Annotated in this window: 55 protein-coding genes and 3 pseudogenes (1 of these 58 only partly in view); 35 read left to right on the top strand and 23 right to left on the bottom strand. The window is 71.7% G+C overall.

From position 1 onward, the window contains the following. The 7 genes and pseudogenes from hisH to NLX86_RS03920 form a co-directional block, all read left to right on the top strand. A protein-coding gene (hisH, locus tag NLX86_RS03950) for an imidazole glycerol phosphate synthase subunit HisH (RefSeq protein ID WP_254370156.1) crosses the window boundary here: on the top strand, window positions 1-449 show its 3' portion. The gene continues 193 nt to the left of window position 1, outside the view; 449 of the gene's 642 nt are visible here — the last part of the coding sequence; its start codon lies beyond the left edge, outside the window; the stop codon is at window positions 447-449. Further along, on the top strand, window positions 450-1,175 hold the full coding sequence (priA, locus tag NLX86_RS03945) for a bifunctional 1-(5-phosphoribosyl)-5-((5-phosphoribosylamino)methylideneamino)imidazole-4-carboxamide isomerase/phosphoribosylanthranilate isomerase PriA (RefSeq protein WP_254370155.1): 726 nt from the start codon (window positions 450-452) through the stop codon (window positions 1,173-1,175). After that, window positions 1,172-1,570: a RidA family protein gene (locus NLX86_RS03940; RefSeq protein WP_254370154.1), complete on the top strand. Its 399-nt coding sequence runs from the start codon at window positions 1,172-1,174 to the stop codon at window positions 1,568-1,570. The genes priA and NLX86_RS03940 overlap by 4 nt, the downstream gene beginning before the upstream one ends. Continuing rightward, complete coding sequence (gene hisF, locus NLX86_RS03935) at window positions 1,567-2,322, top strand: imidazole glycerol phosphate synthase subunit HisF (RefSeq protein ID WP_254370153.1); 756 nt, start codon at window positions 1,567-1,569, stop codon at window positions 2,320-2,322. Before NLX86_RS03940 ends, hisF begins: the two co-directional genes overlap by 4 nt. Before the next feature lie 67 nt (window positions 2,323-2,389). After that, window positions 2,390-2,608: a hypothetical protein gene (locus NLX86_RS03930; RefSeq protein ID WP_254370152.1), complete on the top strand. Its 219-nt coding sequence runs from the start codon at window positions 2,390-2,392 to the stop codon at window positions 2,606-2,608. A 92-nt stretch (window positions 2,609-2,700) separates the two neighbouring features. Continuing rightward, window positions 2,701-2,979 (top strand): hypothetical protein, encoded by a 279-nt coding sequence (locus NLX86_RS03925; protein WP_254370151.1) that lies wholly within the window; start codon window positions 2,701-2,703, stop codon window positions 2,977-2,979. Beyond that, window positions 2,976-4,234, top strand: a pseudogene (locus NLX86_RS03920) (MFS transporter). Before NLX86_RS03925 ends, NLX86_RS03920 begins: the two are co-directional and overlap by 4 nt. 10 nt (window positions 4,235-4,244) lie before the next feature. Here the strand turns inward: NLX86_RS03920 and NLX86_RS03915 are convergent. Next, on the bottom strand, window positions 4,245-4,883 hold the full coding sequence (locus tag NLX86_RS03915) for a TIGR03085 family metal-binding protein (protein ID WP_254370150.1): 639 nt from the start codon (window positions 4,881-4,883) through the stop codon (window positions 4,245-4,247). 125 nt (window positions 4,884-5,008) lie between these two features. Here NLX86_RS03915 and hisI point away from each other — a divergent pair, with 125 nt between their 5' ends. The 11 genes from hisI (at window position 5,009) to lgt (ending at window position 13,908) form a co-directional block, all read left to right on the top strand. Next, window positions 5,009-5,389, top strand: coding sequence for a phosphoribosyl-AMP cyclohydrolase (gene hisI / locus NLX86_RS03910; protein WP_254370149.1), 381 nt, complete (start codon window positions 5,009-5,011; stop codon window positions 5,387-5,389). A gap of 15 nt (window positions 5,390-5,404) precedes the next feature. Beyond that, window positions 5,405-6,892, top strand: a complete 1,488-nt coding sequence (locus NLX86_RS03905; protein ID WP_254370148.1) for an anthranilate synthase component I — start codon at window positions 5,405-5,407, stop codon at window positions 6,890-6,892. 14 nt (window positions 6,893-6,906) lie between these two features. Continuing rightward, on the top strand, window positions 6,907-7,590 hold the full coding sequence (locus tag NLX86_RS03900) for a TIGR02234 family membrane protein (RefSeq protein WP_254370147.1): 684 nt from the start codon (window positions 6,907-6,909) through the stop codon (window positions 7,588-7,590). Between the two features lie 80 nt (window positions 7,591-7,670). Then, a complete protein-coding gene (locus tag NLX86_RS03895) occupies window positions 7,671-7,916 on the top strand; it encodes an HGxxPAAW family protein (protein ID WP_254370146.1) in 246 nt (81 codons plus the stop codon). 69 nt (window positions 7,917-7,985) lie between these two features. Continuing rightward, on the top strand, window positions 7,986-8,489 hold the full coding sequence (locus NLX86_RS03890) for a DUF2752 domain-containing protein (RefSeq protein ID WP_254370145.1): 504 nt from the start codon (window positions 7,986-7,988) through the stop codon (window positions 8,487-8,489). A gap of 160 nt (window positions 8,490-8,649) precedes the next feature. Next, on the top strand, window positions 8,650-9,459 hold the full coding sequence (gene trpC, locus NLX86_RS03885) for an indole-3-glycerol phosphate synthase TrpC (RefSeq protein WP_254370144.1): 810 nt from the start codon (window positions 8,650-8,652) through the stop codon (window positions 9,457-9,459). Between the two features lie 8 nt (window positions 9,460-9,467). Beyond that, window positions 9,468-9,674: a tryptophan biosynthesis modulator TrpM gene (trpM, locus tag NLX86_RS03880; RefSeq protein WP_254370143.1), complete on the top strand. Its 207-nt coding sequence runs from the start codon at window positions 9,468-9,470 to the stop codon at window positions 9,672-9,674. Between the two features lie 257 nt (window positions 9,675-9,931). Further along, window positions 9,932-11,167 (top strand): tryptophan synthase subunit beta, encoded by a 1,236-nt coding sequence (gene trpB, locus NLX86_RS03875; RefSeq protein WP_254370142.1) that lies wholly within the window; start codon window positions 9,932-9,934, stop codon window positions 11,165-11,167. Then, window positions 11,164-11,976 carry a tryptophan synthase subunit alpha gene (trpA, locus tag NLX86_RS03870; protein WP_254370141.1) on the top strand — a complete coding sequence of 271 codons (813 nt, stop codon included), beginning with the start codon at window positions 11,164-11,166 and terminating at the stop codon, window positions 11,974-11,976. Before trpB ends, trpA begins: the two co-directional genes overlap by 4 nt. A 75-nt stretch (window positions 11,977-12,051) precedes the next feature. Continuing rightward, complete coding sequence (locus NLX86_RS03865) at window positions 12,052-12,831, top strand: thioredoxin domain-containing protein (protein WP_254370140.1); 780 nt, start codon at window positions 12,052-12,054, stop codon at window positions 12,829-12,831. Between the two features lie 81 nt (window positions 12,832-12,912). After that, a complete protein-coding gene (gene lgt, locus NLX86_RS03860) occupies window positions 12,913-13,908 on the top strand; it encodes a prolipoprotein diacylglyceryl transferase (protein WP_254370139.1) in 996 nt (331 codons plus the stop codon). Between the two features lie 52 nt (window positions 13,909-13,960). Here the strand turns inward: lgt and NLX86_RS03855 are convergent, their stop codons facing one another. The 7 genes from NLX86_RS03855 to NLX86_RS03825 all read right to left on the bottom strand — a co-directional run bounded on the left by NLX86_RS03855 (window position 13,961) and on the right by NLX86_RS03825 (window position 22,809). Further along, window positions 13,961-14,794, bottom strand: coding sequence for a CoA ester lyase (locus tag NLX86_RS03855; protein WP_254370138.1), 834 nt, complete (start codon window positions 14,792-14,794; stop codon window positions 13,961-13,963). Beyond that, window positions 14,791-16,008, bottom strand: coding sequence for a CaiB/BaiF CoA-transferase family protein (locus NLX86_RS03850; RefSeq protein WP_254370137.1), 1,218 nt, complete (start codon window positions 16,006-16,008; stop codon window positions 14,791-14,793). Before NLX86_RS03850 ends, NLX86_RS03855 begins: the two co-directional genes overlap by 4 nt. Continuing rightward, window positions 16,005-16,925 carry a ribokinase gene (gene rbsK, locus NLX86_RS03845; RefSeq protein ID WP_254370136.1) on the bottom strand — a complete coding sequence of 307 codons (921 nt, stop codon included), beginning with the start codon at window positions 16,923-16,925 and terminating at the stop codon, window positions 16,005-16,007. Before rbsK ends, NLX86_RS03850 begins: the two co-directional genes overlap by 4 nt. Next, window positions 16,922-18,343 (bottom strand): ADP-ribosylglycohydrolase family protein, encoded by a 1,422-nt coding sequence (locus tag NLX86_RS03840; RefSeq protein ID WP_374213834.1) that lies wholly within the window; start codon window positions 18,341-18,343, stop codon window positions 16,922-16,924. The genes rbsK and NLX86_RS03840 overlap by 4 nt, the downstream gene beginning before the upstream one ends. Before the next feature lie 488 nt (window positions 18,344-18,831). Then, entirely contained in the window at window positions 18,832-19,974 is a 1,143-nt protein-coding gene (locus NLX86_RS03835; RefSeq protein ID WP_254370135.1) for an ADP-ribosylglycohydrolase family protein, read from the bottom strand. Between the two features lie 7 nt (window positions 19,975-19,981). After that, window positions 19,982-21,247 (bottom strand): ADP-ribosylglycohydrolase family protein, encoded by a 1,266-nt coding sequence (locus NLX86_RS03830; protein WP_302060935.1) that lies wholly within the window; start codon window positions 21,245-21,247, stop codon window positions 19,982-19,984. A 536-nt stretch (window positions 21,248-21,783) separates the two neighbouring features. Further along, window positions 21,784-22,809, bottom strand: coding sequence for an ADP-ribosylglycohydrolase family protein (locus tag NLX86_RS03825; protein WP_254370133.1), 1,026 nt, complete (start codon window positions 22,807-22,809; stop codon window positions 21,784-21,786). Window positions 22,810-23,057: 248 nt separating this feature from the next. On the opposite strand from NLX86_RS03825, the gene NLX86_RS03820 reads away from it, so the two are divergent. From NLX86_RS03820 to NLX86_RS03805, 4 genes are all read left to right on the top strand, one after another. After that, the gene (locus tag NLX86_RS03820; protein ID WP_254370132.1) at window positions 23,058-23,789 is read left to right on the top strand and encodes a VIT1/CCC1 transporter family protein; all 732 of its coding nucleotides are present in this window, start codon (window positions 23,058-23,060) and stop codon (window positions 23,787-23,789) included. A gap of 308 nt (window positions 23,790-24,097) precedes the next feature. Continuing rightward, window positions 24,098-28,690, top strand: a complete 4,593-nt coding sequence (gene gltB, locus NLX86_RS03815; RefSeq protein ID WP_254370131.1) for a glutamate synthase large subunit — start codon at window positions 24,098-24,100, stop codon at window positions 28,688-28,690. Further along, a complete protein-coding gene (locus NLX86_RS03810) occupies window positions 28,683-30,143 on the top strand; it encodes a glutamate synthase subunit beta (protein ID WP_254370130.1) in 1,461 nt (486 codons plus the stop codon). The genes gltB and NLX86_RS03810 overlap by 8 nt, the downstream gene beginning before the upstream one ends. Before the next feature lie 152 nt (window positions 30,144-30,295). Further along, window positions 30,296-30,637, top strand: a complete 342-nt coding sequence (locus tag NLX86_RS03805) for a hypothetical protein (protein ID WP_254370129.1) — start codon at window positions 30,296-30,298, stop codon at window positions 30,635-30,637. A gap of 161 nt (window positions 30,638-30,798) precedes the next feature. On the opposite strand, the gene NLX86_RS03800 is transcribed toward NLX86_RS03805, so the two are convergent. Then, entirely contained in the window at window positions 30,799-31,623 is an 825-nt protein-coding gene (locus NLX86_RS03800) for an alpha/beta hydrolase (protein ID WP_254370128.1), read from the bottom strand. A gap of 94 nt (window positions 31,624-31,717) precedes the next feature. Here NLX86_RS03800 and NLX86_RS03795 point away from each other — a divergent pair. Continuing rightward, window positions 31,718-31,936, top strand: a pseudogene (locus tag NLX86_RS03795) (PadR family transcriptional regulator); the annotation flags it as partial. On the opposite strand, the gene NLX86_RS03790 reads toward NLX86_RS03795, so the two are convergent. Next, window positions 31,921-32,160 carry a flavin reductase family protein gene (locus NLX86_RS03790; protein WP_254370399.1) on the bottom strand — a complete coding sequence of 80 codons (240 nt, stop codon included), beginning with the start codon at window positions 32,158-32,160 and terminating at the stop codon, window positions 31,921-31,923. The pseudogene NLX86_RS03795 and the gene NLX86_RS03790 overlap by 16 nt on opposite strands. Before the next feature lie 95 nt (window positions 32,161-32,255). On the opposite strand from NLX86_RS03790, the gene NLX86_RS03785 reads away from it, so the two are divergent. Both NLX86_RS03785 and NLX86_RS03780 read left to right on the top strand, forming a co-directional pair. Next, a complete protein-coding gene (locus NLX86_RS03785) occupies window positions 32,256-32,453 on the top strand; it encodes a hypothetical protein (RefSeq protein ID WP_254370127.1) in 198 nt (65 codons plus the stop codon). Window positions 32,454-32,946: 493 nt separating this feature from the next. Continuing rightward, entirely contained in the window at window positions 32,947-33,582 is a 636-nt protein-coding gene (locus NLX86_RS03780) for a HutD family protein (protein ID WP_254370126.1), read from the top strand. Window positions 33,583-33,815: 233 nt separating this feature from the next. Here NLX86_RS03780 and NLX86_RS03775 read toward each other — a convergent pair whose 3' ends face one another. From NLX86_RS03775 to NLX86_RS03760, 4 genes are read right to left on the bottom strand one after another with little or no spacing between them, the layout of a single operon-like run. Then, complete coding sequence (locus tag NLX86_RS03775) at window positions 33,816-34,064, bottom strand: hypothetical protein (RefSeq protein WP_254370125.1); 249 nt, start codon at window positions 34,062-34,064, stop codon at window positions 33,816-33,818. A gap of 53 nt (window positions 34,065-34,117) precedes the next feature. Continuing rightward, window positions 34,118-35,089, bottom strand: coding sequence for an acyl-CoA dehydrogenase family protein (locus tag NLX86_RS03770; RefSeq protein WP_254370124.1), 972 nt, complete (start codon window positions 35,087-35,089; stop codon window positions 34,118-34,120). Then, entirely contained in the window at window positions 35,089-36,234 is a 1,146-nt protein-coding gene (locus tag NLX86_RS03765; protein ID WP_254370123.1) for an acyl-CoA dehydrogenase family protein, read from the bottom strand. The genes NLX86_RS03770 and NLX86_RS03765 overlap by 1 nt, the downstream gene beginning before the upstream one ends. Then, the gene (locus NLX86_RS03760; RefSeq protein ID WP_254370122.1) at window positions 36,234-37,103 is read right to left on the bottom strand and encodes an enoyl-CoA hydratase; all 870 of its coding nucleotides are present in this window, start codon (window positions 37,101-37,103) and stop codon (window positions 36,234-36,236) included. The genes NLX86_RS03765 and NLX86_RS03760 overlap by 1 nt, the downstream gene beginning before the upstream one ends. 46 nt (window positions 37,104-37,149) lie before the next feature. On the opposite strand from NLX86_RS03760, the pseudogene NLX86_RS03755 reads away from it, so the two are divergent. From NLX86_RS03755 to NLX86_RS03730, 6 genes and pseudogenes are all read left to right on the top strand, one after another. After that, window positions 37,150-38,173, top strand: a pseudogene (locus NLX86_RS03755) (acyl-CoA dehydrogenase family protein). Continuing rightward, entirely contained in the window at window positions 38,170-38,955 is a 786-nt protein-coding gene (locus tag NLX86_RS03750) for an SDR family oxidoreductase (protein WP_254370121.1), read from the top strand. Before NLX86_RS03755 ends, NLX86_RS03750 begins: the two are co-directional and overlap by 4 nt. 33 nt (window positions 38,956-38,988) lie before the next feature. Beyond that, entirely contained in the window at window positions 38,989-39,603 is a 615-nt protein-coding gene (locus NLX86_RS03745; RefSeq protein WP_254370120.1) for a TetR/AcrR family transcriptional regulator, read from the top strand. 32 nt (window positions 39,604-39,635) lie between these two features. Beyond that, the gene (locus tag NLX86_RS03740) at window positions 39,636-40,793 is read left to right on the top strand and encodes an acetyl-CoA C-acetyltransferase (protein WP_254370119.1); all 1,158 of its coding nucleotides are present in this window, start codon (window positions 39,636-39,638) and stop codon (window positions 40,791-40,793) included. Window positions 40,794-40,960: 167 nt separating this feature from the next. Beyond that, window positions 40,961-41,164, top strand: a complete 204-nt coding sequence (locus tag NLX86_RS03735; protein ID WP_037915390.1) for a cold-shock protein — start codon at window positions 40,961-40,963, stop codon at window positions 41,162-41,164. An 87-nt stretch (window positions 41,165-41,251) separates the two neighbouring features. After that, the gene (locus NLX86_RS03730) at window positions 41,252-42,784 is read left to right on the top strand and encodes a DEAD/DEAH box helicase (protein ID WP_254370118.1); all 1,533 of its coding nucleotides are present in this window, start codon (window positions 41,252-41,254) and stop codon (window positions 42,782-42,784) included. A 20-nt stretch (window positions 42,785-42,804) separates the two neighbouring features. Here NLX86_RS03730 and NLX86_RS03725 read toward each other — a convergent pair whose 3' ends face one another. From NLX86_RS03725 to NLX86_RS03705, 5 genes are read right to left on the bottom strand one after another with little or no spacing between them, the layout of a single operon-like run. Continuing rightward, window positions 42,805-43,713 (bottom strand): tyrosine-protein phosphatase, encoded by a 909-nt coding sequence (locus tag NLX86_RS03725; RefSeq protein ID WP_254370117.1) that lies wholly within the window; start codon window positions 43,711-43,713, stop codon window positions 42,805-42,807. Window positions 43,714-43,741: 28 nt separating this feature from the next. Then, window positions 43,742-44,809 (bottom strand): nitronate monooxygenase family protein, encoded by a 1,068-nt coding sequence (locus tag NLX86_RS03720; protein ID WP_254370116.1) that lies wholly within the window; start codon window positions 44,807-44,809, stop codon window positions 43,742-43,744. Between the two features lie 17 nt (window positions 44,810-44,826). Continuing rightward, window positions 44,827-45,567 carry a CoA-transferase gene (locus NLX86_RS03715; protein ID WP_254370115.1) on the bottom strand — a complete coding sequence of 247 codons (741 nt, stop codon included), beginning with the start codon at window positions 45,565-45,567 and terminating at the stop codon, window positions 44,827-44,829. Next, entirely contained in the window at window positions 45,564-46,412 is an 849-nt protein-coding gene (locus NLX86_RS03710) for a CoA-transferase (protein ID WP_254370114.1), read from the bottom strand. Before NLX86_RS03710 ends, NLX86_RS03715 begins: the two co-directional genes overlap by 4 nt. Then, entirely contained in the window at window positions 46,409-47,167 is a 759-nt protein-coding gene (locus NLX86_RS03705; protein ID WP_254370113.1) for an enoyl-CoA hydratase family protein, read from the bottom strand. The genes NLX86_RS03710 and NLX86_RS03705 overlap by 4 nt, the downstream gene beginning before the upstream one ends. A gap of 89 nt (window positions 47,168-47,256) precedes the next feature. Here NLX86_RS03705 and NLX86_RS03700 point away from each other — a divergent pair, with 89 nt between their 5' ends. The 3 genes from NLX86_RS03700 to NLX86_RS03690 are packed head-to-tail and all read left to right on the top strand — an operon-like array spanning window position 47,257 to window position 49,163. Continuing rightward, entirely contained in the window at window positions 47,257-48,033 is a 777-nt protein-coding gene (locus NLX86_RS03700; protein WP_254370112.1) for an SDR family oxidoreductase, read from the top strand. Window position 48,034: 1 nt separating this feature from the next. Beyond that, on the top strand, window positions 48,035-48,946 hold the full coding sequence (locus NLX86_RS03695) for an SDR family oxidoreductase (RefSeq protein WP_254370111.1): 912 nt from the start codon (window positions 48,035-48,037) through the stop codon (window positions 48,944-48,946). A 7-nt stretch (window positions 48,947-48,953) separates the two neighbouring features. Continuing rightward, complete coding sequence (locus tag NLX86_RS03690; RefSeq protein WP_374213827.1) at window positions 48,954-49,163, top strand: FAD-binding protein; 210 nt, start codon at window positions 48,954-48,956, stop codon at window positions 49,161-49,163. On the opposite strand, the gene NLX86_RS03685 is transcribed toward NLX86_RS03690, so the two are convergent. After that, window positions 49,123-50,622 (bottom strand): ankyrin repeat domain-containing protein, encoded by a 1,500-nt coding sequence (locus NLX86_RS03685; protein ID WP_254370110.1) that lies wholly within the window; start codon window positions 50,620-50,622, stop codon window positions 49,123-49,125. The two genes, NLX86_RS03690 and NLX86_RS03685, sit on opposite strands and share 41 nt — an antisense overlap. Window positions 50,623-50,663: 41 nt before the next feature. Then, complete coding sequence (locus tag NLX86_RS03680; protein WP_254370109.1) at window positions 50,664-51,554, bottom strand: hypothetical protein; 891 nt, start codon at window positions 51,552-51,554, stop codon at window positions 50,664-50,666. Window positions 51,555-51,750: 196 nt separating this feature from the next. On the opposite strand from NLX86_RS03680, the gene NLX86_RS03675 reads away from it, so the two are divergent. Continuing rightward, complete coding sequence (locus tag NLX86_RS03675) at window positions 51,751-52,527, top strand: trypsin-like serine protease (RefSeq protein WP_254370108.1); 777 nt, start codon at window positions 51,751-51,753, stop codon at window positions 52,525-52,527. Between the two features lie 107 nt (window positions 52,528-52,634). Here NLX86_RS03675 and NLX86_RS03670 read toward each other — a convergent pair whose 3' ends face one another. Then, window positions 52,635-53,408 (bottom strand): hypothetical protein, encoded by a 774-nt coding sequence (locus tag NLX86_RS03670; protein WP_254370107.1) that lies wholly within the window; start codon window positions 53,406-53,408, stop codon window positions 52,635-52,637. A 20-nt stretch (window positions 53,409-53,428) separates the two neighbouring features. Next, a complete protein-coding gene (locus tag NLX86_RS03665; RefSeq protein WP_254370106.1) occupies window positions 53,429-55,198 on the bottom strand; it encodes a beta-galactosidase in 1,770 nt (589 codons plus the stop codon). Between the last annotated feature and the right edge of the window lie 111 nt (window positions 55,199-55,309).

The raw sequence follows: 55,309 nt of genomic DNA, 5'->3' as shown, positions 1-55,309 counted from the left end.
GCGGCCACTGGATCATCGACCGCCGGCTCTCCGGCGGCCGTCCCGTCATGGGCATCTGCGTGGGCATGCAGATCCTCTTCGAGCGCGGGATCGAGCACGGCGTGGAGACGGACGGCCTCGACGAGTGGCCCGGTACGGTCGCCCCGCTCAAGGCCCCGATCGTGCCCCACATGGGGTGGAACACGGTCAAGGCCCCCGAGGACTCCGAGCTGTTCGCGGGTCTCGACGCCGATGCCCGCTTCTACTTCGTGCACTCGTACGCCGTGCACGACTGGACCCTCGAAATCACCAACCCGAGGATCCGCGCCCCCCGGGTCACCTGGGCCACGCACGGCGAGCCCTTTGTGGCGGCCGTCGAGAACCGGGCCCTGTGGGCCACCCAGTTCCACCCCGAGAAGTCCGGCGACGCCGGCGCCCAGCTGCTGACCAACTGGATTGGGACTCTCTAAATGGCGAAACTCGAACTCCTCCCCGCCGTCGACGTCCGCGACGGCCAGGCCGTACGCCTGGTTCATGGCGAGTCCGGCTCCGAGACCTCCTACGGCGACCCGCTGCAGGCGGCCCTCACCTGGCAGCGCGCGGGAGCCGAGTGGCTGCACCTGGTCGACCTCGACGCCGCCTTCGGTACGGGTGACAACCGCGCGCAGATCGCCGAGGTCGCCCGCTCCATGGACATCAAGGTCGAGCTGTCGGGCGGCATCCGTGACGACGCCTCCCTCGCCGCCGCGCTGGCCACCGGCTGCACCCGGGTCAACCTCGGGACGGCCGCGCTGGAGACCCCCGAGTGGGTCGCCAAGGTGATCGCCGAGCACGGCGACAAGATCGCGGTGGGTCTGGATGTACGCGGTACGACGCTGCGCGGACGCGGCTGGACCCGCGACGGCGGCGACCTCTACGAGACGCTGGCGCGCCTGGACTCCGAGGGCTGCGCCCGCTATGTCGTCACCGACATCGCCAAGGACGGCACGCTCCAGGGCCCGAACCTGGAGCTGCTGAAGAACGTCTGCGCGGCCACCGACAAGCCCGTCGTCGCCTCCGGCGGCGTCTCCTCGCTCGACGACCTGCGCGCGATCGCGACGCTCGTACCGCAGGGCGTGGAGGGCGCCATCGTCGGCAAGGCGCTGTACGCGAAGGCGTTCACGCTGGAAGAGGCGCTGGCGGCGGTAGCCGAATGACCGGAGAGGTGCGACGCGTGCAGAGCGGAAGTCCCTGGGAGGAGACGATCGGCTTCGCGCGTGCCGTAGCCGCGGGGGACCGGGTCTCGGTATCGGGGACCACGTCCTTCAAGGGCCGGGTGCTGTACGGCGAGGGCGACCCGTACGAACAGACCAAGGTCGCCTTCGGCCACGTGATGGAGGCGCTGGCGGAGTTCGGCCTCGGTGCCGAGGCCGTCATCCGCACCCGTATGTACCTGACCCATGCGCGGGACGTCGACGAGGTGTCGCGGGCGCACAAGGAGTTGTTCGACTCCGTACGCCCGGCCGCGACCCTGCTCGTGGTCGAGGGCTTCGTCGACCCGCGCATCCTGGTCGAAGTAGAAGTAGAAGCATTCCGAGGAGCCCCCGAATGACGCTGGCCGTAAGGGTCATCCCCTGCCTGGACGTGGACAACGGCCGGGTTGTCAAGGGTGTCAACTTCCAGAACCTGCGGGACGCCGGCGACCCCGTCGAGATGGCCAAGCTGTACGACGCCGAGGGCGCCGACGAGCTGACCTTCCTGGACATCACGGCGTCCTCCGGCGACCGCGAGACCACGTACGACGTGCTGCGGCGCACTGCCGAGCAGGTCTTCATCCCGCTGACCGTGGGCGGCGGCGTGCGCACCACGGACGACGTGGACAAGCTGCTGCGCGCGGGCGCCGACAAGGTGGGCGTCAACACCGCGGCCATCGCCCGCCCCGAGCTGATCCGCGAGATCGCCGAGCGGTTCGGCCGCCAGGTGCTGGTCCTCTCCGTGGACGCGCGCCGCACCGAGGCGGGCACGTTCGAGGTCACCACGCACGGCGGCCGTCGCGGCACCGGCATCGACGCGGTCGAGTGGGCGCACCGGGCCGCCGAGCTGGGCGCGGGGGAGATCCTGCTCAACTCGATGGACGCGGACGGCACGAAGGACGGCTACGACACCGAGATGATCGCGGCGGTGCGTAAGTACGTCACCGTCCCGGTCATCGCCTCCGGCGGCGCGGGCAAACTGGCCGACTTCCCGCCGGCGATCGCGGCGGGAGCGGACGCGGTGCTGGCGGCCACGGTCTTCCACTTCGGCGAGCTGCGGATCTCCGAGGTCAAGGACACGCTGCGGGCGGCGGGCCACCCCGTTCGCTAGTTCGAGTTGGCGCTCGCGGTAGTGAATCGGGTAGCGGTCATGGTTGCGGTCACTCTAGTCTGATCTCATGCCTGGAATCACGATCGAGTTCACCGAAGAGGAACTGGCCGAGCTCCGCGCGGAAGCCAAAGAACAGGGCGTCGCGATCAAGCGGCTGGCCCACGACATACTGACCGAGGATGTCGTGCGCAGACGGCAGAAGCAGCGGTTCATCGAGGGAGCGGTGAAGAAGGCGATTGAGCTGAAGGCCGAGTTCGAGCAGAGGTTCCCGGCGGGTCTGCGGTGACCCTCTACGTAGATGCCGGATGGGTCCTCAACATCCAGCTCGATGTTTCCCCGCCCAATACGCCAATCCGGGACTGGGGCGCGCTCCAGTGCATGGCTGATCGGCACAGGTTCGAGCGCATCGCGGGCGAGCCGTACTACGAGGAGGCCGCCTCGCGGGCGGCGACCTTCCTGCACACGGCGCTGCGGCTGCGGCCGTTCACCGACTACAACGCGGTGATTGGTGCGGCTTGTGCGTGGGAGTACATGGAGCAGTCAGGGACGCCCTTCACACTCCCGCCCGGCGGCATGGCCAAGCTCGTAGCGGACATCCGCAGTGACGAGGCCGACCTTCAGGAAATTGCCCGTCAGCTGCGCGACTGGGCAGCGTGAACGCCCCGCCCGCAACCGACACCGTCATAACCGATGCCGTCCCGGAGCGCCCCGCGCACCGGGACGGCAATGTGTTGCGGTGGCTCGGCGCGTACACCGCCTCGCTCGTCGGCGACAGCGTGTACTTCGTCGCCCTGTCCTGGGCCGCCGTCCAGGCCGGCAGCCCGTCCCAGGCCGGTCTCGTGCTGGCCCTCGGCGCCCTGCCCCGCGCGGTGCTGATGCTCGGCGGGGGAGTGATCGCCGACCGGCTCGGGCCGCGCCGCGTCGTGATCGGCAGCGATCTCGTGCGCTGTTTGGTGATCCTCTCCGTCGCCGCCGTGCTGTTCGCCGCCCGGCCCGGACTCTGGCTGCTCGCCGTCGCCGCGCTGGTCTTCGGCGCGGTCGACGCCCTCTTCATGCCCGCGGTCGGCGCGCTGCCGCCGCGGATCACCACCGCCGGGCAGCTCACCCGAGTCCAGGGCCTGCGCGGCCTCGCCATGCGCGTCGGCAATGTCGCGGGCGCTCCGCTGGGCGGGCTGGCGGTCGCCACAGGCGGCCCGGCCGCCGCCTTCCTGATAGCCGGTGCGCTGTTCGCCGTATCGCTCGTCCTGCTGATGGCGGTACGGGTTGCCGCCCTGCCCGTGGCGGAGACGGAAACCGCCCCCGGCACGCTGCGCCGCGACCTCGTCGACGGGCTGCGCTACATCCGCCGCCACCGCACCCTCGCCGCGCTGGTCGTGGTCATCGGCATCGGCGACCTGGGCTTCGTCGGGCCGCTCAATGTCGGACTGACCCTCCTCGCCGAGGACCGCGGCTGGGGCGCGGGCGGCATGGGCTGGACCATCGGCGGCTTCGGCGCGGGAGCGGGCGCGGCCTCGCTGCTGCTGCCGTACGCGGGCGGCTGCCGCGCGCCGGCCTGGTGCAGGGGTGGTCGCTGACCCTGGGCGCGCTCGCGATCGGCGTGCTCGCCTTCGTCCCCACCGTGCCCGCCGCGGCCGCCGTCGGCGTGTGCATCGGCCTGCTCGCGGGGCTCAGCGGCGCCCTGTGCCACGCACTCGTACAGGCCACCGCCGACCCGGCCTACCTCGGGCGGGTCACCTCCGTCTGCAGCCTCTTCAGTCTCGGTGTCGCGCCGCTCAGCTTCCCGCTCACCGGCGCGGCCATCGGCCTCTGGGGGCCGCAGCCGGTCTTCGTCGCCAGCGCCGCGATCTGTGCGGCCGGCGGTGTCATCGGCCTGTGCGCACCCGCCCTGCGGCGCGCCGAACTGCCGCGCTGAGCGCGTGGGCTCAGGACGTCAGGCCGAGCCTCGCCTCGTACAGCATGGCGATCGCGTCCTTGTCGCCGTCCAGCTCCACCCGCGCCGCGCCCTGCCTGCCGTACGCGAACAGCAGCAGCTCACCCGGCTCCCCGGTGACCGTCACCACCGGGGTGCCGCGGTGCGCCACCACCGTCTGGCCGTCCGGGCGGCGCAGCACCACCCCGACCGGGGACTTGCGGCCCAGCACGCGGGCCGCCTTCTCGAGGCGGCTCCACAGGACATCGGCGAACACCGGATCGAGGTCGCGCGGCGTCCAGTCCTGCTGGGCCCGCCGGACGTCCTCGGCGTGCACGAAGAACTCCACCGCGTTCGCCGCCTCGTCGATCGGCTTGAGGGCGAACGGCGACATCCGCGGCGGCCCGGTGCGGATCAGCTGGATCAGCTCTTCGTACGGCTTCGACGCGTACTCCGCCTGCACCCGCTCCAGGCGCGGCTTCAGCGCGCCCAGCAGCAATCCGCCCGCCGCGTCGGGGCGGCGCTCGCGCACCACCTCGTGCGCGGCGAGGTCTCGGGTATTCCAGCCGTCGCACAGGGTCAGGGCATCGGGCCCCGCCGCTTCCAACAGATCGGCGAAAAGTAGCCGTTCACGCTTCGCATGGGTCGACATGACCGCCAGCGTACGACCGTATGCGCAGCGCTGCCACGGCAGAGCCGGAGCGCGGCCTCCCCGCGCCCCGCCCACCTGCCGGACAGTCGTCCCGTTCTGGTGCGCCGTCACGGCAGAATGGGCGTATGACCAGCACGACACCCCAGCCTCCGGACCCGCGCGGCGGCCTCGTCCCCGCCATCGCCGCCCGCCTCAAGCGCGGCGCCGACGGCCTCGTCCCCGCCATCGCCCAGCAGTACGACACCGGCGAGGTGCTCATGCTCGGCTGGATGGACGACGAGGCACTGCACCGCACCCTCACCACCGGCCGCTGCACGTACTGGAGCCGCAGCCGCCAGGCGTACTGGGTCAAGGGCGACACCTCCGGGCATGTCCAGCACGTCAAGTCCGTTGCCCTGGACTGCGACGGAGACACCGTCCTGGTGCAGGTCGACCAGGTCGGAGCCGCCTGCCACACCGGCGACCGCACGTGTTTCGATGCCGACCAACTCCCCCTTGGACAGTAGGTAGGCTCAGCCGCCATGGATCTCGAGACGTTCCGCAAGCTGGCCGCCGACCGCCGTGTCATCCCAGTCAGCCGCAGGCTGCTGGCGGACGGGGACACTCCGGTCGGGCTCTACCGCAAACTGGCCGCCGAGCGCGAGGGCACCTTCCTGCTGGAGTCCGCCGAGAACGGCCGCTCCTGGTCCCGGTACTCCTTCATCGGCGTACGCAGTGCCGCCACCCTCACCGCACGCGACGGCGAGGCGCACTGGATCGGCACCCCGCCGGTGGGCGTCCCGGTCGGTGGTGACCCGCTGCAGGCACTGCGGGCGACCGTCGAGACGCTGCACACCCCCCGGGACCTCGCGGGTGGCCTGCCGCCGTTCACCGGCGGCATGGTCGGCTACCTCGGATACGACATCGTGCGCCGGCTGGAGAAGATCGGCGACCACACGCAGGACGACCTGAAGCTGCCCGAGCTGACCATGCTGCTCACCTCGGACCTGGCGGTGCTCGACCACTGGGACAGCACCGTCCTGCTGATCGCCAACGCGATCAACCACAACGACCTCGAAACCGGTGTCGACGAGGCGTATGCGGACGCCGTCGCGCGCCTCGACGCCATGGAGGCCGACCTCGCCCGGTCCGTGCACAGCGTGCCCGCCGCGCTGCCGCCCTCCGAGCTGCCCGAGTTCTCCGCGCTGTGGGGCGGCGAGGCCTACCAGTTCGCCGTCGACGACATCAAGGAGCGCATCCGCGCGGGCGAGGCTTTCCAGGTCGTACCGTCCCAGCGCTTCGAGACGCCGTGCCGGGCGAGCGCGCTGGACGTCTACCGGGTACTGCGGGCCACCAACCCCTCGCCGTACATGTACCTCTTCCGCTTCGACGGCTTCGACGTCGTCGGATCCAGCCCGGAGGCGCTGGTCAAGGTCGAGGACGGGCGGGCCATGGTGCACCCGATCGCCGGCACCCGGCACCGCGGCGCCACCCCGCAGGAGGACCAGGCCCTCGCCGACGAGCTGCTCGCCGACCCCAAGGAGCGGGCCGAGCACCTGATGCTCGTCGACCTCGGCCGCAACGACCTGGGGCGCGTCTGCGAGCCCGGCAGCGTCGAGGTCGTCGACTTCATGTCGATCGAGCGGTACTCGCATGTGATGCACATCGTGTCCACCGTGACCGGCAGGGTCGCCGACGGACGTACGGCCTTCGACGTACTCACCGCCTGCTTCCCGGCCGGCACCCTGTCCGGTGCGCCCAAGCCGCGCGCCATGCAGATCATCGACGAGCTGGAGCCCACGCGGCGCGGCCTGTACGGCGGCTGTGTCGGGTATCTCGACTTCGCCGGGGACTCCGACACGGCCATCGCCATCCGCACCGCGCTGCTGCGCGACGGCACGGCGTACGTCCAGGCCGGAGCGGGTGTCGTCGCCGACTCCGACCCCGTCGCCGAGGACACGGAGTGCCGCAACAAGGCGGCCGCCGTGCTGCGGGCGGTGGGCACGGCGAACCGCCTCCACGGCGGCTGAGGCCGTGGGGGATAGTGGGGGGCGTGAGTGCCGTACCCCAGCCCGAGTCCGCGCCGGCCGCGACCGGAGTCGCCCCGACAGCCAGGAGCAGCCGCCGCAGCGTCGGCCCCGCCCTGCTGCTCGGTGCCGTGGGCGCGGCGGTGGTGTTGCTCGCCTCGGGGCAGACCTGGGCCGAGGGCACGGCCGCCGTCGGCGGCGGCACGCTGTCGCTGGACGTGGACGGCCGTGACGTCACCGGCGTCCCGGCCGCGCTCGCCATCGTGGGTCTGGCCGCCCTCGTCGCGGTCTTCGCGGTCCGCAGGGCAGGACGGGTGCTTGTGGCCGCACTGCTCGCCCTGAGCGGCGCCGGGGCGGCCCTGGCGGCCTTCCTGGGCGCCTCGGACAGCGACGCGCTCAACGAGGAGGCGGCGCGGATCGCCGCCGACTCCGCCGCCACCGTGGATGCCGTCAGCCATACCGCCTGGCCGTTCGTCTCGGCGGCCGGCGGCCTGCTGATCCTGCTCGCGGGGCTGCTCGCCCTGCGGTACGGGGCGAACTGGCCCGCCATGTCGGGGCGGTACGAGCGGGACGGCAGCCCCCGGGTACGCAAGACCCGCAGCGCGGTGGACCCCGAGCGCCCCGAGGAGCTCTGGAAGGCGCTCGACCGGGGCGAGGACCCGACGCGTGACCCGACGGGTGACCCGACGCGTGACTCCTGACACCCCGGGCCCATTCACCCCGCGGAGTGCGGGACAATAGCCAGCGACAAGCGTCAACGAAAGCAACGAGGAGCAAAGTCATGGCGGGCAGCAGCCACGGACACACCCCGGCCGCCTGGACCGGTGTCACCATCGCCTTCATCGGTTTCTGCATTTCCGGTGCCTTCATGGTGCTGGACATCCCGCTCGGGTTCTGGGCCGGCCTCGTTGTCGTAGCGCTCGGCGGTGTGGTCGGCATGGCGATGAAGGCCGCCGGTCTCGGCCAGAAGCAGCAGGCCCCTGCCCGCGTTCAGGCACGTGCCGAGGCGCAGCTCCAGAGCAGCTGAGCCCGTTCGGACGTGAGGCGCAGCCCCACCGGGGCTGCGCCTTTCTTCGTGATCGTGGACAATCGCCGGGTGGACGCCTCTTCCCCTTCCGCCGCCCCCGCTCCGGGGCCGGCCCCGGCCCCCGGTCCGGCCCCCGCCGCCGCTGTTCCGGCGGCCCCCGCTCCCGAGCGGCTCGCTCGACGTCTGGCGGCGCCGGTCGGCACCCTGGCCGCGGTGGTCGCCGCCTTCGCGTACGCCGGTGCGGTCGACCCCAACGAGCCCGGCCACTACCCGGTCTGCCCCCTGCTGAAGCTCACTGGGGTCCTCTGCCCCGGCTGCGGCGGGCTGCGCAGCGCCCACGCCTTCGCGCACGGCGATCTGGCCGCCGCCTTCGGCGCCAACGCGCTCGCCGTGCTCGGGTACGGGATCTTCGCCGTCCTGATCGCCGTATGGCTGGTGCGCGCGGTGCGGGGCCGGGCTTGGCGGCCGGCTCTTGCCGCACTGCGGCCCGTGTACTGGTGGGGCATCGGGGCCGTCGTCTTGGCTTTCACCGTGGTCCGGAACCTGCCCTTCGGGGCTGTTCTGGCGCCCTGAATGCACCATTCCGGTCGTCCGGGACGTGGGACGCCGTCAACCGGATGCGGGGCCTACGCCTTCCTGCGGATATCATCGGGAGTGCTGATCCCGTTACACCGTGAACCAGCCAGACCACTTGTCCCGTCCCGTTTCACCGTCCCGGAAGGGGGCCGCTCGCGTGAGTGTGCTCGACGAGATCATCGAAGGTGTCCGCGCCGACCTCGCAGAGCGGCAGTCGCGTGTGAGCCTCGACGAGCTCAAGGAGCGCGCCGCCAAGGCGCCCCGGGCCAAGGACGGGGTCGCCGCGCTGCGGGGCGACAGCGTCAAGGTGATCTGCGAGGTCAAGCGCTCCAGCCCGTCGAAGGGCGCGCTCGCCGCGATCGCCGACCCGGCCGGGCTCGCCGCCGACTACGAGGCGGGCGGTGCGGCGATCATCTCCGTACTGACCGAGCAGCGCCGGTTCGGCGGCTCGCTGGCCGACCTGGAGGCCGTACGGGCCAGGGTCGACATCCCGGTGCTCCGCAAGGACTTCATCGTCACGGCCTACCAGCTGTGGGAGGCGCGGGCGTACGGCGCCGATGTCATCCTGCTGATCGTCGCCGCACTCGAGCAGGAGGCCCTGGTCTCGCTGATCGAGCGGGCCCAGTCGATCGGGCTCACCCCGCTCGTCGAGGTGCACGACGAGGAGGAGGCCGAGCGCGCGGTCGAGGCCGGCGCGAAGATCATCGGTGTCAACGCGCGGGATCTGAAGACGCTGAAGGTCGACCGCTCGACGTTCGCGCGGGTGGCCCCCGAGATTCCGGCCGGCATCGTCAAGATCGCCGAGTCGGGCGTGCGTGGCCCGCACGACCTGATCGCGTACGCGAATGAGGGTGCCGACGCGGTGCTGGTCGGTGAGTCGCTCGTTACTGGGCGGGACCCGAAGTCCGCCGTCGCCGACCTTGTCGCGGCGGGCGCGCATCCGGCGCTGCGGCACGGGCGGAGCTGACCGCCCACATGACTGCTGTCCGCCGCCCCGTTGCCCGCCCTGGCCTGCGTCTGCGGTTCGCCGGTGTGCAGGCGCGGCTGCCGCATGCGCCGCTGGCGCGCGGCTGCCGGCCTCGCGGCTGCCGGGCTCCGGCGCGGCGGGTGCATGGGCGGCGGGTGCGGTATGTGATCGGGTCGGAGCCGGGGCAGGTCAACGGCATGCGATGGCGCGGCTGAGCGCGCCTTAACCTTGGCCGGGGTGCGGTGCCGGTGCGTTCTGCGTACGGTGCCGGCCCTCCGCGGCCTACTTTCCGGACTGCTATCCTCACCGCGCTTCGCGCGTGTTGCGACGCTTTACGTCCGAAAAGCAGGCCGCTCCGGTCCGTCCCCTCCCCATCGTTGCCGGGTGCGGGATGTGTTGGTTTTGGCGCATACGGTGAAATCCACCCGTTGAGACTTATGGGGCGCGGAGCCCCTTCTGAGGAGTATGTCGGATGTCTTCTGACTTCTTCATTCCGGATCCGGACGGTCGAGTTCCCAGCGCCGAGGGGTACTTCGGTGACTTCGGTGGGAAGTTCATTCCCGAGGCGCTCGTTGCCGCGGTCGATGAGGTCGCCGTCGAGTACGACAAGGCGAAGGCCGATCCGGCTTTTGCCGCTGAGCTCGAGGATCTGCTGGTCAACTACACCGGGCGGCCGAGTGCGCTGACCGAGGTGCCGCGGTTCGCCGAGCATGCCGGTGGGGTGCGGGTTTTCTTGAAGAGGGAAGATCTGAACCACACCGGTTCGCACAAGATCAACAACGTGCTGGGACAGGCGCTGCTCACCAAGCGCATGGGCAAGACGCGTGTGATTGCTGAGACCGGTGCCGGGCAGCATGGCGTGGCCACGGCGACCGCGTGTGCTCTGTTCGGGCTCGAGTGCACCATCTACATGGGGGAGATCGACACCCAGCGGCAGGCCCTGAATGTTGCGCGGATGCGCATGCTGGGTGCTGAGGTCGTGGCGGTCAAGTCGGGTAGTCGGACGCTGAAGGACGCCATCAACGAGGCGTTCCGGGACTGGGTCGCCAACGTGGACCGGACGCACTATCTGTTCGGGACTGTGGCGGGGCCGCATCCGTTCCCGGCCATGGTGCGGGACTTCCACCGGGTCATCGGTGTGGAGGCGCGCAGGCAGATTCTGGAGCGTGCCGGGCGGCTGCCGGATGCGGTGGCGGCCTGTGTGGGCGGCGGGTCCAATGCCATTGGGCTGTTCCACGCGTTTCTGCCGGATGCTGGGGTGCGGCTGGTCGGTTTTGAGCCTGCGGGGCATGGGATTGAGACCGGGGAGCACGCGGCGACTCTGAGTGCGGGGGAGCCCGGGATTCTGCATGGGTCTCGCTCTTATGTGCTGCAGGACGAAGAGGGGCAGATCACCGAGCCGTACTCGATCTCGGCGGGTCTGGACTACCCGGGGATCGGGCCGGAGCACGCGTATCTGAAGGACACCGGGCGCGGCGAGTACCGGGCGGTGACCGATGACGAGGCCATGCAGGCGCTGCGGCTGCTGTCCAGGACCGAGGGGATCATCCCGGCCATCGAGAGCGCGCACGCGCTGGCCGGCGCGCTGGAGCTGGGCAGGGAGCTGGGCAAGGACGGGTTGCTGATCGTCAATCTGTCCGGCCGTGGCGACAAGGACATGGACACCGCTGCCCGCTACTTCGGGCTGTACGAGGAGGGGGCCAAGTGAGCGGGAATGTTGAGTTGTTGAGCGCTGTCCTCGCCAAGGCGAAGGCGGAGGACCGGGCGGCGCTGGTCGCCTATCTGCCGGCCGGTTTTCCCACGGTGGACGGCGGGATCCAGGCCGTGAAGGCCGTCATCGCGGGTGGCGCCGACGTGGTGGAGGTCGGGCTGCCGCACAGTGACCCGGTTCTCGACGGGCCGGTCATCCAGACCGCCGACGACATCGCCCTGCGGGGTGGAGTCAAGATCGCTGATGTGATGCGGACCGTGCGTGAGGCGCACGAGGCGACCGGGGCGCCCGTGCTGGTGATGACGTACTGGAATCCGATTGACCGGTACGGCATCGAGCGCTTCACGGCTGAGCTGGCGCAGGCCGGGGGCGCCGGGTGCATCCTGCCCGACCTGCCGGTCCAGGAGTCCGCGGTGTGGCGCGAGCATGCCGAGAAGCACGGGCTCGCGACGGTGTTCGTGGTGGCGCCGAGCAGCAAGGACGAGCGGCTGGCCACCATTACGGCCGCCGGTTCCGGGTTTGTGTACGCGGCCTCGCTGATGGGCGTCACGGGCACCCGTGAGTCGGTTGGGGAGCAGGCGCAGGATCTGGTGCGGCGGACTCGGGCGACGACCGAGCTTCCGGTGTGTGTCGGGCTCGGTGTGTCCAATGCGGAGCAGGCTCGGGAGGTCGCCGGGTTCGCGGACGGGGTGATCGTCGGGTCCGCGTTCGTCAAGCGGCTGCTGGACGCGCCGGATCTGGCGGCCGGCCTGGTGGATGTGCAGGCGCTGGCGGCCGAGCTGGCGGCGGGCGTACGTCGCCGCTGACGTCTTGCGTCGCTCGTACGGGTGGATATGGGGCCGGGGAGGCACGCGAGTGCCTCCCCGGTTCGTTTGCGGGGAGTGAGCGAGAAGAACCGTGATGGAAAACGATCTGCCCGTGAGCGACTCATCGAGGAGCGCGAGCGGCAGAAGGCGCGCGACAGGCGCAGGCGGACGCTGATCGTGTCCGCCGCCGTCGTCGGCGTGCTCGGCCTGGCCGCGGTGGTGGGCCTGATCGCCGCCAACGCCGGCGACGACGGCGAGGAGGCCTCGGGTCCTGTCGTCGCGCCGAGCGGCGCGACCGGGAAGGACGCTCTCGCGATCCCCGTGGGGAAGGACAGCGCCAAGTCCACCCTCGTGATCTGGGAGGACTTCCGCTGTCCGGCGTGCAAGTCGTTCGAGGACAACTACCGGGACACGATCCACGAGCTCTCGGACGAGGGGCAGCTCAAGGTCGAGTACCACCTCGCGACCCTCATCGACGGGAACATGGGCGGCAGCGGTTCGCTGCGCTCGGCGAACGCGGCTGCCTGTGCGCAGGACGCGGGGAAGTTCACCGAGTACCACGACGTCCTGTTCCAGAACCAGCCGCCCGAGACGGACGACGCCTTCGCCAAGAACGACCGGCTGATCGAGCTGGCGGGCAAGGTGGAGGGACTCGACACCGCGGCGTTCAAGCAGTGTGTCAACGAGGGCACTCACGACAGCTGGGCCGTGAAGTCCAATGAGGCGTTCCAGGCGGGTGGCTTCCAGGGCACTCCGACGGTCCTGCTCAACGGGGAGAACATCTTCGGGGACCAGCAGAACCCGCTGACCCCGGACAAGCTGAGGCAGAAGGTCGAGGAAGTGGCGAAAGGCTGACGCTCCGGGTTACGGAGTTATGGAGACGTTGCCGGGTGGGTTGCCTGGGGTCCCGCCCGGCACGGTAGCGTCGTACCTGCCATGGACCTTGCTTATATCCCCAGCCCGTCGACCGGCGTGATCCATCTCGGACCGATCCCGCTGCGCGGCTACGCGTTCTGCATCATCATCGGCGTCTTCGTCGCTGTCTGGCTCGGCAACAGGCGCTGGGTCGCGCGCGGTGGCCGGGCCGGCACCGTTGCCGACATCGCTGTCTGGGCGGTGCCCTTCGGCCTCGTGGGCGGGCGGCTCTATCACGTCGTCACCGACTACCAGCTGTACTTCAGCGAGGGCCAGAACTGGGTCGACGCCTTCAAGATCTGGGAGGGCGGCCTCGGTATCTGGGGCGCGATCGCGCTCGGCGCGCTCGGTGCCTGGATCGGCTGCCGTCGGCGGGGTATCCCGCTGCCTGCCTGGGCCGACGCGCTCGCGCCCGGTATCGCCCTCGCCCAGGCCATCGGCCGCTGGGGCAACTGGTTCAACCAGGAGCTCTACGGACGGCCCACCGATCTGCCCTGGGCGCTGAAGATCAGCGAGGGCGAGAACCGGCTCGCCGGTACGTACCACCCGACGTTCCTGTACGAGTCGCTGTGGTGCATCGGCGTCGCGCTACTGGTCATCTGGGCCGACCGCCGCTTCAAGCTCGGGCACGGCCGGGCGTTCGCGCTGTACGTCGCCGCCTACTGCGTGGGCCGGGGCTGGATCGAGTACATGCGCGTCGACGAGGCACATCATGTGCTGGGGCTGCGGCTCAACGTCTGGACCTCGATCGTCGTCTTCGTGCTCGCGGTGGTCTACCTGGTCGTCTCGGCGAAGCGGCGGCCGGGCCGCGAGGAGATCGTGGAGCCGGCCCCGTCTGCCTCCGGCGCGGGTGACAAGGCTGACGCGGACGCCGTGAGCCTGGACAAGGGCGCCGACGCCGACGCCGATGCTGCCCACAAGGGCCCGGGCGAGCCCGAGGACTCCCCGTCGGCCGACGGGGAGCCGGACGGCGACGTCAGCACCGCTGCCGGCCCGGAGTCCGCGAAGAATTCCTGACTACCTGCGCGAAGGGGCCGCAGCACCGACCGGTGCTGCGGCCCCTTCGTCGTTACTGGCGCGAGCGCTGGGCCAGGGCCAGGGTGCGGCGGGCTCCTGCTACTACCGCCGCGTCCACGAAGCGGCCGTCGGGCAGGGCCAGCGCCCCGCCGTCGGTGGCGGCCGCCTTCACGACGTCCTCGGCGGCCTCGACCTCCTCGGGTGTGGGCAGATACGCCCGTTCGATCACGGGCAGCTGACGTGGGTGGATCGCCGCCCGGCCCAGGAAGCCGAGCGCCCGGCCGTGCGCGCAGGACTGGGCCAGACCCGACAGGTCCCGTACGTCGGGGAAGACCGACTGGGTGGGCGGGGCCAGGCCCGCGGCCCGGGCGGCCACCACGGTCCGCGCCCGCGCCCAGTCGAGGCCCTCGTCCGCGACACCGAGGTCGGCCTGCAGATCGGACTCGCCAAGCGCGATACCGCGCAGGGCGGGGTGGGCGGCGGCGATGTCGAAGGCGCGCTCGACCCCCAGGGCGGATTCGAGCAGCGCGTAGAGCGGGGGGCCCTTGCGCCGGTCGGGACCGGTCAGACCGACGACGTGGAGGATCTCGGACGGGTGCGTGATCTTCGGCAGGCGCAGGCCGCCCAGGCCCGGGAGCCCGGCCAGGGCGTGGATGTCCGCGACTCCGAGCGGGCTGTCGAGGGCGTTGACGCGGACGTGCACCGGGACGGGCTGGGGGGCTGCGAGCAGCTCCGCGGTGGCCGAGCGGGCGTACTCCTTGCGGCCCGGCGCGACCGCGTCCTCCAGATCGACGATGACGACATCGGCCCCGGAAGTCAGCGCCTTGGCCACCACCTGCGGGCGGTCGCCGGGGGCGTACAGCCAGGTCAGGTACGCGTCCGTCACAGCGCGCCGCCCTCCCGCAGCCGCGAGATCTCTGGGCCGGACAGCCCCAGCCCGGTCAGGATCTCCTCGGTGTCCGCGCCGTGCGGGCGGCCCGCCCAGCGGATGGCGCCCGGAGTCTCGGAGAGGCGGAACAGGACGTTCTGCATCCGCAGGGGACCGAGTTCGTCGTCCTGGACCTCGGTGACCGTGTCGAGCGCCCGGTACTGCGGGTCGGCCATCACATCGCGGATGTCGTAGACCGGGGCGACCGCGGCCTCCGCCTTCTCGAAGGCGGTGATCACCTCGTCGCGGCCGTGCGCGGCGATCCAGCCGCCGACCGCCTCGTCGAGTACGTCCGCGTGGGCGGCCCGCCCGGTGCCCGTCGCGAACCACGGCTCGTCGATCAGCTCGGGGCGGCCGACCAGCTGCATGACCCGTTCGGCGACGGACTGGGCCGAGGTGGAGACCGCGAGCCAGCGGCCGTCGGCGGTGCGGTAGGTGTTGCGCGGCGCGTTGTTGGACGAGCGGTTGCCGGTGCGCGGCTGTACGTAACCGAGCTGGTCGTACCAGATCGGGTGCGGGCCGATGGCCATGAGGATCGGCTCGATGATCGCCAGGTCCACGACCTGGCCGCGGCCGGTGCGGTCGCGGCCGGCCAGCGCCGTCATCACGGCGTACGCGGTCGAGAGCGCGGCGATCGAGTCGGCCAGGCCGAACGGCGGGAGGGTGGGCGGCCCGTCCGGTTCGCCGGTGATCACCGCGAAGCCGCTCATCGCCTCGGCGAGGGTGCCGAATCCGGGGCGGTGGGAGTACGGGCCGAACTGTCCGAAGCCGGTGACGCGGGCCAGTACCAGGCGGGGGTTGGCGGCGCTCAGCTCGTTCCAGCCGAGGTTCCACTTCTCCAGGGTGCCGGGGCGGAAGTTCTCGATGATCACATCGGACTCGGCGGCGAGGGCGAGCAGGATGTCCCGGCCGCCGCGTGTGGAGAGGTCCAGTGTCATGGTGCGTTTGTTGCGGCCCAACAGCTTCCACCACAGGCCGACACCGTCCTTGGCCGGGCCGTGGCCGCGGGACGGGTCCGGCCGGTGCGGATGCTCGACCTTGATGACCTCGGCGCCGAAGTCCCCGAGCATGGTGGCGGCGAGCGGGCCCGCGAAGAGGGTGGCGAGGTCGAGTACGCGCAGGCCGGTGAGCGGGGCGGTGGCCGGGGCGGTGGCCGGGGTGGGGGCAGTCATGCGGTGCCTTCCGACTGGGCGCCGGCCTGGGCGTCGATCTCGTTGCGCGCCGGCATGGACGCGGAGGCGCCGGGGCGCTGGACGGAGAGCGCGGCGGCCGCCGATGCCCAGGCCAGGGCCTCGGGCATCGGCCTGCCTTCGCCCAGGGCCACGGTGAGCGCCCCCACGAAGGTGTCACCCGCCGCGGTCGTGTCGACGGCGCGCACGCGTGGGGCCGGGACGGTGACCGGTCCGGCGGCGCCGCGGGCCGCGTAGAGACTGCCCGCCGCGCCCAGGGTGATCACCACCTCCGGTACCTGGCGCAGGAGGGCCTCGGCCGCCTCGTGCGGCTCGGTGAGCCCGGTGAGTGCGGCGGCCTCGTGCTCGTTGGGGACCAACAGGTCGGTGACGGCGAGGAGTTCGGCGGGCAGCGGCTGGGCGGGCGCGGGGGTCAGTACCGTCCGTACGCCGTGGGCGTGCGCCGCGCGCGCACCGGCGAGCACGCCGGACATGGGGACTTCCAGTTGGAGGAGCAGCGCCTCGGCGGCGGCGATCCGGTCCTCGTCGCCGGGTTCGAGCCCGGTCACCGTGCCGTTCGCGCCCGGGACCACGACGATCGAGTTGCCCCCCTCGTCGTCCACCACGATGTGCGCGGTGCCGCTCGCGCCCTCGACGGTGCGGAGCCCGTCGGTGTCGACGCCGGAGGCGGCCAGGGTGGCGCGCAGCCGTACGCCGAACTCGTCGGCGCCCACCGCGCCGATCATCGCCACCGTGCCGCCGGCGCGGGCGGCGGCGACCGCCTGGTTGGCGCCCTTGCCGCCGGGGACCGTACGGAACTCGCGGCCCGTCACGGTCTCTCCGCGGCGCGGGGCCTTCGCCACGTAGGCGACGAGGTCCATGTTCGTGCTGCCGAGCACGGCGATGGTCGTCCTGGTCATGGGTGGAGTGCCTCCTGTGCGGTGAGTGCTGCCAGGGTGTCGAAGCCGATGCCGTCCAGGGTGGCGACCGAGGTGGCGAGGCGGTTCTTGAGCGGGGCCGTCCAGCGGGGAGGGATCGCTTCGGGACTGCCCGCGATGAGTCCGGCGAGGGATCCGGCGGTGGCGCCGTTGGAGTCGGTGTCCCAGCCGCCGGACACCGCACGGCAGATGGAGCCGGTGAAGTCACCGTCGGCGTGGGTGAGGGCGGCCGCGAGGAGGGCGGCGTTGGGGACGACGTGCACCCAGTGGTGGTGGCCGTAGGTGATGTGGAGGCGGTCCACGACCCGGTCGAAGTCGTCGGGCTGGGCGCGGGCGGCATCGATGCCGAAGCGAATCGCCTGCGCCAGGCGGGAGCCCGGCGGAACGACGGACAGGCCGGTGCGCAGGCAGATGTGTACGTCGGTGGTGCCGCCGGCCGCGTCGGCGAGGGCGGCGGCCACGAACATCGCGCCGTACACGCCGTTCGCGGTGTGCGTGAGGGTGGCGTCCCGGTACGCCTGCTCGGCCGCGGCGGCCGGATCGCCCGGATGCGTCCAGCCGTGCACGTCGGCCCGGATCTGGGCGCCGATCCACTCGCGGAACGGATTGCGGTGGGTGGCGGTGTGCGGGGGCTCGATGCCGTGGAGGAGGTTGCGGTACGCGAGACGCTCGGCGGTGAAGGTCCGGCCGGCCGGGAGCTCGTCGAGCCAGAGCCGGGCGACGTCGGTGGTGCGGAAGCCCTTGCCGTACCGCTGGAGCAGAAGCAGGTTGAGGAGCGGATAGTTGAGGTCGTCGTCCTCGGGCATCCCGTCGATGTTCTCGGCGAGGGAGGTCGGCGCGCTGCGGCGGTTCCAGGGGTGGCGGGCCGCGAGGTCAGCGGGCAGGCCGCGTGCGGTGAACCAGGTGTGCAGGGGCCAGTTGCCGGTGGCGCGGGCGAGCGCGCGGATGGCGGGGAGGGGGAGCTTCTCGACGGGCTTTCCGAGGAGACACCCGACGGCCCGCCCGAGCCAGCCGGCATGAAGCCGGGGGAGGAGGCCGCCGGTTGGGGCGCGGGTCGCGGTGACCCCGGCGTCGGCCCCGGGCCGGGCGGTCCCGGGTGCGGGCGGGGAGTTCTCCCCGGCCCCGCCCCTTCCCGAAACTGGGTGCAGATCCCCGGGCCCCCGGGCGCCGGCTTCGCCGGGTGGCGGGGTGGTGGTGGGGTCTGCGGTGCGCGCGGCGGGATGGCCTGCTGGCGTGCTGACGCCGGTTGCGGGCCGGAGTGGGCCGTGGGCTGGGGCGGGGCCGCTTCGGGGGCCTGGGTGCAGATCCCCGGGCCCCCGGGCGCCGGCTTCGCCGGGTGGTGGGGCCCCGGATCCCCAGGGCGCGGCTTCTGGCCGGGGCGATGTGGGGCTCGGTGTCACGGGCCGGCGCGCCTGAGGCGTCGGCCGGTCCGGGCGCGCAGCGCTGGTCGCCGGCAGGTGCGGTGAGGCGGGGGTGTCCCGGCGACCGGGCCAGTTCGGGCAGGCCGTGCGGATGTCGGCCAGGGCCCTGGGCTCCTTCGTCGTCAGAGGGGAGGGGAGCTGGGCCAGTTCGTCCAGTAGGTGGACCGCCAGCTCGCGCAGGTGCGGGGACGGCCGGGTCGGGGACGCGCCCGCGCGGTTCGGGGCGGGTGGACCTCCCGCCGACAGCCAGGCGCGCCGGATCTCCTCCGCGTCGCGGCCGTCCTCGGCGGCCTGCCGCAGTTCGTGGCCGACGAGGTCCTCGGGCTGGACCCAGGTCAGGCGCAGCGCGTCGCGGTCCGCATGCCTGGCCAGAGCTCCCGGCGTCGCTGCCCCGCGGCATCCGGGCTCCGCCGCGGTCCGGCTCACCGGGGGCCCTTCCGCGGGAGCGGGCCGGGCGCGCGGTGGCATCACGTACCCGCAATCGCGCCGAAGGCGGACTCGTGGGCGCGGCGGCGCTGTACGTCGCGCGCGAAGACCTGCCGGGTGACCTCGACGAGCGCCGTCGCCGGCGCGTGCAGGTCCAGGCGGCTCGCCTCCGAGACCTCCTTCGACCAGTCGCGCGGAATGATCCCCTCACCGCGCAGCGCTCCCGCGATCGCGCCCGCCATGGTGGCGATCGAGTCGCAGTCACGGCCGTAGTTCACGGCGCCCAGGACGGTGTGCCGGTAGTCGCCGTCGCCGATCAGCAGCATGCCCAGGGCGATGGGGAGTTCCTCGATCGAGTGCAGCCGGGACGGGCGGCGGGCGGCCAGCGACGGGGCCCGGTAGTCCGGCCCCACCGTGTCGAACGGCGCCACCGCCTCGCGGAGCGGGGCCAGGGCCGACTCGAAGTCCATGTGGCGGGCCGCCACTTCGCAGACCGCCTCGATCGCGGACCGCGTGCCGTCCTTCGCCAGGGCGAGCACCTGGTCGATCACCGTGGCGGGTGTCGCCCCCGGCAGGAACGCCGCCGCGACCGCCGCCGCGAACACGCCCGCCGCCTCGCGGCCGTACGAGGACTGGTGCGCGCCGGCGATGTCCAGCGCCTCGGCGTACGCGCCTGCCGGATTGCCCGCGTTGACCACGCCGACCGGCGCCATGTACATCGCCGCCCCGCAGTTGACGATGTTGCCGGTGCCCGCCTCGCGGGGGTCCACATGGCCGTAGTGCAGCCGGGCAACCATCCACTTCTCGGCGAGGAAGATCCGCTGGAGGGGGAGCGCTTCCGCCTCCAGTTCCGGGATCCAGCGGGGGGTGGAGATGAGGTCCGGGACCAGGTGGTCGGCGACCGCGTACGCGTCGAGGTGGTCGCGGACGACTCCGTATACGCGGATCAGCGCGTGCGTCATCAGGGTGTCGTCCGTGACGTGCCCGTCGCCCTTGTGGTACGGGGCGATCGGGCGGGCCGTACGCCAGTCCTCGTGGAACGGTCCGACGATGCCCCGGACCAGTCCGCCGTGCCGTTCGGCGATCTGTTCCGGGGTCCAGCCCTCGACCGGGCCGCCGAGTGCGTCGCCGACCGCGGCGCCGACGAGGCAGCCCGCTGTCCTGTCCTCCAATGTGAGCGTCATGTCCGAATCATCCCTCTGGTGTGGTCAGTTCCGTGTGCACCAGGAGTTCGGCGAGTTCTACGAGATCGGTGCCGGCGAGGCGGGGGAGGGCGCACCCGGAGAGCGTCCGGCAGGCGTCCCGCCAGGTGGCGGGCAACGACTCGCCGCCGCCGATCGCGCCGGTCAGCGCGCCGGCCAGGGCGGGGGCGGAGTCGGCGACCCGGGACAGGCAGGCCGCGGCGGGCACGGCCTCGGTCACCCGGCCACGGGCGGCGGTGGCGAGGGCGAGGGCGACGGGGACGGTTTCTGCGGCGGCGATCCCGTAGCTGTAGACGTGGTCGACGATCTCGTGCTCGAGCAGTGGTACGAGCGCGAAGGCGCCGTCCGTGGCACGGGCGAGCTTCACCGCGTGCCGGGCGTTGCGGCCGATCTCGGTGGACCCCGGGAGCTGGGCGAGGGCGGCTTCGACGGCGGTGTCGACGTCCGCGCCGCCGAGCGCGGCGGCGACGGCCGCGGCCATGGCGCGGGCGCCGTGCACGCCGTCGCCGTCCTGTGTGTAGCGCGCGTCGAAGTCCGCCAGCCCGGCGGCGGCGGACGGGTCCCCGGGGTGGACGACGGCGAGCACGACGGCCCGTACGCAGGCGGCGTCGTCGAAGTAGTGCGGGTTGTCGTGGCCGGTGGCGGGCGGGCGCAGGCCCTTGGCCAGGTTGCCGAGACCCGCGCGTACGGAGATCCGGGCGCGGAGAGGGAGGACCGCCGACTCGACCTCGGGTGCGCGCTCGGCCGCGGCGGCGACCTCGCTGGCCAGGGCGTTCCACGCGAGGTCGATGGCGGCGCGCATCCGGCGGGACCGGCCGAGGTCGCTGAGTAGCGCGCCGGCGGCGGTGAGGACGGTCTCGGCGGTGAATGCGGCCCATTCGGCGTCGTCGGAGGGGCCTAGGCGGAGGGGCTCCGGGGGCTGGTTGAGGGCGATGGGGACGGGGAGGGTGGTGGTGGCGTTCTGCTCGGCGAAGGTGTCGAGCTCGCGGGTGAGGCGGCGCGTCCACTCGGGCATGCGGGCGGCGCGGTGGCGGGCGGCGGGCCAGCCGGCGGCGTCGCCTGCGGCGAGGCCGAGCAGGAGGCCCTCGATGCGGCGGGGGCGGTACGGGACGAGGGCGCCGGGCCGGTACGCCGCCACCTCCCCGACGTACGCCCCGACCCCGTGGGGCCGCGCCCCATCCCCCGTCCCGGCCCGGTGCCCGTCGCTCCCACCGTCCGGCACCCCGGCCGGGGCTGTGCCCCCGATCCGCGGCATGGCTCTGGCCTGGGCTGTGCCCTCAGCCTGCGGCATGGCACTGGGCCGGGCCCCGGCCTCGGCCGTGCCGGTGGGCCGCGCGGCGGCCCCGGCGCCGGTGCCACGGTCGGCGTGGGCTGTGCCCCGGCCCCGCTCCTCGTCCCCGGCTCCGCGGTCGGCCTGCGGCCCGGCTTCCTCGGCCGGCACCGCGACCCCGCCGGTTTGGGCCGCAGGCCCGGCGCCTGGCCCGGGCGGGGCCGCGGAGTCTTCCCCCACACCGCCCCTTCCCGAAACCGGGGGCGAGCCCCCGGGCCCCCCGGCTGGGCTGCGCGCAGCGGTTGTGGCGGGGGGCGCGGCGGCGTGCGGGTCTGTCGCGGGTGGGCTTCCGGGTGCTGCCCCGGCGGACGTTGCGGCGGCCGTGTACGGCTCTGCCCCCGGCGCCGCGGTGGTTGGGGTTGTGGCGCTGGTGTGCGGGTCTGGGCCGGGGCCCGTCAATGCGCTCGGTTGCGCGGTTTCGGGGGATGGGTTCGTTGGGGGGTGGGTGGGGTTGTTGTTGGTCATGGCATCACCTCGATGTCGTCGTCCGGGGTGAGCAACTCCGCGATGTCCAGGACGTGGTAGCCCTGCATCGAGGGCAGGCAGCTGCCCCGTACCGGGCCGATGGCCGAGCCCCAGTCCGCCGGGATCGATGCCTCCCCCGACATCGCGCCTGCCAGGGCGCCCGCCACCGCCGCCGTCGTGTCCGCGTCGCGGCCCATGTTGACTGCGGTCAGGACCGACGTCGTGAAGTCGCCGCGGGCCGCGACGAACGCGCCGAACGCCAGGCCGACCGCCTCGGGGGCCAGGTCCGTCCAGGGGTAGCCGCCAATGACCACCGCGGAGCGGACCGCGTGCTCGACCGCCAGGGGGTCGCTTCCCGGCCGGAGGCCGTCTCGCTGGGCGGCCGCCACCGCACGGCGCAGCGAGCGGGCCGTCCAGGAGTCGGAGGGGATGACGGAGAGGGCCGCCGCGGTCACGGAGGCGGTGCTGCCGCCGGCCATCGCGGCCGCTACGCCCGCCGCCACCGCCTGGCCGCCGTAGATCCCCTCGCCGTCGTGGCTGACGCACCCGTCGACGGCGACCAGCCGGGCCGCCTCGGCCGGGCGCCCCGCCGCGAAGACGCCGAAGGGCGCGGCGCGCATCGCGAGGCCGTCGCTCCAGGCGTGCCGGTGCTGGGCGGAGATGGGGGCGGCGAGCCCCCGGCGGAGGTTCTCCAGGGTGCCGCGCTCGCTGAAGCCCGCACCCCGGAAGGGGCCTTCGTCGAGGTCCGCGATCCAGTGGTGCCAGGCCGTCTCGACATGGGCGACGGTGAGAGCCGAGCCGTGCCGCGCGAGCAGCAGGCCGGAGAAGATCGCGTACTCCGTGTCGTCCGTGCCCGCCGGGTCGTCCGTGACGAAGCCTTCGATGCGCCCCCAGCGGCGCCGGATCTCCGACGGCTTCATGTTCTCCGCTGGGGCGCCGAGCGCGTCACCGACAGCGAGCCCGAGCAGGGCGCCCCTGGCGCGTTCGAGAAGGACCTGGGGATTGCATGCAATCAACGCCATCGTGTGCCTCTCGCTGTATGCGGACACCTTTGTGCATACGTGCCACGCCGAGGGCTCGCCGAGCGCCGCGAAACCCCCGTGTCACCCGGTCGCCCCGCCGCGTCGAGCACCCGCCAAGCACCTGCCGAGGTCCGGTAAGTACGGCCTTCCTTGCTGGCGAGGGCCTTGATTCGTGCGTACTTTCGAGGTGTTGAGGGGGAGTGACGGGGCGATCGGCCCCGACTCCGGGGAAGGGAGCACTGGGCGCGATGGCCATCATCGAGACCGAAGCGGCACTGCACGAGGCGCACCGCGACAACCACACCCACCGCGATGTGAACGGTGGCTGGCTGCGGCCCGCAGTGTTCGGCGCGATGGACGGCCTGGTCTCCAACCTGGCGCTGATGACGGGCGTGGCCGGCGGTTCCGTCTCCCAGCAGACGATCGTGATCACGGGGCTCGCGGGGCTGGCCGCAGGTGCTTTCTCCATGGCCGCGGGCGAGTACACCTCCGTGGCCTCACAGCGGGAGCTGGTCGAGGCGGAACTGGACGTCGAGCGGCGGGAGTTGCGCAAGCACCCCAAGGACGAGATGCGCGAACTGGCCGCGCTCTACGAGTCGCGCGGAGTCGAGCCGGACCTGGCCCGCGAGGTGGCGAGGCAGCTGTCGAAGGACCCGGAGCAGGCCCTCGAGATCCACGCGCGCGAGGAGCTGGGCATCGACCCGGGCGACCTGCCGTCGCCGGCGGTGGCCGCGGTGTCGTCGTTCGGTTCGTTCGCGCTGGGTGCCTTGCTGCCCGTGCTGCCGTACCTCCTCGGGGCGAGCGCGCTGTGGCCCGCGGTGCTGCTGGCGCTGGTCGGCCTGTTCGGCTGCGGGGCGGTCGTGGCGAGGGTCACGGCACGGTCCTGGTGGTACAGCGGGCTGCGGCAGTTGGCGCTCGGCGCGGCGGCTGCCGGTGTGACGTACGTCCTGGGCAGCCTGTTCGGTACGGCACTAGGCTGACACCACGGTGCGGGGTTATGCAGGGCTGCACATAAGTAGTCGTTACTCGGCGGTTTCGAGTCCTTAACCACGGGGCATGAGTCGGAAGCGCTGCGGCAATGAAGCCTGCTCCGCTACGGACCACGGGCACTGATCATCGACGATCTGTCCGCTTCGGTCCCCCTTCACCGCTCTGTGTGGTGTCCGCATGTTGGAATGACCTATCCGCTTCGCGAGAAGCGCCTCATCATGTAACCTGCACGAAATTTCGCAGAGGGCCAACGTCGTCCCTCGGCAATGCATATGCCACGACGACGACGGGAGTGCCGATGCGTTCCGACGCCTGGTCGCCCATGGATGGTCGCCCCGCCAAGCAGGGGATGTACGACCCTCGTAACGAGCACGACGCCTGTGGTGTCGGGTTCGTGGCCACCCTGACTGGTGTCGCCAGTCACGCACTGGTCGAGCAGGCGCTGACCGTACTGCGGAACCTCGAGCACCGTGGCGCCACCGGCTCCGAGCCGGACTCCGGCGACGGCGCCGGAATCCTGCTCCAGGTGCCGGACGCGTTCCTGCGTGAGGTCACCGAGTTCGAGCTGCCCGAGCCCGGCGCGTACGCCGTGGGTATCGCCTTCCTGCCCGCCGACGGCTCCGCACAGGCCGTCGCGCAGATCGAGGCCATCGCCGCCGAGGAGGGCCTCACGGTCCTCGGCTGGCGCGAGGTGCCCGTCACCCCGGACCTGCTCGGCAACGGCGCCCGCGCCACCATGCCGGCCTTCTCCCAGCTCTTCGTGTCTGGAGGAGGAACGTCCGGGCTCGACCTGGACCGCAAGGCCTTCGTGCTGCGTAAGCGCGCCGAGCGCGAGGCCGGGGTGTACTTCCCGTCGCTCTCCGCCCGGACCATCGTCTACAAGGGCATGCTGACCACCGGCCAGCTGGAACCGTTCTTCCCCGACCTGTCGGACCGCCGCTGCGCCACGGCCATCGCGCTCGTGCACTCGCGGTTCTCGACCAACACCTTCCCGAGCTGGCCGCTCGCCCACCCGTACCGTTTCGTCGCGCACAACGGCGAGATCAACACGGTCAAGGGCAACCGCAACTGGATGCGCGCCCGCGAGTCGCAGCTCGCCTCCGAGGCGTTCGGCTCTGCCGACAATGGACACGGCGGGAGCGAGAAGCTCGAGCGGATCTTCCCCGTCTGTACGCCCGACGCGTCCGACTCCGCATCCTTCGACGAGGTCCTGGAGCTGCTGCACCTCGGGGGCCGGTCCCTCCCGCACAGCGTGCTGATGATGATCCCGGAGGCGTGGGAGAACCACACGTCCATGGACCCGGCCCGCCGTGCCTTCTACCAGTACCACTCCACGATGATGGAGCCCTGGGACGGCCCGGCCTGTGTCACCTTCACCGACGGCACCCAGGTCGGCGCGGTCCTCGACCGCAACGGTCTGCGCCCCGGCCGCTACTGGGTCACCGACGACGGCCTCGTCGTGCTCTCCTCCGAGGTCGGCGTCCTCGACATCGACCCCGCCAAGGTCGTCCGCAAGGGCCGGCTGCAGCCCGGCCGGATGTTCCTCGTCGACACCGCCGAGAAGCGGATCATCGAGGACGACGAGATCAAGGCCGGCCTGGCCGCCGAGCACCCGTACCAGGAGTGGCTCGAGGCCGGCGAGATCGAGCTGGAGGACCTCCCCGAGCGCGAGCACATCGTGCACACCCACGCCTCGGTCACCCGCCGCCAGCAGACCTTCGGCTACACCGAGGAAGAGCTGCGCGTCATCATCGCGCCGATGGCCAAGACCGGCGGCGAGCCGCTCGGCTCGATGGGTACGGACTCCCCGATCGCGGCCCTGTCCGAGCGCCCCCGGCTGCTCTTCGACTACTTCACCCAGCTGTTCGCGCAGGTCACCAACCCGCCGCTGGACGCCATCCGCGAGGAGCTCGTCACCTCGCTGCACTCCTCGCTCGGCCCGCAGGGCAACCTGCTGGAGCCGACCGCGGCCTCCTGCCGCAGCGTCACGCTGCCCTTCCCGGTGATCGACAACGACGAGCTGGCCAAGCTCATACACATCAACGCCGACGGCGACATGGCCGGCATGACCGCCGCGACGCTCTCCGGTCTCTACCGGGTCGGCGGGGGCGGCGACGCCCTGGCCGCCCGGATCACCGAGATCTGCGCCGAGGCCGACGCCGCCATCGAGGACGGCGCCCGGCTGATCGTCCTCTCGGACCGCCACTCGGACGCCGAGCACGCGCCGATCCCGTCGCTGCTGCTGACCTCCGCCGTGCACCACCACCTCATCCGCACCAAGCAGCGCACCCAGGTGGGCCTGCTGGTCGAGGCCGGCGACGTCCGCGAGGTGCACCACGTCGCGCTGCTCATCGGCTACGGCGCCGCCGCCGTCAACCCGTACCTGGCGATGGAGTCGGTCGAGGACCTGGTTCGCGCCGGTACGTTCTTCCAGGACCTGCCGGGCATCGAGCCCGAGAAGGCCATCCGCAACCTGATCTACGCCCTCGGCAAGGGCGTCCTGAAGGTCATGTCCAAGATGGGCATCTCGACCGTCGCCTCCTACCGCGGCGCGCAGGTCTTCGAGGCCGTCGGCCTGGACGAGTCCTTCGTCGAGACGTACTTCAACGGCACCGCCACCAAGATCGGCGGCGCGGGCCTGGACGTCATCGCCGAGGAGGTCGCAGCCCGGCACGCCAAGGCGTACCCGGCCTCCGGCGTCCCCTCCGCGCACCGCGCGCTGGAGATCGGTGGCGAGTACCAGTGGCGCCGCGAGGGCGAGCCGCACCTGTTCGACCCGGAGACGGTCTTCCGCCTCCAGCACGCCACGCGCAACCGCCGGTACGACATCTTCAAGAAGTACACGGACCGCGTGAACGAGCAGTCCGAGCGCCTGATGACGCTCCGCGGACTGTTCGGCTTCAGGTCGGACCGTCCGTCGATCTCCGTCGACGAGGTCGAGCCGGTCTCCGAGATCGTCAGGCGCTTCTCCACCGGCGCCATGTCGTACGGATCGATCTCCCGCGAGGCGCACGAGACCCTCGCCATCGCCATGAACCAGCTGGGCGGCAAGTCCAACACCGGTGAGGGCGGCGAGGACCCGGAGCGCCTGTACGACCCGGCGCGCCGGTCCAGCATCAAGCAGGTCGCCTCCGGCCGCTTCGGTGTGACGAGCGAATACCTGGTCAACGCGGACGACATCCAGATCAAGATGGCGCAGGGCGCCAAGCCCGGCGAGGGCGGCCAGCTGCCCGGCCACAAGGTCTACCCCTGGGTGGCCAAGACCCGGCACTCCACTCCGGGCGTCGGTCTGATCTCCCCGCCGCCGCACCACGACATCTACTCCATCGAGGACCTGGCTCAGCTGATCCACGACCTCAAGAACGCCAACCCGGCCGCGCGTATCCACGTGAAGCTGGTGTCGGAGGTCGGTGTCGGCACGGTCGCCGCGGGTGTCTCCAAGGCGCACGCGGACGTCGTCCTCATCTCCGGCCACGACGGCGGTACGGGCGCCTCGCCGCTCACCTCGCTGAAGCACGCGGGCGGCCCCTGGGAGCTCGGCCTCGCCGAGACCCAGCAGACGCTGCTGCTCAACGGTCTGCGCGACCGGATCGTCGTACAGACCGACGGCCAGCTCAAGACCGGCCGCGACGTGATCATCGCCGCGCTGCTGGGCGCCGAGGAGTTCGGTTTCGCGACCGCGCCGCTCGTCGTCTCCGGCTGCGTCATGATGCGTGTCTGCCACCTGGACACCTGCCCGGTCGGCATCGCCACGCAGAACCCGGTGCTGCGCGACCGCTTCTCCGGCAAGCCCGAATTCGTCGTCAACTTCTTCGAGTTCATCGCCGAGGAGGTCCGCGAGATCCTCGCCGAGCTGGGCTTCCGTACCATCGAGGAAGCCGTCGGCCACGCCGAGCTGCTCGAAACCGAGCGGGCCGTGGACCACTGGAAGGCGCAGGGCCTCGACCTGGCTCCGCTCTTCTACGTCCCCGAGCTGCCGGAGGGCGCGGTGCGCCACCAGCTGATCGAGCAGGACCACGGCCTGGAGAAGGCCCTGGACAACGAGCTGATCGAGCTGGCCGCCGACGCGCTGAACGCTTCGAGCGCCGAGGACGCCCAGCCGGTCCGCGCGCAGGTCGCGATCCGCAACATCAACCGGACCGTCGGCACCATGCTCGGCCACGAGGTGACCAAGAAGTTCGGTGGTGCGGGCCTGCCCGACGACACCATCGACATCACCTTCACCGGCTCGGCCGGCCAGTCCTTCGGCGCCTTCGTGCCGCGCGGTGTGACGCTGCGCCTGGAGGGCGACGCCAACGACTACGTCGGCAAGGGCATCTCCGGCGGCCGCGTCATCGTCCGTCCGGACCGTGGCGCCGACCACCTGGCCGAGTTCTCGACCATCGCGGGCAACACCATCGCCTACGGCGCGACCGGTGGCGAGATCTTCCTCCGCGGCCGGACCGGCGAGCGCTTCTGTGTCCGTAACTCCGGTGCCACGGTCGTCTCGGAGGGGGTGGGCGACCACGGCTGCGAGTACATGACCGGCGGACACGCGGTGGTGCTCGGCGAGACCGGACGCAACTTCGCGGCCGGCATGTCCGGCGGTGTCGCGTACGTCATCGACCTCGCCACAGAGGACGTCAACTCCGGGAACCTGGCGGCGGTCGAGGCCCTGTCCGACGCCGACCAGCAGTGGCTGCACGATGTGGTGCGCCGCCACCAGGAGGAGACCGGCTCGACGGTCGCCGAAAAGCTCCTCGCCGAGTGGGACACCGCGGTGGCCCGCTTCAGCAAGATCATCCCGACCACGTACAAGGCAGTGCTCGCCGCCAAGGACGCCGCTGAGCTGGCCGGACTCTCCGAGTCCGAGACCACCGAGAAGATGATGGAGGCGGCGATCAATGGCTGACCCTAAGGGCTTTCTCACCACGGGGCGCGAGGTCGCCGAGACCCGCCCCGTCGCGGAGCGCGTGAAGGACTGGAACGAGGTCTACGTTCCCGGTTCGCTGCTGCCGATCATCAGCAAGCAGGCCGGGCGCTGCATGGACTGCGGCATTCCGTTCTGCCACAACGGCTGTCCGCTGGGGAACCTCATCCCCGAGTGGAACGACTACGCGTACCGCGAGGACTGGGCCGCCGCGAGCGAGCGGCTGCACGCGACCAACAACTTCCCGGAGTTCACCGGCCGCCTGTGCCCGGCTCCGTGCGAGTCGGCGTGTGTCCTCGGCATCAACCAGCCGGCCGTCACCATCAAGAACGTCGAAGTCTCGATCATCGACAAGGCGTGGGACAGCGGCGACGTCACCCCGCAGCCGCCGGAGCGGCTGTCCGGCAAGACGGTCGCGGTCATCGGCTCGGGGCCGGCCGGCCTGGCCGCCGCCCAGCAGCTGACCCGGGCCGGTCACACGGTCGCCGTGTACGAGCGGGCGGACCGCATCGGCGGTCTGCTCCGGTACGGCATCCCCGAGTTCAAGATGGAGAAGGTGCACATCAACCGCCGCATCGAGCAGATGCGCGCGGAGGGCACCAAGTTCCGTACCGAGATCGAGATCGGCCGAGACATCGACGCCGCGAAGCTGCGCAAGCGGTACGACGCGGTGGTCATCGCCGCCGGCGCCACCGTCTCGCGCGACCTGCCGGTCCCCGGGCGTGAGCTGAACGGCATCCACTTCGCCATGGAGTACCTGCCGCTCGCCAACAAGGTGCAGGAGGGCGACTTCGTCGCGCCGCCGATCACCGCCGAGGGCAAGCACGTCGTCGTCATCGGCGGCGGCGACACGGGCGCCGACTGCGTCGGCACGGCCCACCGCCAGGGCGCGGCGTCCGTCACGCAGCTGGAGATCATGCCGCAGCCGGGCGAGGAGCGGAACGCGAACCAGCCGTGGCCGACCTTCCCCATGCTGTACAAGGTCACCTCGGCGCACGAGGAGGGCGGCGAGCGGGTCTACTCCGTCTCGACCACCCACTTCGAGGGCGACGAGGACGGCAACGTCCAGGCGCTGCACCTCACGGAGGTGGAGTTCATCGACGGCAAGCTGACCCCGAAGCCGGGCACCGAGCGGCAGATCCCCGCTCAGCTGGTCACCCTGGCCATGGGCTTCACGGGCACGGACCGCTCGAACGGTCTGGTCGAGCAGTTCGGCCTGCAGCTCGACGAGCGCGGCAACATCGCGCGCGACGGGGACTACGCCACGAACGTCCCCGGCGTGTACGTCGCGGGTGACGCCGGCCGCGGCCAGTCGCTGATCGTCTGGGCGATCGCCGAGGGCCGCTCGGCGGCCCGCGGGGCTGACCGCTTCCTTACCGGAACGAGTGAACTTCCCGCTCCGGTCAAGCCGACGGACCGGGCGCTGCTCGTCTGACCGGCCCGTCTGAAGAAACGTCCCGTACAGCGTCGTACGGAACTGACCGCGGCGTCTGCCCTTCCCCGACCGGAACTGGGCAGGCGCCGCGGCATGTTTCCAGAAAAGGATCTTGGGGAGAAAAGCGCGGAATCCACTCCAAGGAGGATGCGATGAACTTCAAGAACCTGACGATGACCGCTGCCGCCGTGACCGTCGCCGCGCTGGGACTGGTGGGTACCGCGCCCGCCGCGGCCCATCAGGCTGCTCCGTCCCGCGCCCTGGGCGTCGACTGCGACGGCTACGTGCACAACAACAACCCGGACCACGGCATCGCGGCCTGCACGAACAACACCGATCGCACGATCACCTTCCGCGCGGAGGTGGTCTGCGGACGGGCCCCGGACGTGTCCGGGGACTGGGTGACGCTGGCCCCCGGCGGGTACGGGGAGTCGAACGGGATCTGCGCGTTCTACAGCAGCGGGGTGGGCGCGGTGGGGTGGACGATCCAGTAACCGGGGGGGGCGACTGGGGCGGGGGTGCGGGTTCGGGGGTAACCCGGGGCCGCCCGCCAAGCCCGGCCGGGCCGCCCCGGAGTGGCCGCGAGCCCCCCACACACCGGCCTGCGGCCGGGCGCGCGGGCCAGAGCCGCCCACGAACCGCCCCCGCCCCCGCCTCAGCTCGTACCCAGACCCCGCAGCCACGCCGCCGCCCCTGCCAGTGCCGCGTAGGCCTCCGGTAGGTGGTCCGCTGCTCCCAGGAAGCCGTGGAAGACGCCGGTGTGCAGCTGTACTTGTGCGAGTACGCCGGACCGGGACAGGCGGCGGGCGAATGCCAGGCCCTCCTCGCGCTGCGGATCGCAGTCGGCGAGCACGACGAGCGCGGGTGGCAGTCCGGAGAGGTCGGGGGCGAGGCCAGGGGCGGCGTACGGGTCGGCCGGGTCGCCGTCCGGGCCCAGGTACTGGTCCCAGTACCAGCGCATATGGGCGGTGGTGTGGAAGAAGCCCTCCGCGTACGCCGATGCGGACACGCCGTCGAGACGCGGGTCCAGCACGGGATACAGCAGGAGCTGCCCAGCGATCGCCGGGCGTGCCCCGTGGTCACGCGCCCGCAGGGCGGTGGCCGCCGCGAGATTGCCGCCGCTGGAGTCGCCCGCGACGATGAGCCGCGCCGGATCGCAGTCCAGCTCGCGGGCGTGCTCCGCCGCCCACGCCGCAACGCTGAACGCGTCGTCGGCGGCAGCCGGAAAGCGGTGCTCGGGGGCACGGCGGTAGTCGGCCGAGACCACCACCGCCCCGGTGAGGGACGCGAGCCGGCGGCACAGGCCGTCGTGCGTGTCCAGGTCGCAGAGCACCCACCCGCCGCCGTGGAAGAAGACGATGAGCGGACGGTCCCAGGCAGACCCCGGCCCGGCCCCCGGCCTCGGCCTCGCCCCCGGTCCCGGTCCCGGATCGTAGATCCGTACCGGGACAGGGGTCCTCCGCTCGGTGACGGAGTGCACCTCCGGGAGGCAGCTATTCCTAATAGGAATACTTCTATCAGGCATGTGGGAGAGGGGGAAGGGTCCCGCGAGGTCCGCCCGTACACTTCGGGGCGTGGCGGAGAAGAAGACGGCAGCTGACGAAGAGCGCCCCGCGCTCCCGGCGACCAGCTGGGCGGTGCTCGGACTGCTCTCCTTCGGCGAGGAGTTGTCCGGCTACGACCTGAAGAAGTGGTCCGACTGGTCGCTGCGCTTCTTCTACTGGAGCCCGTCGTTCAGCCAGATCTACAGCGAGCTCAAGCGGCTGGAGAAGGCCGGCTACGCGAACCGGCGGCACAGGTCCTGCTGGTCGGACGCGAGGATGTTGACGGCGAAGCGCCCCGCCGTGCGAATCCTCGGCCAGGTGGACGAGGTGTGGGCCGGGCGGAAGCAGATCAGGGTCGGGTCGAGCGAGACCGCGGAGAAGGACTGCACGGCCATGCCGGCCGGGCGGCCGTCCGGTTCGAGTGCGGTGACGACGGCGACGCCGGTGCAGAAGCTGCTGAGTACGGTCTTCATGACCGTGTCGTCGAGGGGCGTTGCCGCGGGGGTGAGTGTCTCCATTGGAGCCTCCGAGGATTATTTCTACTAGGTATATGCCTAACCGAAACGCTGTGATTGGATACCGGCCCGACGGCGAGGTCCGCTGGACCTTCACCCGGCTGCGCGACGAGATCGCCGTAGCGGCCCGCGCCGCCATCGCCCACGGCGTACGGCCCGGCGACCGGGTGGCGATCTGGGCCCCAACAGCCGCCAGTGGATCGCGGCCGCACTCGGCGCAACGGGCGAAGATGTACGGTCCGTTGCCGTAGTCGCGGATGTCGTAGGCGCCGTTGACGGTGAGCAGGCTGCCGTCCGGCAGGATCACGGTGTCGTCCTGGGTACGGCCGAACGCCCGCGGCTCCTGGGTTTCCCACTTGCCGTCGGTGAGCTGGTAGGTGTTCGGGTCGTCCCTGTTGCCCCCGAGGACGAGTACGGAGTCCGGGCCGCGGAATCCGGCCGGCAGGGGCACCGCGGAGCCGTAGTTGCGGCTGAAGTTGTCGGGCCGCGAGGGCAGGTCCTTGCGGGTCTCCCTGACCGGGTCGAATACCCCACTGCTGCTTGGGGTCACGGCCGAGGCCGTAGACCTTGCCGTCGCGCAGGGTGAACAGTTCGAGGTGAGGATGTCCCTATCGGGTTATTTGTATGACTATGCAAACGTTTTTCACGCTACGGATGTGCGGTCTCTTCGGCCGTATGTGCGAGAAGGGGCCGCGGACGTAATCTCGACATCTCAGTCGCCCCGCACGAGACGAACGGAGACCCATGGCCGGCGTACCGACCACGGCAGGACCGGCAGGTCGTCCGTTGACCGTACGGGTACTGAGGGCCGCCGACCGTACGGCCGTGCCCTGGAAGAACGGCGGAGGCGTCACGCGCGGGATCGCGGCCTGGCCCGAGGGTGCCGGGATGGATGGCTTCGCCTGGCGGGTGAGTCTCGCTGAGGTCGGCGCGGACGGGCCGTACTCCGCGTTCCCGGACATCGAGCGGACGCTGACCATGGTCGAGGGCGCGGGTATGGACCTCACGGTCGGCGGGCAGCGCCGACGGGTGGACGAGCGTTACGTACCGCAGGACTTCGCGGGCGACGAGCCGACCGGGTGCCGGCTCCTCGGCGGGCCCGTCGCCAACTTCAACGTCATGTACCGCAGAGGTCGCGCGCAGGCGGAGACCTCGGTCGTACGAGGCCGGCTGCGGCTCGCTGTCCCGCCCGGCGGGACGGTACTGGCCGTCGTGCTGGAGGGGACCGCGGTCCTCGAAGGGGCGGGGGCGCGCGTCGAACTCGGGCTGTACGACGCGGTGATGGTGACCGGTGAGTCGCGGGGCGGGTCGTCGGGCGAGTCGCCCGGCGTACTGCGGACGGAGGGGCGAGCGGCGGTCGTCACGCTCCGGACCCGCTGACGCTCAGGGCATGAAGGCGCGGTCTCCTCAGGGCGACGGTCCGGTTCCACCCCCCTTCGCCACGCCGGCGGACCAGCTCGCACTCCTCGGGGTTACGCCGCCCAAGGGGGGCCGAACATGAGCAGGCCGAAGCCCGCCGGGCGGGGCTGACCGCGCGCAGGACCGACAACGGCAGCAAGCTGCGATCCCGAATCGGCACCCACTGTCGACCGTCGGGGAACTCGACTTGGAAGTCAGGCGCAGCCGATGACTGTGTCCACGGCCTGGCGCAGGTGCGTCTTGACGGTGGTGGCGTCGTCGAGGTAGGCGCCGGACATGGCGCCGTCGCGGAGGAGGACCAGGGTGTGGGCCGCCCGGTCGGGGGCTGGGTGGCCGGCTTCGATCAGATGAGTGCGGATGGTGTCGCGGAGCCAGGTGCGATGGGCGTCGACCGCGGCCCGTACCGGGTGGCCGGCTTCGGGGTATTCCGCGGCGGCGTTCATGAAGGTGCACCTCGGAAACCGGTGCCGTCCAGGCCCGTCAGCCGCTGCCCCCCTCAGCCCGCCAGCACCCGCGCCCGGCACGCCGCCGGCGTCCCCCACGCGTCGCGCAGCGGCCGCGTCTTCCGCAGCCACAGCGAGAGGTCCAGCTCTTCCGTGTAGCCGACCGCACCGTGCAGCTGCAGGGCCGTCCGGGCGGCCGCGTACGCCGCCTCGCCCGCTGTCACCTTCGCCGCCGCGACCTCGGCGGGGTCCAGGGACAGCGCCGCCGCCCACAGCAGCGGCCGCGCGAACTCGAGGCCGATCAGGGTGTCCGCAAGCCGGTGCTTGACCGCCTGGAACGAGCCGATCGCCGCGCCGAACTGGGTCCGCTGCCCGGCGTACGCGACGGTCCGGGCCAGGAGAGCGTCACCCACCCCCAGCGCCTGCGCCGCCGTCAGCAGGGCCGCCCAGCTCCCGGCGCGGCCCGCCGCCTCCCGTACCGCCGGGCCGCTCGCCAGCAGCTCGCCTCCCGCCGCCGGGCGGAACAGCCGCCGGGCCGGATCAGCCGACGGCCGCGGCGGCCCGTACCCGTGCGCCAGCCGCAGCTCCTCGCCGCTGACCACGAAGACCGCGTCGGCCGCGTCGGCGTCCAGGACGTAGCGGCCCTCGTCCAGGCGCAGGGTCGCCGAGACCTGGCCGGAGGCCAGCGGGGGCAGCCACTCCTTCGCCGCCGGGCACTCCTGCGCCAGTGCGCTCAGCAGCACCGCGGCGGCTGCCGTCTCGACCACAGGCCCCGGCACGGCGTGCCGCCCCAGCTCCACGAAGGCGACGGCGAGTTCCACCGGCAGGGGGCCCATGCCGTCGTACGCCTCCGGCACCGCCAGCGCGAACACCCCGGCATCGGCCAGCCGGGACCACAGCGCCCGGCCGGGCCCGTGGTCCCCGGCCCCCCACGCCCGTACGGCGGACGGGGTGTCCGCGGCTGTGAGCATCGCGTCCAGCGCGCGGGCGAAGGCGCGCTGCTCGTCGTCGAGGAGAAAACGCATCAGCGGCGGCCCTTCGGGAGGCCGAGCAGTCGCTCGGCGATGATGTCGCGCTGGATCTCGTTCGTACCGGCGTAGATGGGGCCGGCGAGGGAGAAGACGTACGACTCCGACCACTCGCCGTCCGCCAGCTCGCCGTCCGGGCCCAGCAGGTCGAGCGCCGCTTCGTGCAGCGCGATGTCGTACTCCGACCAGAAGATCTTGTTGAGGCTGGACTCGGCGCCGATCGTGCCGCCCGCCGCGAAGCGCGAGGCGTTGGCGTACGTGAAGAGCTGATAGGCCCGCGCCCCGATGACGGCGTCGGCGACCCGGTCCCGCATCGCGGTGTCGGCCGGGTCCCCGTCCGTACGCCACAGCTGTACGAGCCGGTCGGCGGCGGCCAGGAAGCGGCCGGGCGAGCGGAGCGTGAGCCCGCGCTCGTTGCCCGCCGTGGACATCGCGACCTGCCAGCCCTGGCCGGGCTGCCCGATGACGTCCTCGTCGGGGACGAAGACCCGGTCGAGGAACAGCTCGGCGAAGGCCGGCTTTCCGTCCAGCCGGCCGATCGGGCGTACCGTCACGCCGGGCGCCGCCAGGTCGAACATCAGATACGTCAGCCCGTGGTGGGGCTTGGCGGCCTCGGGATCCGTACGGAAGACGCCGAACGCGCGGTCGGCGAAGGCCGCCCGCGAGGACCAGGTCTTCTGGCCGTGCAGCAGCCAGCCGCCCTCGGTGCGTACCGCGGTCGACCTGAGCGAGGCGAGGTCGGAGCCCGCCTCCGGCTCGGACCAGGCCTGCGCCCAGATCACTTCGCCGCTCGCCATGGACGGCAGGACCCGCGCACGCTGCTTGTCCGTCGCGTGGTCGAACAGCGTCGGCGCCAGCAGGTTGATACCGTTCTGGGAGACCCGGCCGGGCGCCCCCGCCGCGTAATACTCCTCCTCGAAGACCAGCCACTGGAAGATGCCGGCCCCCCGGCCGCCGTACTCCTCGGGCCAGGAGACGGCCGACCAGCGATCGGTGTACAGCCGCGCCTCCCACTCCCGGTGGGCCGCGAAGCCCTCCTCCGTCTCCAGCGAAGGCAGCGGCTCGGCGGGGACGTTCGCGGCGAGCCACTGGCGCGCCTCGGACCGGAAAGCCTCCTCTTGCCCGGTGTGCCGCAGGTCCATCAGCTGCTCGCCTTCTTCATCGCTGACACGTCCATCCCGCCGAGCGAGTCCGCCGCCGTCTCGGCGTTGTGGGCATGGGCGAGGTGGTGCAGTGCGAAGACCGAGTCCATGCCGGTGTGCATGCCCTGAAGATCCTCGGCCTGGTTCACCGCCCGCTTGGTCAGCGCCAGTCCGAATCTCGGCATCTGGGCGATGCGCAGGGCGAGTTCATCGGTACGGGCGGCCAGTTCGGCCCGCTCCACCACCCGGTTGACCATGCCGACCTCGTACGCCCGCCGAGCGCTCATCCGGTCGCCCGTGTACAGGAACTCCTTGGCGATGCGCGGCGGCATCACCCACGGATGCGCGAAGAACTCCACTCCCGGGATGCCCATCCGTACCACCGGGTCCGCGAAGAAGGCGTCCTCGCTCGCCACGATCAGGTCGCAGACCCAGACGAGCATCAACCCTCCTGCCACGCACGCCCCCTGGACGGAGGCGATGACCGGCTTCGGCAGCTCGCGCCAGCGCCGGCACATGCCGAGATAGACCTCGGACTCGCGGGCGAACCGGCTCTCCGCGCCCGCCTTGTCCGAGTGGTCCCACCACAGTCCCGCCCGGCGCTCGAAGGGGAGGTGGGCGTCGCGCTCGGGGGTGCCGATGTCGTGGCCGGCGGAGAAGTGCTCGCCGGCCCCGGCCAGTACGACCACCTTGACCTGGGGGTCGTCCGCCGCGCGGTAGAAGGCGGTGTCGAGGGCGTAGGTCATCGCGGAGTTCTGGGCATTGCGGTAGCGGGGGCGGTTCAAGGTGACGTACGCGACCGGGCCCCGGCGCTCGTACAGGACAGGCTCCTTAGCGGGTTGTTCGGCAGGTTCTTCGTGGGCGGGCATCTGCACATCCTTCCCTAACAAGTGTTTGGTAGGTTAACGTACGGCCATGAGCAGCGTCGAGGAGTTCCGCACCGAGGTTCGCAGCTGGCTACGGGCTCATCTCAGCGGCGAGTTCGCGGACCTCAAGGGGCCGGGGCGGGCCGGGCAGAGAACACGAGGCCTTCGCCGAACGCCTCGCCTGGGAACGGCATATGGCCGCCCACGGCAGGACCTGCATCGGCTGGCCGAAGGAGTACGGCGGCCGGGGCGCGAGCGTCGAGGAGCAGATCGCCTTCCACGAGGAGTACGCCCCCGCCCGCGTGGGCCACATCGGCGAACAGCTCCTCGGACCGACCCTGATCGCCTTCGGCACCGAGGAGCGGAAGCGCCGATTCCTGCCGCCGATCGTCGCCGTCGAGGAACTGTGGAGCCAGGGATACAGCGAGCCCGACGCCGGCTCCGACCTCGCAGGCGTCCGTACCAGAGCGGCCCTGGGCGGGGACGAATGGGCCGTGCACGGCCAGAAGATCTGGACCTCACTCGCCCATGAAGCACAGTGGTGCTTCGTCATCGCCCGCACCGAGCCCGGCTCCAAGCGCCACGCCGGCCTCTCCTACCTCCTCGTCCCCATGGACCAGCCGGGCGTCGAGGTCCGGCCGATCGTCCAGCTCACCGGAACCAGCGAATTCAACGAGGTCTTCTTCGACGGGGCGCGCACCGACGCGTCGCACGTCGTCGGGGAGGCCGGAGACGGCTGGCGCATCGCCATGGACACGCTCGGCTTCGAGCGCGGCGTCTCCACCCTTGGCCAACAGGTCGGATTCCGCAGGGAATGGGAAGCGCTCGCCGAGCTGGCGAGGAAGGACGGCACCCTGGGCGACCCCCTGATCCGAGACCGGCTCGTCCGCGGCGCCGCCTCGCTGGTCGCCGCCGGGGCACCGTACGGCCTCGACGACTGGCAGCGGCTGTTCCCCTTCTCCCGCGCCGACACCATCTACGCCGGATCGGACGAGATCCAGCGCAACATCATCGCCGAGCGGGTGCTCGGCCTCCCGAAAGAACCCAGGCAAGCCAAGGAGATACGCGCATGAGCGGCGCCCCGCAGTACCTGCCCGGCCATGGTCTGCTGGAAGGCCGGACCGCCGTCATCACGGCCGCCGCCGGGGCAGGCATCGGCGGCGCCACCGCGCGCAGATTCCTCGAAGAGGGCGCGAGCATCGTCATCGGCGACGCACACGCCCGCAGACTCAAGGAGACCGAGGCCGTACTCGCCGAGGAGTTCGGCGCCGAGCACGTCACCTCGCTGCCCTGCGACGTCACCGACGAGGCCCAGGTCCAGGCGCTCTTGGCGCTCGCGGGGACGGCACACGGCGGACTGGACATCGTCGTCAACAACGCCGGACTCGGCGGCACCGCGGCGCTCGTCGACATGACCGACGCGCAGTGGTCGAAGGTCCTCGACGTCACACTGAACGGCACCTTCCGCTGCACCCGCGCCGCCCTGCGCTCCCTCAAGGCGCAGGACACCGGCGGTGTCATCGTCAACAACGCCTCCGTCATCGGCTGGCGCGCCCAGGTCGGGCAGGCCCACTACGCCGCCGCCAAAGCCGGCGTCATGGCGCTCACCCGGTGCGCGGCGGTCGAGGCCGCCGAGTACGGCGTACGCGTCAACGCCGTAGCCCCGAGCCTCGCCCTGCACCCGCACCTGGCCAAGGTCACCACCCCCGAGCTGCTCGAAGAGCTGACCGCGCGCGAGGCCTTCGGGCGGTACGCCGAGCCCTGGGAGGTGGCCAACGTCATCGTCTTCCTGGCCAGCGGCTACTCCTCGTACATGACGGGCGAGACGGTCTCCGTCAGCAGCCAGCATGCCTAGGGGGTGCCCGGGCCGCTGGACGACAATGGCCATGTGCCGAACAACAAGAAAAAGACCCAGGTGACCGCCTCGCCCGAGCGCCGGCGCGAACTCCTCGACACCGCAGCCGAGGTGTTCGCCGCGCAGGGCTACAACGCCACCACCGTCCGCAAGATCGCCGACGAGGCGGGCATGCTCGCGGGCAGCCTCTACTACCACTTCGATTCCAAGGAATCGATTCTCGACGAGATCCTCTCCGCCTTCCTCACCGAGCTGTGGGACGGGTACGACGCCGTCCTCGCCGCCGGACTCGGCCCGCGGGAGACCATCGAGGCCCTCGTCACCGAGTCCTTCCGGGAGATCGACCGGCACCGCGCCGCCGTCGCCATCTACCAGAAGGAGTCCAAGCACCTCTCCGCCCAGCCCCGGTTCCACTACCTCTCCGACTCGCAGCAGAAGTTCGAGAAGGCGTGGCTGGGGACCCTCGAGCGCGGGGTCGCCGCCCAGGTCTTCCGCGCGGACCTCGACATCCGCCTCACGTACCGCTTCGTGCGCGACACCGTCTGGGTCGCCGCGTCCTGGTACCGCCCGGGCGGCGGGCACAGCCCCGAGGAGATCGCCCGCCAGTACCTGTCGATGGTGCTGGACGGCATCGCCGTACGTACGTAAGCCGTAAACCGACACACCGAGGAGCAGCAGTCATGGCCGAGGCCTACATCGTCGAAGCGGTACGGACCCCGGTCGGCCGGAAGAAGGGCGGGCTGTCCGCCGTCCACCCGGCCGATCTCGGCGCGCACATCCTCAAGGCACTGGTTGCCCGCTCCGGCATCGACCCGGCCGCCGTCGAGGACGTCGTCTTCGGCTGCCTGGACACGGTCGGTCCGCAGGCCGGCGACATCGCGCGGACCGCGTGGCTGGCCGCCGGGCTGCCGGAAGAGGTGCCCGGAGTCACCATCGACCGGCAGTGCGGCTCCTCGCAGCAGGCCGTGCACTTCGCCGCGCAGGGGGTGCTGTCCGGCACCCAGGACCTGGTGGTCGCGGGCGGCGTACAGAACATGAGCCAGATCCCGATCGCCTTTGCCTCCCGGCAGGCCGCCGAGCCGCTCGGGCTCACCGAGGGCCCGTACGCGGGCAGCGAGGGCTGGCGCGCACGGTACGGCGACCAGCCCGTCAACCAGTTCCACGGCGCCGAGCTGATCGCCGGGAAGTGGGGGATCTCGCGGCTCGACATGGAGGAGTTCGCCCTCCGCTCGCATCAGCGGGCGCTGCGCGCGATCGACGAGGGCCGCTTCGACCGCGAGCTCGTCCCGTACGGAGAGGTCGCGGTCGACGAGGGGCCGCGCCGCGACACGTCGCTGGAGAAGATGGCGGGCCTGAAGCCGGTCGTCGAGGGCGGCCGCATCACCGCCGCGTGCTCCTCCCAGGTCTCCGACGGCGCCTCGGCGATGCTGCTCGCGAGCGAGCGGGCCGTCGCCGAACACGGGCTGACGCCGCGCGCCCGCATCCACCATCTTTCGGTGCGCGGTGAGGACCCGATCCGGATGCTGTCCGCGCCGATCCCGGCGACGGCGTACGCGCTGAAGAGGGCCGGCATGTCGATCGACGACATCGACCTGGTCGAGATCAACGAGGCGTTCGCCCCGGTGGTCCTGGCCTGGCTGAAGGAGACGGGCGCCGACCCGGAGAAGGTCAACGTCAACGGAGGCGCGATAGCCCTGGGCCACCCGCTGGGCGCCACCGGAGTGAAGCTGATGACCACACTCCTGCACGAGCTGGAGCGCACGGGGGGCAGGTACGGCCTGCAGACCATGTGTGAGGGCGGTGGCCAGGCGAACGTCACGATCATTGAGCGGCTGTGACGTGTGCGACGGGCCACCGCACGGCCGACGCCGGGCATGCTAGAGTTCTGAGTGTTGCAGTTTTGGTACCCATGAACTTTATGTGCGCCTGACGGGAATGTTCCTCAGGCGCATTATTGTTTTTCCGGCTTCTCCGGATGGGGCCCCTACCTATTCAGGAGAATGACATGGCTACTGGCACCGTGAAGTGGTTCAACGCGGAAAAGGGCTTCGGCTTCATCGAGCAGGACGGCGGCGGCGCCGACGTCTTCGCCCACTACTCCAACATCGCCACCCAGGGCTTCCGTGAGCTCCAGGAGGGCCAGAAGGTTTCCTTCGACGTCACGCAGGGCCAGAAGGGCCCGCAGGCGGAGAACATCGTCCCGGCCTAATCGCCCGGACGCGTTGCTCCTGGCCGGGGCCCGCACCGTGAAGGTGCGGGTCCCGGCTTGTGCTGTCCCCAGGAAGGCATTCTCTGTATGACTCGCTCCGAACGCCCGGCCCGTCCCGCCCGCAAGCGCCCGTCGAATTCCCGCGGCCAGGCCCCTGCCAAGTCCTCCGGCAAGGCTCCTGCCCGCAGGTCCACCCCCCCGCAGGGTGAATTCACCCTGCCGGAAAGCACCACCCCCGCGCTGCCCGCGGTCCAGGCATTCGACGAGCTGGACATGCCCGCCGCCCTGCTCAAGACGCTCGCCGCACAGGATGTGACTGAGCCGTTCCCGATCCAGGCCGCGACCCTGCCGAACTCTCTCGCGGGCCGCGACCTCCTCGGCCGTGGCCGCACCGGCTCCGGCAAGACCCTCGCCTTCGGCCTCGCGCTGCTCGGCCGTACCGCCGGCCGGCGTGCTGAGCCGCATGCGCCGCTCGCCCTCGTGCTGGTGCCGACGCGTGAGCTCGCCCAGCAGGTCACCGACGCCCTCACCCCGTACGCCACGGCCGTCAACCTGCGGCTGGCCACGGTCGTCGGCGGTATGTCGATCGGCCGCCAGGCCGGCACGCTCCGCCGTGGCGCCGAGGTGCTCGTCGCCACGCCCGGACGCCTGAAGGACCTCATCGAGCGGGGCGACGCCCGGCTCGACCAGGTACGGATCACCGTGCTGGACGAGGCCGACCAGATGGCCGACATGGGCTTCATGCCGCAGGTCACGGCCCTCCTCAAGCAGGTGGCGCCGGGCGGGCAGACGATGCTCTTCTCGGCCACCCTGGACCGGAACATCGACCGTCTCGTACGGATGTTCCTGACCGACCCCGTGGTGCACTCGGTCGACCCGTCGGCCGGCGCGGTGACCACCATGGAGCACCACCTGCTGTACGTGGCGGACGAGACCGACAAGAAGGCCGTCACCACCCGCATCGCCGCCCGCGACGGCCGCGTGATCATGTTCCTGGACACCAAGCGGTCCGTGGACCGGCTCGTCAAGCGGCTGCTGGCCAGCGGCGTCCGCGCGGCCGGACTGCACGGCGGCCGCTCGCAGCCGCAGCGCAACCGCACGCTCGACCAGTTCAAGAACGGTCACGTCACCGCGCTGGTGGCGACCAACGTGGCGGCCCGCGGCATCCACATCGACGACCTCGACCTCGTCGTGAACGTCGACCCGCCGACCGACCACAAGGACTACCTGCACCGCGGCGGCCGCACCGCCCGGGCCGGCGAGTCCGGCAGCGTCGTCACCCTGGTGCTTCCCGAGCAGAAGCGGGAGATGAGCCGGCTGATGCTCGACGCCGGCATCAGCCCGCAGACGGCGGCCCGTATCAAGTCCAGCGACGCCGAGCTCTCCCGGCTCACCGGCGCCCGCGAGCCCTCGGGTGTGGCCGTCACCATCGAGGTCCCGCAGCCCGCCGCACAGCCGCAGCGCCGATCCGGCGGAGGCAGTGGCAGCGGAAGCGGCAATGGGAACGGCAGCCGTCCCTCGCGGCCGGGCAGCCGCAGCCGCGGCGGGCGCGGCCGTACCGGACGCGGCGGCCAGGGCGGCGGCGCCCAGGGCGGCGGAGGCCGCCGCGCCGCCGCCTGACCGGTCAGCTCAGCGCACCGTCAGCGCACCAGCCGGGCCTGGAGCTTCGCCAGCGTGCGAAGGTCCAGGCCCAAGCCGTTTCTCAGGTACGCGTACAGGCTTCCGTACTCCCGCTCGACCTCGGCCAGCGCCGATTCCAGATAGTCCGTACGGACCTCCTGCAGCGGGATGAGCAGGTCCGGGTTCTGCATCAGACCAGCCTGCTTCAGCCCCGCCCGGACCTTTGCGTCGTGCGCGGCGCGGTAGGTGTTGGACGCCAGGTAGTCCCGCTCGGCGGTCGACGCCGGTACGCCCAGGGCGCGCAGGAGTACGTAACTCGTCCACCCCGTACGGTCCTTGCCCGACGTGCAGTGGTAGAGCAGCGGGGCCTGGCCGCGGTCCGCGAGGTCGCGCAGCGTGGCGCCGAACTGGGCGCGGTTCTCCGGACTGGTGACGAACGTGCGGTAGACGCCGCGCATGAACGCTGCAGCCTTGCCGTCCCCGAGCATCTCCTCCTGCTTGACCGGGTCCCTGGAGCCGATCGCGGTCATCAGCTGTCCGTACAGGCCGCTGTCGGTCACCGGGCGGGAGGTGACCGACAGCCCGGCGGGCAGCCGGTCCGAGCCGTCGTACTGGAGCTCCAGCGGCACCCGGAAGTCGACGACCTTCCGCAGGCCGAGCCCGGAGAGGGTTGCGATGTCGGCGTCGGTGAGCTTGCTCAGGGCGTCGGCGCGGTAGACCTGTCCGTAGCGGACCGTCTGCCCGCCGCACGTACGGTAGCCGCCCAGGTCACGGACGTTGACCGCGCCCTGGAGGGGAATCTGGCGGATGTGGGTACTGGAGACAACGGTGGTGCGCGGGGCCTCGGCGACTGCCGAGGCGGGAAGACACCCGATGGCGAGGGCGGAGACAACGGCTCCGGTCGCCAGGCGGATTCGGGCACGGCTCATCGGACAACTCCTGTACGGGAGAGGGGATTCACCCTGCTGTCGGCAGGGTGCGATGCGCGAGCAGTTCTTCGAGCGCGGTGTGCGCTTCGGCCATGACGCGGGCGATCAGTTCCGCGCAGCAGGGCAGATCGTCGATCAGCCCCGCGACCTGGCCGGATGCCATGACGCCGAGGTCCGTACGGCCCTCGACCATGGACGCTTTGAGGAGCATCGGGGTGTTGGCGGCCAGCAGGACCTGGCTCCAGGTGAGGTCCTTGCCGTGCTTCATCGCGAGTCCGTCCCGGACCATCCGCGCCCAGCTCAGCCCGGAGATCTTCCGGAACCCGGCGGCCCGGCGCACCGCTTGGGCAACAGCCCGCGTACGGCCCGCCCTCTCCAGGGAGTTGACCAGGTCGGTACGGAGCATGCGGTGCGGAAGGCCGTCCACGGCGGTGGTGACCGTGACCTCCTTGACGCTCGCCGCGAGGTACTTGGCCTTGACCGCGTCCGGGACGGTCGAGTCGGACGTGAGCAGAAAGCGGGTGCCCATGGCGATCCCCGCCGCGCCGTAGGCGAGGGCGGCGACCAGTCCGCGGCCGTCGTAGAAGCCGCCCGCCGCGATCACCGGGATGCCGACCGCGTCGACGACCTGGGGGAGGAGCACGGTGGTGGCGACCTCGCCGGTGTGGCCGCCGCCCTCGCCGCCCTGCACGAGGACGGCGTCCGCGCCCCAGGCGGCGACCTTCTCGGCGTGGCGGCGGGCGCCGACGGAGGGGATGACGACGACGCCGGCGTCCTTGAGCTCGGCGATGAGCTCCCTGGACGGGGCCAGGGCGAACGAGGCGACCTTCACGCCCTCGTCGATGATGATCCGTACCCGCTCGCGCGCATCGCCCGCGTCGGCGCGCAGATTGACCCCGAAGGGCGCGTTTGTGCGGGACTTGACCTCCCGTACCGCCGACTTCAGCTGGTCCGGGGTCATCGTCGCGGAGGCGAGGATGCCCAGTGCGCCGGCGTTGGCGGCGGCGGAGACGAGCCGGGGGCCCGCGACCCAGCCCATGCCGGTCTGGACGATGGGATGCCGTACGCCGGTGAGCCTGGTGAGTGCCGTATCCATGACGGGTGCCGTCTCCATTACGCCGGGACCTCGCGGTCGCGCGTGCCGCGCGGGTCGAGCTCCTCGCGGATCAGCCGGAGTTCGTCCGCGGTCGGCTCCCGCGTGTACGGGACGTCGTCGGGCACGGTGAGCGCGAAGCCGGTGGATTCCCGTACCTCCTCGACGGTGACGCCGGGGTGGAGGGAGGCCAGTCGCATCGACCGGTCCGGTGTCGCGAAGTCGAAGACACCGAGGTTGCTGACCACGCGCGGGATGCGGTGGAAGCGGGTCGCGGAGGGGCCGGCCGCGGCGGCACTGTCGTAACCCACGCCGCAGACCATGTCGACGCGTTCGACGAAGACCCGGGCGGAATGCTTCGGCACCCAGTAACTGGTCGGGTTGTTGAGGGTGTTGACGGGTGCACCGCGGACACCGAGCAGCTGGCGGGCGGGCCGCTGCCAGTCGCCGATGCAGGAGATGTTCTGGTTGCCGAACCGGTCGATCTGGCTCGCGCCCATCATCACGTGGCGCTTGCCGCCCGTGACCATGCTGAGGTGCTGTCGGTACGGGAGCCAGCCCTCGGTCACCCCGTCGGGGCCGACGAGCAGCGCGTCGCCGTTGGTGAGGAGGAGGGCGGGGGAGAAGGTGAGCCGGGCCAGCCGGGCGCCGATCGAGGGGATCGTACCCATGGGGCTGGCCAGCACCTCGCCGTTGTCGCGCCAGGCCTCGGCGCAGGCGATGACGCACGTCTCGGCGCGGGTGGGGTTCTGGGTGTTCACTTCTGCTCCTCGTGCCAGGCCTGGACGGCGGACTGGTACGTCTTCTCGTCGCCGGACAGGAAGCGCTCGGCGAACTCCGGCCAGGGCGTGGTCGCGTACATCCGCTGGAATGCCTCGTCGCGGTCGTAGTCCGGGGCGCAGGAGGTGAAGTGCGCGCCGTTCGGGGTCTCGATGACGCCGGTGACCGCGTGGCGTTTGAGGAGGAGCGTCTGTGGGGCCGCGTCCTTGGTGAGGGCGGCGGTCTCGACGAGCTGTTCGCACGAGACGTACGCCGTGTCCGCCGCCTCGCAGAACAGGTCGTCGAAGTACGGGTCGGCGCCCAGGTACTGGCCGTTGCCGAGCCGGTCGGCGCGGTTCATGTGGACCAGGGCGGCGTCCAGGCGCAGGGCGGGTACGGCGACGAACTCCTCGCCGTCCTCGTACGGGGACTTCACCGTACGGAGGGAGGGGTTGACGGTGATGACGTCGGAGCCGAGGCCGGCGCGTACGGGAAGGAAGGGCAGCCGGTTGGCGGCGGCGGTCAGGCCCCACATGAACATCGCCTCGTCGATCTCGGTGAGTTCGAACGCGCCGTGCTGGCGGGCGGCGCGGAAGTGCGGTTCGAGGGGGATCGAGTCGAGGGTGGTGAAGGCCGCGACCAGCTTGCGGATGCGGCCGGCGGCGGCGAGCAGGCCGACGTCGGGGCCGCCGTACGAGACGACGGTGAGATCGGTGATCTCGGAGCGGAGCAGTGCCCGCACCAGGGCCATGGGCTTGCGGCGCGAGCCCCAGCCGCCGATGCCGACCGCCATGCCGCTGCGGAGCCGGGAGACTACCTCGTCCGGTGTCATGGTCTTGTCGCTCACGACTGCTCCTCCTCGTCCGTGCCGCTGAAGGTGTTGCGGACGCGGTCGGCGACTCCGCTGAGGTTGGCCTCGAAGGTGAAGCCCTGCTCGAAGCGGTAGCTGCGGCGCACGTCCACCGGGTCGATCCCGTTGACGGCGGCCTTGGCCAGCCGGATGAGGTACCCGTCCTTCTGCGCGATCTCGCGTGCCAACTCCAACGTGGCGTCGTGTAGTTCGCCGCGGGGGACGACCTTCCACACCGAGCCGTGCGTGTGCAGTTCGGCGGCGGTGGCGGTGCGCGAGGTGTAGTACAGCGCGCGCATCAGATGCTGTGGGACGAGGCGGGCGAGATGGGTGGCGGCGCCGAGTGCGCCGCGGTCCAGTTCGGGCAGGCCGAACGTGGCGTCGTCGGAGGCGACGATCGCGTCGGCGTTGCCGACGAGGCCGATGCCGCCGCCGAGGCAGAAGCCGTGCACGGCCGCGACGACGGGGACCTCGCACTCGTACACCGCGGCGAAGGCCTCGGCGCAGCCGCGGTTCGCGCCGATGAGGGCCTGGTGGCCGGTGTCGCGTTGCATCTCCTTGATGTCGACGCCGGCGTTGAAGCCGCGGCCGGCGGCGGCGAGTACGACGCAGCGCGTCCCGGGGTCGCGGCCGGCCGTGCGGACGGCGTCGGCGAGGTCGTACCAGCCCTGTACCGGGAGGGCGTTGACGGGCGGGAAGTCGACCGTGACGACGGAAATGCCCTTGTCCGGGCTTGAGGTGGAGACACCCATGAGCGGATCAGCTACCTTTCCACCAAACATTTGTTAGGTGCGTTGGATGAGGAAGGTAGCAGCGGATCGCGCGCTGCGGGAGGTGCGGGTTGAGCATCACGGTGGATCTGGCCGGCCGGGTAGCGGTCGTCACGGGCGGCACGAGGGGGGTCGGCGCGGGTATCGCTCGGGCGTTTCTGCAGGCGGGCGCGGAGGTTGTGGTCTGCGCGCGCAGGCCGCCCGAAGGTGTGGTCGAGGCGGACGGCCGCAAGGCCGACTTCGCGCCCGTCGACCTGCGGGACCCCGCCGCGGTCGAGGACTTCTTCGCGGGCGTCACGGCGCGCCACGGCCGGCTCGACGTACTGGTCAACAACGCGGGCGGGACACCGTACCGGATGCTGGGGGAGGGCGGCGCCGAGCGGCATGCGCGGGTACTGGAACTCAACCTGGTGGCGCCGATGACCGCCTCCCTCGCGGCGTACGGGCATCTGAAGCGGACGCGCGGCTCGATCGTGATGATCGGCAGCGTCAGCGGGGCGCGTCCGTCGCCGGGGACGGCGGCGTACGGAGCGGCCAAGGCGGGGCTGGAGAACCTCGCCCGCTCGATGGCCGTGGAATGGGCGCCGGAGGTGCGGGTGAACACGCTGGTCCTCGGCATGGTGCGGACGGAGCTGTCGCACCTGCACTACGGGGACCAGGCGGGGGTGGACGCCGTCGGACGTACGGTCCCGGCGGGCCGGCCGGCCGAGCCGTCCGAGATCGGCGACGCGGCCGTCTTCCTCGCCTCGGACCGGGCCGCGTATGTGAGCGGGGCCTCGCTGCTGGTGCATGGGGGCGGGGAACGGCCGGCGTTTCTGGATGCGGCCAATGTCAACAAGGGAGTGTGAAATGACCGGAATCTGTGCGGGACGCGTCGTCATCGTGACGGGTGCGGGGCGGGGTCTGGGACGAGCCCATGCGCTGGCCTTCGCGGCCGAGGGGGCGAAGGTCGTCGTGAACGACCTGGGGGTCGGGCGGGACGGGGCGGGGACATCGGCGAGCACGGCGCAGCGGGTCGTGAACGAGATCGTGGCGGGGGGCGGGCAGGCGGTCGCGCACGGGGGCGACATCGCGACGAGCGAAGGCGCGTCGTCGCTGGTCTCAACGGCGGTGGACACGTTCGGGCGGCTGGACACGCTGGTCAACAACGCCGGGTTTCTGCGCGACCGGATGCTCGTGAATCTGGAGGAGGACGACTGGGACGCGGTGATGCGGGTGCACCTCAAGGGGCACTTCCTGCCGCTCAAGCATGCGGCCGCGTACTGGCGCGCGCAGGCGAAGGCGGACCGGCAGGTGGCCGCGCGGGTGGTGAACACCAGCTCGGGCGCAGGCCTGTTGGGCAGCGTCGGACAGGGCAACTACTCGGCGGCCAAGGCCGGCATCGTGGGGCTGACGCTGGTGGCGGCGGTGGAGATGGGGCGATACGGGGTACAGGTCAACGCGATCGCGCCGGCGGCGCGTACCCGGATGACGGAGCAGACGTTCGCCGAAACGATGGCTGCGCCGGGGGAGGGCGAGTTCGACGCGATGGCGCCCGAGAACGTCTCGCCCCTGGTGGTCTGGCTCGGCTCGGCAGCGAGCGCCGGGGTGACGGGCCGGGTGTTCGAGGCCGAGGCGGACCGTATCACGGTCATGGAGGGCTGGCGCCCCGGCCCAACGGCGAACAAGGGCGCCCGCTGGACCCCGGCGGAGGCGGGCGAAGCGGCAGCAAAGCTACTGACACAGGCGGAGCCGGCCCGACCGGTGTACGGGGCGGGGTGACGCACGGGTGCTGCGCGAGGACGGCACGGTCATCCCCGGGCTGTACGCGTCCGGGAACTGCTCGGCCGCGGTGATGGGCGAGACCTGTCCGGGGCCGGGCGCGACGATCGGTCCGGCGATGGCGTTCAGCTGGGCGGCGGTCAACGATATCGCGGGCGTCAGCGAGAGCGCGGGCGTCAGCGGCATCGCGGGGCCGTCCGCTCCAGCAGCATCCTGACGTCGTCGTCCTCGACGTACTCCACGGCCTGCACGGCGGTGGAGTACGCATAGCCGTCCGGATCCCCGTCGGCGAGGAGCCGGATCAACGCCTCGGCGGCACGCGGATCCTGACGCAACGCCAGCCCGCGTGCCGCCTCCGCCACGGTGTCCGTGTCGTCGTCGTCCAGCCGGGCCGCCAGCGCCTCCCGGATCACCGCAGTATCGGCCTCCACCCCCGCCAGCGCCATCGTCGCCCAGTCCCGCACGCGGTCGTCGGGGTCGCCGCTCAGCGTGACCAGCACCCCGATCGCCTCCTCGTGATCGCCCGGCACCATCCCGCCCAGCGCCAGCGCCACCCGGTGCCGCACCTCCCGGTCCGGATGCCCCGCGTGGCGCAGGACCTCCGGCAGCGCGGCCGGATCGCCCTGGTGGCCCAGCGCCAGCACGGCGGACTGGATCAGCTCCGGGTCCGCCGCTTCCCGGGCCAGCTCCCGCAGTACGGGCAGCGAGCGCGCCGCGAACGGCTTCTCCCCACCCCGGAAGCCGAGCTGCCCCAGTACATCCGCGGCGAACGCCTGCCGCATGGGCTCGCCGCTCGCGCACCACGCGGAGGCGGCCTGGAAGGTCTCCTCGTCGCCGCGCCGGTGCAAGGCGTACATCGACTCGATCCAGTCGTCGTTCGCCGGGTCCCCGCACCGCAGGGCCCGCTCGGCCAGCTCCGCGAACGGCGTCTGAATGCCGAGTTCCGCCTCCAGCAGCGTGGCGATGGCCGCATGCCCGGTCTGCTGCTCGTCGCCCGCCCGCGGCGCGCCGTCCCCCACCAGCTCGACAATGACCGTCACGCCGCCGTCCTCCTCGACCCGGCGCGTCACCGCCTCGAACTCGCCCTCGTACGCGCTCGTCAGCCTGCGCCGCAGCTCCTGCCCGACATCCATGGCGAGCCACCGCCGGGCCTCGCCCAGCGCCTCGTTCTTCGCCGCCGCGCCGTGCTCCAGCAGAGCCCTTACGGTGCCGGCGGCCCCGCGCCGCGCGGCGAGCAGCAGCGGCGGCTCCCCGCGGGGGCCCGCCAGGTCCGGGCTCGCCCCGTGCGCGAGCAGCGCCTCCACCGTGTCGGAGTGGCCCTGCTGCACGGCCCACGTCATCGCCGTGTACCCGAACTCCTCCCGGCGGTCCGGCTGCGCGCCGGCGGCCAGCAGGGCCCGTACGACTTCGGCATGCCCCCCGCACGCGGCGCCGCACAGCGGCAGATCCACGGAGTCCGCGCCACTGGGCCGGTCCGGATCAGCACCGGCGGCGAGCAGCAGCCGGGCGATGCCGGGCTGGTCCTGGACCGCGGCCAGATAGAGGGCGGTCTGACCTTCTTCGTCGGTCGCCTCGGCCGGAATGCCCGCGCGAAGCAGCCGCACGACGGTGTCGTCCTCACCACTGACCACGGCCTCGAAGAGGTCCCCGTGGCCTGCTGCCGACTCTGTGTCCATACTCCGACCATGGCGCGACGGGTGCCCGACTGCAAAATCATTCAGGTATCGCACTCCAGGACCGTGCGGCACAGGCCGCAGCGGGCTCGTACCCGGCCGCGGGCCGGGACGCGGATGCGCTGGCGGCAGGTGGGACAGTCGAAGGCGACTCGGAGTGAGCCGGGGCCGCCGTCGAAGCTGTACGGGGAGCCGGGCGGTGTCGGTCCCGCGTGGTCGATCGCGTACCGGCGGTCCTTGGCGTACCGGCGGCGCCCCGACCAGCCGGCCGCCGTCAGCGGGGGCTGCTGCTCGTCGCGGCGGGCCTGCGCCAGACCCTTGGTGTACGCCGTGTACGCCTGCGGGCTGGTGAACCAGATGGCCGGGTCCTCGTCGAAGACGAGCGCGCGCTTGGCCAGGACGTAGCCGAACTCCTCCGGGGTCAGATAGCCGAGCTTCTGGCTGGAACTGGCGTCCTCGCGGTACGCGTCGAGCAGCAGCCAGCCCGCGCCGAGATAGGCGGCCGCCGTGTCCGTGAGGATCTCGTTGTCGCGGTTGCCGGGGAACTCGAGGCCGAGCCGGTGCAGCAGGACATGGGTGATCTCGTGGGCGAGGGCAGCGCCGATGTCCTGGCGGTGGGTTCTGAAGCGGTCGTTGAGCTCGATGAAGTATTCGGGGCCCGCAGCGAGTTCGACGCTCGCCGCATGCTCCATCTCGCGGAAGCTGACGATCATGCGGGCGTCCGGCAGGTGCAGGTGCTGCACCATCGCGTGGGCGACCCGCTGGGCACCCGGATGGAGGTCGTCGTGGTCGGAGAAGGCCGCGTCGACGGGGGCGAAGCTCGGGGCGTAGCCGCGGATGCCGTCGTACGACAGCCGCTTGTAGAGCGCGGTGATGGCCGCCCGCACGGTGGAGAGGTGCGGATAGCCGTGCACGACCTCGCTGCCGTTCGCCACGTCCGTACCTCCGGATGAAGGTGAACCGGCTTCCACTGTAAGCGGAGACCACGGCGGGGGCGGTGGTGGCTGAAAGGGTCCCTTGTCGCACGGCTGAGCGACTCCCCATAATCCAACAGCGTCTTGGCATGGTCATGCCGACTGACTTGGCATGAACTCGCCACAATTAGTCCAACCCCCCACGAAAGGCAGTCCGTTGAAAAGACTCATCAGCCTGCTCAAGAGATCTGCCGCCGTCGTAGCCGTCGGACTCGCGGTCGTCAGCCTCCAGCCCACCTCCGCGTCCGCCGCCGCGCCCCCCGTCGTCGGCGGAGTCCGCGCCGCCCAGGGCGAATTCCCCTTCATGGTCCGGCTCTCCATGGGCTGCGGTGGCGCCCTGTACACCCAGACCATCGTCCTCACCGCCGCCCACTGCGTGAACGGCTCCGGCAACAACACCTCCATCACCGCCACCGCCGGCGTCGTGGACCTCCGGAGCTCCAGCGCCATCAAGGTGAAGTCGACCAAGGTCCTCCAGGCCCCCGGCTACAACGGCACCGGCAGGGACTGGGCGCTGATCAAGCTCGCCCAGCCGATCAACCTGCCGATCCTGAAGATCGCCGAGACCACGCAGTACAACACCGGCACCTTCACCGTCGCCGGCTGGGGCGCCGCCACCGAGGGCGGCGGCCAGCAGCGCTACCTGCGCAAGGCCAACGTCCCGTTCGTCTCCGACGCCACCTGCAAGCAGGCGTACGGCAGCAGCCTCGTCGCCGCCGAGGAGATCTGCGCCGGCTACATGGCCGAGGGCGGCGTCGACACCTGCCAGGGCGACTCCGGCGGCCCGATGTTCCGCAAGGACAACGCCGGCGCCTGGGTCCAGGTCGGCATCACCAGCTGGGGCGAGGGCTGCGCCCGGGCCGGCTACCCCGGTGTCTACACCGAGGTGTCCACCTTCGCCGCCCAGATCAAGTCGGCAGCGGCAGGACTCTGACCCGGACCCTCCAGCCGCTGGGCCCGCCTGCTGAGCCCAGCCGCTGAGCACAGCGCCCGCCTCGCTCGTCCGGCCAGGGCAACACCTGCCGGAAGAGCGAGGCGGGCTCAGAGCCAGCCGCGGCGAGCTGCGACCACCCCGGCCTGGAAGCGGTTCGTGGCGCCCAGCAGCTCGTGCAGACGGCTGGTACGTCGCCGCATGGTGCGCAGGGACCAGCCCAACTGCCGTGCGATCGCCTCGTCCTTGAGACCGCTGACCAGCAGAGACAACATCAGCCGGTCGTCCTCGGCGAGAGACTCCTCGGCCGGGCCCTCCAGCGGCGTGGCCTGCTGCCAGCACAGTTCCCAGTAGTCGACGAGCGCGTCAAGCAGTGTGGACGGACGGACCACAGCGGCACGCACGTCGGCGAGGTCGAGCGTGAGCGGCATCAGAGCGATGCGGCGGTCGGCGATGGCCAGCTTGACGCGGAGGCTCGGCAGCACGCGGGCCTGCTCGCCGTGCCGGACAAGCCGGCGGATGTCATCGAGGACTCCGGGCCATTCAAGGGCCTCCGGAGCGTATACCGCCCGGTAGGCGAGGCCCTTGCCGAGTGCGGTCTCCTCCACGGGGTTGGCGGTGGTGAGGGCGTACGGAGGACGGTCCAGGGTGCGGACGTCGCCACGGGCCTCCTGCTGAAGCCGTACGAACCAGCGGCCCAGCGCCTCGCTGCCGCGAATGATCTCAACCTCGTCCGACCCACCGTCCTGCGTCGCCGCGAACAACCGGGACAACTCCGCCGATGCGGCCCGGACCTGGTCGAGTTCGGCCGTACGCGTCCGGATCAGCGTCTCCACGGCGTGCTGGGGTTCGATCGCCGCATAGCGACGGCGCGTACGAGCCATTACGAACCAATTGCGGGCCGTCACGCGAAGTGAACGAACCGCTCGCCCGCGCCTTCAAGCTCCAGCACCCACACCTCGTTGCCGCCTTCGCGCAGCACTGGCCCCGGAACGTACAGCGACTCCTGAGGGCCCGCCGCCCAGTACCGGCCCAGGCAGAAGCCGTTCACCCACACGAAGCCCCGCACCCAGCGCGGCAGCCGCAGCGCGGCATCCCCGGCGCCGACCACGTCGAACACGCCCCGGTACAGGCCCGTAGCCCCGCCCCCGGGCCCGAACTCCGGCCCGAACTCCGGCGTGCGGAACGGGATCTTCCGTACCCGGTCCGCGTCCTCGAAGGCATCCAGCCGCAGGCCCTGCGCCCGTAAGCCGTGCAGATACTGCCGCTCGTGCAGGATGCCGCCGGAGATGCCCTTGGACTCGCCCAGCCGCGGCCCGTAGTTGACCCGCCCCAGCGACTCCACCCACAGCTCCACCACGGCCGGGCCCGCCACGGGCTCGCCCAGTGCGGCGCGCTCGCCGTCCAGCACACCGGCCCGTACCCCGTCGACGTACACCACCGCACGGTCCCGCAGACCCGACACGCTCAGCGCATACGGCTGCCGGGGCCCCGGCACCTCCACCCGGTAGCGGACCAGCCCGCGGTCCACGTCCAGTTCCTCGAACGTCGCCGGCGTCGCCGACTCGTGCTCCGGACCGCCCAGCACCGCCATCACCTCGTCCAGGGACGCCCACCCGGTGAACTCCGCCCGCGCCGGCGCGCCGAGCGCGGCGGGAGCGGGCGGGAGATCGGGCAGCGGCTCCTCCCGGTACGCGGCGAGGATGTCCCGGAACAGCCAGAACTTCTCCGTCGGGCGGCCGAACTCGTCGACCGGCGCGCCGTAGTCGTACGACGTCACATCCGGTTCGAGCGCGCCGTCATGCAGCGCACCGCCGCGATTGGCGCCCGCCCAGCCCGCGAAGTTCGTCCCGCCGTGCGCCATGTAGATGTTGACCGACGCGCCGCACTCGAGGATCTCGCGCAGCGCCTGTGCCGCGTCCGCCGGCTCCCGTACGACCGGGGCCGCGCCCCAGTGGTCGAACCAGCCACACCAGAACTCCATACACATCAGCGGGCCGCGCGGCCGGTGGCGGCGCAGCACCTCGAAGCCCTCGCTGGCCCCCGAGCCGAAGTTCGCCGTGGCCGGCACGCCGGGCAGCGAGCCGCCCGTCAGCATGTGGTCCTCGGGCCCGTCGGACGTGAACAGCGGTACGGTCACGCCGCGTTCGCGCAGCAGATCGCGCAGATGGCGCAGGTACACCTGGTCGGAGCCGTAACTGCCGTACTCGTTCTCGACCTGCACCATGATCACCGGACCGCCCCGGTCGGTCTGCCGTGGCACGACCTCGTGCAGCAGATGGTGGAACCAGCGGTCCACCTGCCGCAGATACGCCGCGTCCCGCGTGCGCACCCGCGAGCCGAGCGGCCCGGTCAGCCAGTGGGGCAGCCCGCCGTTCTCCCACTCGGCGCAGATGTACGGGCCCGGCCGTACGATCGCCCACAGCCCCGCCGCCCGTACCGCGTCGAGGAACCGGCCCAGCGCCTGCACATCCCGGAACCGGCCGGGCTGCGGTTCGTGGAGGTTCCACGGGACGTACGTCTCCACGCAGTTCAGGCCCATCGCGCGCAGCATCGCCAGCCGGTGCCCCCACTGCCCCTCGTGCACCCGGAAGTAGTGCAAGGCGCCCGACAGGAGCCGCACCGGCCGGCCGTCCATCAGAAAGTCCTCGTCGCCCACCGTGAAGCCAGCCACGGTCCCCGCCCCTCACTCGCTCACTCACACACGCTCACTCACACACGCTCACTCACACACGCTCACTCACACACGCTCACTCACACACGCTCACTCACACACGCTCACTCC

The sequence above is a fragment of the Streptomyces sp. A3M-1-3 genome (assembly GCF_024213665.1).
In the GTDB taxonomy this organism is placed as follows: Bacteria; Actinomycetota; Actinomycetes; order Streptomycetales; family Streptomycetaceae; genus Streptomyces.
Note: the sequence above shows the minus strand (reverse complement) of the source record. Positions and strands in the feature narration are given on the sequence as shown.

What these genes read in the sequence shown, in the direction of transcription:
- priA (WP_254370155.1), top strand. Translation starts at nt 450, where the DNA reads ATGGCGAAACTCGAACTCCTCCCCGCCGTCGACGTCCGCGACGGCCAG.
- NLX86_RS03940 (WP_254370154.1), top strand. Translation starts at nt 1,172, where the DNA reads ATGACCGGAGAGGTGCGACGCGTGCAGAGCGGAAGTCCCTGGGAGGAG.
- hisF (WP_254370153.1), top strand. Translation starts at nt 1,567, where the DNA reads ATGACGCTGGCCGTAAGGGTCATCCCCTGCCTGGACGTGGACAACGGC.
- NLX86_RS03930 (WP_254370152.1), top strand. Translation starts at nt 2,390, where the DNA reads ATGCCTGGAATCACGATCGAGTTCACCGAAGAGGAACTGGCCGAGCTC.
- NLX86_RS03925 (WP_254370151.1), top strand. Translation starts at nt 2,701, where the DNA reads ATGGCTGATCGGCACAGGTTCGAGCGCATCGCGGGCGAGCCGTACTAC.
- NLX86_RS03915 (WP_254370150.1), bottom strand. Translation starts at nt 4,883, where the DNA reads ATGTCGACCCATGCGAAGCGTGAACGGCTACTTTTCGCCGATCTGTTG.
- hisI (WP_254370149.1), top strand. Translation starts at nt 5,009, where the DNA reads ATGACCAGCACGACACCCCAGCCTCCGGACCCGCGCGGCGGCCTCGTC.
- NLX86_RS03905 (WP_254370148.1), top strand. Translation starts at nt 5,405, where the DNA reads ATGGATCTCGAGACGTTCCGCAAGCTGGCCGCCGACCGCCGTGTCATC.
- NLX86_RS03895 (WP_254370146.1), top strand. Translation starts at nt 7,671, where the DNA reads ATGGCGGGCAGCAGCCACGGACACACCCCGGCCGCCTGGACCGGTGTC.
- trpM (WP_254370143.1), top strand. Translation starts at nt 9,468, where the DNA reads ATGACTGCTGTCCGCCGCCCCGTTGCCCGCCCTGGCCTGCGTCTGCGG.
- trpB (WP_254370142.1), top strand. Translation starts at nt 9,932, where the DNA reads ATGTCTTCTGACTTCTTCATTCCGGATCCGGACGGTCGAGTTCCCAGC.
- lgt (WP_254370139.1), top strand. Translation starts at nt 12,913, where the DNA reads ATGGACCTTGCTTATATCCCCAGCCCGTCGACCGGCGTGATCCATCTC.
- NLX86_RS03850 (WP_254370137.1), bottom strand. Translation starts at nt 16,008, where the DNA reads ATGACTGCCCCCACCCCGGCCACCGCCCCGGCCACCGCCCCGCTCACC.
- rbsK (WP_254370136.1), bottom strand. Translation starts at nt 16,925, where the DNA reads ATGACCAGGACGACCATCGCCGTGCTCGGCAGCACGAACATGGACCTC.
- NLX86_RS03835 (WP_254370135.1), bottom strand. Translation starts at nt 19,974, where the DNA reads ATGACGCTCACATTGGAGGACAGGACAGCGGGCTGCCTCGTCGGCGCC.
- NLX86_RS03830 (WP_302060935.1), bottom strand. Translation starts at nt 21,247, where the DNA reads ATGCCGCGGATCGGGGGCACAGCCCCGGCCGGGGTGCCGGACGGTGGG.
- NLX86_RS03825 (WP_254370133.1), bottom strand. Translation starts at nt 22,809, where the DNA reads ATGGCGTTGATTGCATGCAATCCCCAGGTCCTTCTCGAACGCGCCAGG.
- NLX86_RS03820 (WP_254370132.1), top strand. Translation starts at nt 23,058, where the DNA reads ATGGCCATCATCGAGACCGAAGCGGCACTGCACGAGGCGCACCGCGAC.
- gltB (WP_254370131.1), top strand. Translation starts at nt 24,098, where the DNA reads ATGCGTTCCGACGCCTGGTCGCCCATGGATGGTCGCCCCGCCAAGCAG.
- NLX86_RS03810 (WP_254370130.1), top strand. Translation starts at nt 28,683, where the DNA reads ATGGCTGACCCTAAGGGCTTTCTCACCACGGGGCGCGAGGTCGCCGAG.
- NLX86_RS03805 (WP_254370129.1), top strand. Translation starts at nt 30,296, where the DNA reads ATGAACTTCAAGAACCTGACGATGACCGCTGCCGCCGTGACCGTCGCC.
- NLX86_RS03790 (WP_254370399.1), bottom strand. Translation starts at nt 32,160, where the DNA reads ATGAAGACCGTACTCAGCAGCTTCTGCACCGGCGTCGCCGTCGTCACC.
- NLX86_RS03780 (WP_254370126.1), top strand. Translation starts at nt 32,947, where the DNA reads ATGGCCGGCGTACCGACCACGGCAGGACCGGCAGGTCGTCCGTTGACC.
- NLX86_RS03775 (WP_254370125.1), bottom strand. Translation starts at nt 34,064, where the DNA reads ATGAACGCCGCCGCGGAATACCCCGAAGCCGGCCACCCGGTACGGGCC.
- NLX86_RS03770 (WP_254370124.1), bottom strand. Translation starts at nt 35,089, where the DNA reads ATGCGTTTTCTCCTCGACGACGAGCAGCGCGCCTTCGCCCGCGCGCTG.
- NLX86_RS03765 (WP_254370123.1), bottom strand. Translation starts at nt 36,234, where the DNA reads ATGGACCTGCGGCACACCGGGCAAGAGGAGGCTTTCCGGTCCGAGGCG.
- NLX86_RS03760 (WP_254370122.1), bottom strand. Translation starts at nt 37,103, where the DNA reads ATGCCCGCCCACGAAGAACCTGCCGAACAACCCGCTAAGGAGCCTGTC.
- NLX86_RS03750 (WP_254370121.1), top strand. Translation starts at nt 38,170, where the DNA reads ATGAGCGGCGCCCCGCAGTACCTGCCCGGCCATGGTCTGCTGGAAGGC.
- NLX86_RS03740 (WP_254370119.1), top strand. Translation starts at nt 39,636, where the DNA reads ATGGCCGAGGCCTACATCGTCGAAGCGGTACGGACCCCGGTCGGCCGG.
- NLX86_RS03735 (WP_037915390.1), top strand. Translation starts at nt 40,961, where the DNA reads ATGGCTACTGGCACCGTGAAGTGGTTCAACGCGGAAAAGGGCTTCGGC.
- NLX86_RS03730 (WP_254370118.1), top strand. Translation starts at nt 41,252, where the DNA reads ATGACTCGCTCCGAACGCCCGGCCCGTCCCGCCCGCAAGCGCCCGTCG.
- NLX86_RS03725 (WP_254370117.1), bottom strand. Translation starts at nt 43,713, where the DNA reads ATGAGCCGTGCCCGAATCCGCCTGGCGACCGGAGCCGTTGTCTCCGCC.
- NLX86_RS03720 (WP_254370116.1), bottom strand. Translation starts at nt 44,809, where the DNA reads ATGGATACGGCACTCACCAGGCTCACCGGCGTACGGCATCCCATCGTC.
- NLX86_RS03705 (WP_254370113.1), bottom strand. Translation starts at nt 47,167, where the DNA reads ATGGGTGTCTCCACCTCAAGCCCGGACAAGGGCATTTCCGTCGTCACG.
- NLX86_RS03695 (WP_254370111.1), top strand. Translation starts at nt 48,035, where the DNA reads ATGACCGGAATCTGTGCGGGACGCGTCGTCATCGTGACGGGTGCGGGG.
- NLX86_RS03685 (WP_254370110.1), bottom strand. Translation starts at nt 50,622, where the DNA reads ATGGACACAGAGTCGGCAGCAGGCCACGGGGACCTCTTCGAGGCCGTG.
- NLX86_RS03670 (WP_254370107.1), bottom strand. Translation starts at nt 53,408, where the DNA reads ATGGCTCGTACGCGCCGTCGCTATGCGGCGATCGAACCCCAGCACGCC.